Here is a 57,671-nt window from a genome sequence, read left to right on the forward strand (position 1 = left end):
GAACAAACTCAGTAATCGGTTTAATCGGCAAGTGATTATCATCAAGAACTATCCATGTGACATGATAAGAACTCAGTTTGATTTTTTGTACTTTCATAAATACCTCAATGAAGAACGCCAATATACGCTTAATTTCTATCATTGAATACTATGAATACTATAATTATATTAGGTCTGATTATCAAAATAATCAGACTTAATATCACATATACTACCAACTTACTCGATCACCTTTGATTTTTTGATTAACCTAATCTTCCACAAGCCAATAGTTATTTTTATACAAAGAATGACCTCAGGAATACTCTTCCTTATATTTTTGTGTAAATTTTAAACAAATGTGATATAATGTATTCCTTGCAAATTGAAATTGATAACCAGCATTGATACCATCGCTCAGTTTATAAGCCGTAGTAACAGTGTTGAATTATGAATTACAAAGTTGAATTAGAGAAAGAACACAATAAATACAAGCTCCTTTCGCAAAAAAGAAATGAATTAATCAATAATTTTTGCAGTTTGGACCATACAATTGAAGAACTTAGTCAGTTAAGACAAGCACATAAAGAATTAGTTATCGCTATTTCAGAAGTACTGCATAAAAGTTCAGAACTGATTCAAAAAGCGTTTTATGCAACAACTCACATAACGGAGAATCATTACAGTGATCAAAAGACATAATCCTTTAGATGCACAAAAAACGTTTGGTATTCTTTTTATTGAAAATGGCGCCCTCGCCTGCATAAAAAGCTTTTTTATTGTCTTATTAAGTTGGTCGTTACGTACTAACGCAGCCCCTGTTCCTGTTTCTGTATGGATACTTAGCTATTTTGCTCTTTGCGCCTACTTTACCTGGAAGCCTAAATTAACCCGATTCCTAGCTAACCGAAAGCAAAGAAAAACAGCCAAAGATGATTAATATTTTTATTTTTTATGATGGTTTCACTGGCTAGTTGTTGAGCATCCTTTTAACCGCTTTAGTTCATTAGGATTTGACAGTCTATACACATTTTTATCCACAGATTTTGTGGATAAATTCAATCCCCCAACTAAAGAAAATAATACCTCTGTTCCTTATAGGCTAAGGGTGACCTCTTAAAACAGGCATTTCTTTTACAAAAAATAGTCGGGAAGAGCAAAGAATTATCCACAGGATATTAGAGGAAATAAAAAGACCTACTGCGCTGGTGATAATAAACAAATAAATAATAAAAAAACAGTCTTGACTAAGAGTATTTTTTTATAATGACGAGTCAATCATGTAAATAACAGGACATGACTCTCACTTCCTCTTGGGATGAATCATAATTTGCAATGACTTCAGCACCCAAATAGCAATAAAAGGGAACAGCATAAGGATTTGCCATAGGCGCAGTCGGGGAATTAAATAAGCGCCAAAGGCGCACTTTCTGAGCCGTTAGGCGAGGTCTTTAGATAATAATTATTCAAAATCCACCAAGGTGATGCAAACGTTCCATTTGCATCACTCTGTTTGTAATCAATAAAATATTTATACCTCGTAAGTAGAAACAAACTCTTCTTGATTATCTACTGAAGCTGGTGGCGGCTGAAATTGGAAAAATCGGGAAAGAATCCAAGATTTTTTTGTAGGATAATTGTCGGAAGCCTTTTCTCGAAAAGGCGCTGTTGACTGAATAACGAAAGAAGCTCTTTCTTGCGTATTGCTTGTATTGTCTGTGGCATCAATCCTATCCAACCCAACATCAGTATTTGTTGATGGTTCAGAGGCGGAGTCCTGTAACTCATCGATTCTTCTTTTTTTAACAATAGATTTAGGTACTTCTTTAGACCGGACTTGAGGTGAAGGTTGAGGAGGAGATTTTCTTTTTGGGACATTTGCTTCATCGCCCATCCTATTTTCTAATAAACTCATTGCGTCACTTATTAATTCATCAACAGAGCTTATAAACTTATTATCAAATCCTAATTGCTGTTGAATCGCCTCATCCTTATAAGATTTTTTTAAAAGAGCAGAAAAACTCTTCCCTACAGTTATAATCTTTTTTAATGCCTCAGGGACTACCTGAGGAGAATTTTTAGCATAGTGAAAGAAAATTTCTGCTCTACGGAATTTAATCTCTTCCTTTCTATAAACTGCTTCCATTAACTGATTTGAAAGTAAAGGTGTCATACTGGTATAAGGGAAAGAGCGGGTATATTTGCCAATTATTTTATAGCACTCATCGGCTTCTTTAAGCTGTTGAAAACACGCTTTACGTGTAGCACTCGCTTTCATCGCAAGCGCATACGCTATATAACTTTTCCCGATTATTAACAATGCTTGATTGCATTCCTCAACCTGGTGAGCCATGGCTGTTGCCAAGAAGGATTTAAGGGCGCGTTGATCTACTCGTTCATATAACCGTATATTGGCTGCCAACAGACCGGGATTTTTAGTAACCAAAAATGTTTCATAATTGGAATGAATTTCTTCATAAATTTCTAATATATTAGTCATGTTATCTCTCTAAATTATAAATATATCCCTATGGTTTCATAGATGCTTCGCTAATGAAAATATGACAGCGAAACCCTCTAAATTTCAAAAATAGTTGGCAATTATGAAGTAAACACAACAATTGTAAAAGGGAAAATTTCCACCTCAAAAGCCTAGTTGAAATGCAAACTAGAAATGATGTAAGTTTATTGCTGTGTATGAAACAAAAAATAGCTTTTTTTTATTATTTTAAGTTTTGCTGTTAACTTGAATTTTTATTATTTTCGCGAAGGTGGAGTCTGTTTTTTAACCAATCCCTTGATTTACAAAGTAAATATTAAACCAGCTCCCCGCTTACTCAGGAAATAGGAATACCCATTAAGGGATCAGGATAGTTTGACCAATCTTTACGCGATCAATTCGGAAATTTAGAGTACCTCTCATTTTTGTCATTGCTTACAGGAAATTGAGTATGAGTCTTCTCTTTATAAAGCCTGTTGAGCTAAGTGAGTTTGCAGTTACTTAATAGTGAAAGATAAGTTTGTTAGCAACAGCTACTACAGAAACTTATCAAAGAATTCTTCTTTATAAAGAACCTCTTTTGATCTATGCTGGAAAACCTTAGGCCTTTGTTTTTGTAACAAGTGAACACTATTAGAGTGAGATAAATCACGATGGATTTTATACTCATTGGCATGACTCTGCTCTTTTTCGGTCTTTGTCTTGCCTTAATTAACTTTTTTGATTCATTATCCCAGAGCGAACGATGATCACATACCTGATTTGTGGGTTAATTACCCTCGCCCTACTGATTTACCTACTGTTTGTTTTATTCAAACCAGAGGTATTTTAGAGGATTATTTTATAGTTTGCTCGCTTGAGTGATTATGGCTTGATTTTGAGCATGCCAGCAGGAAAGGACTCTATGACTGAGATAGGTTTATTACAAATTTTTTTCTACCTGTTAATCCTCCTTGCCCTGGTAAAACCTTTGGGCTGGTACATAGCCAGCGTTTATGAAGGTAAAGCTTGGGGATTACACCATATTGGCGCCCCGCTTGAGAAATTCATTTATCGACTTAGCGGTATCAAACCCAGGCAAGAGATGGATTGGAAACGCTATCTTTCTGCTATGCTCGTTTTTAACTTATTTGGCTTATTAGCCGTTTATCTAATCCAACGCTTGCAAGCCTATCTTCCCCTCAATCCACAGCAATTCATAGCGCCCTCCCCACACCTGGCATTTAATACTGCTGCCAGTTTTGCTACCAATTCCAATTGGCAATCCTATGGCGGGGAAACAACAATGAGCTATTTAACGCAAATGCTCGCTCTTACGAGCCAAAATTTTCTTTCTGCGGCTACAGGCATGTCTCTCTTGATTGCGCTAATCCGTGGCATCACCGGTCGTGAAACGAAACATTTGGGGAATTTTTGGGTAGATACCGTTCGAGCGATTCTTTATATCTTACTGCCATTATCATTGCTGTTTGCAGTCATTCTGGTATCACAAGGCGTGATTCAGAATTTTAAACCTAATCAGACTGTTAGCTTACTACAACCAATTAATTATCACGCTGAGCAAACACCAACAGAAATTAAAACACAAGTCATCCCTATGGGCCCTGTTGCTTCGCAAATTGCCATTAAACAATTGGGTACCAATGGTGGTGGATTTTTTAATGTCAATTCGGCGCATCCTTTTGAAAACCCTACACCATTAACTAATTTTTTAGAGATGCTTGCTATTTTGCTGATTCCTGCTGCCCTTTGTTATACCTTCGGGCTCATGGTTAATGATAGACGTCAAGGATGGGCTATATTAACCGCGATGTATCTTGTATTTATTCCCTTCGTTATTTTTACAGTCATTGCAGAACAAGCAGGAAATCCAGCCATCTCATCTTTAGGGGTTGAGCAAAGAGCACAATTTGATAATTATCCTGGCGGTAATATGGAAGGTAAAGAAACCCGCTTTGGAATAGTTAGTTCTGCTCTCTGGTCCATAGCGACCACTGCTGCTTCCAACGGCTCGGTTAACTCCATGCTTGATTCTTATACACCCTTAGGGGGATTTGCACCTCTCTGGATGATGCATTTGGGCGAGGTTATCTTTGGCGGTGTTGGCTCAGGTTTGTATGGCATGTTAATGCTTGTCATTATTACAGTCTTTATTGCAGGCCTTATGGTTGGAAGAACACCTGAATATTTAGGTAAAAAAATTGAACCTTATGAAATGAAAATGGCCTCCATTGCAGTTTTAATTATGCCTCTTATAGTCTTGCTTTCTACAGCAGTAGGCTCTGTTACTGAAATGGGAGTAAGTTCGATCGGTAATCCTGGAGCACACGGATTTAGTGAAATTCTCTATGCATTCACTTCGATGGGAAATAACAATGGTAGCGCCTTTGCCGGGCTCAATACGAATACCCCTTTTTATAATCTGCTGGGGGGTTTAATGATGCTGATTTCACGCTTCTGGATTGCAATACCAGCCTTAGCTGTTGCTGGTTCTCTGGTAGGTAAAAAAATAAGGCCCCCCAGCTCAGGAACCTTGGCTACGCACACACCTCTTTTTATTCTTCTTCTTATCAGTGTCACTATTCTCATCGGTGCACTGTCTTTCCTTCCAGCATTGGCTCTAGGACCAATAGTTGAGCAACTAATACTTTGGGGACAGCATGGGCGCTAATACACATCAATCTTCCCTATGGGATTTCGGCATCATAAAAACAGCCGTACGCCATTCGTTTTTAAAATTGGCACCTCTTCATCAAATTCGTAACCCGGTCATGTTTTGTGTTTATATCGGTTCATTGATAACAACCATGCTGTTTATCCAGGCGTTATTTGGAGAAGGCGAAGCCTCGCCAAAATTTATTTTAGCAATTACCTTATGGCTTTGGTTTACCATCCTTTTTTCTAATTTTGCCGAAAGCATGGCAGAAGGCCGCGGCAAAGCACAAGCCCAAGCCTTACGTAAAGCCCGCCGTGAAATACAGGCAAAGAAATTGGCAAAGCCAGTTAAAGGCGCAAAAATTACTTTAGTTCAATCCGCACTCCTGCGTAGTGGCGATATCGTATTCGTTGAGGCAGGCGATTTCATTCCTAGCGATGGTGAAGTCATTGAAGGGATTGCTTCTGTTAATGAGAGTGCTATCACGGGAGAAAGTGCGCCAGTCATTCGCGAAAGCGGCGGTGACCGCAGTGCGGTAACAGGGGGAACGCAAGTTATTTCAGATTGGCTCATCGTGCGTATTACTTCTAATCCAGGTGAAACTTTTTTAGATAAAATGATTGGCCTCGTGGAAGGTGCCAAACGCCAGAAAACACCTAACGAATTAGCACTGACTATTTTACTCGCAGCATTAACTCTTGTCTTTCTATTAGTCTGCGCTACGCTTTTACCTTTCTCTATTTACGGTGTGATATCAGCAAAAGCAGGCAAAGTGGTAACTATCACTGTATTAATAGCGCTCTTTGTCTGTCTGGCACCCACAACCATTGGTGGTTTGCTTTCAGCGATTGGCATCGCTGGCATGGATAGAATGATTCAAGCCAATGTCATTGCTATCTCAGGGCGTGCAGTTGAAGCCGCAGGTGATGTCGATGTTCTATTATTAGATAAAACGGGTACGGTTACCTTAGGAAATCGCGAAGCAATTGAATTTATTCCTGCAGACGGAGTAAGCATTGCAGCGATGGCTGATGCCGCACAGCTAGCCTCATTAGCTGACGAGACACCAGAGGGACGTAGTATCGTCATTTTGGCTAAAGAGAAATATGGATTACGTGGCCGCGATATTTCTAAACTAGGTGCGACCTTTATTCCATTTACTGCTGAAACAAGAATGAGTGGAGCGAATTTACCGGGTCGGCAAATTCGTAAAGGAGCAGCGCAAGCCATTGAACAGTATGCTCAAGAAATAGGTGGCACTTTTCCAAATTCAGTGCAAGAAAGTGTTGAGATTATTTCTCGCCAAGGTGGAACAGCGCTTGTTGTAATCGAAGAGAAAAAGATATTGGGAGTCATTCACCTCAAGGATATTATCAAAGGTGGTATCCGTGAACGTTTTGCTCAACTCAGGCGCATGGGAATCAAAACAATCATGGTAACTGGTGATAATCCATTAACAGCAGCAGCAATCGCCGCAGAGACAGGTATCGATGATTTTTTAGCCGATGCCAAACCAGAGGAAAAACTTAAACTCATCCGCAGTTTACAGGCACAAGGCCATTTGGTTGCTATGACAGGTGATGGAACCAATGATGCCCCTGCCCTAGCTCAGGCTGATGTAGCTGTTGCGATGAATACAGGTACACAGGCGGCAAAAGAAGCTGGTAATTTAATTGATTTGGATTCCAATCCTACTAAGTTAATTGAAGTCGTTGAAATAGGTAAACAATTGCTAATGACGAGAGGCTCTTTAACTACCTTTAGTATAGCCAATGATATTGCAAAATATTTTGCAATTTTACCGGCCGCATTTGCGAGCACCTATCCAGCATTAAATACCTTAAATATTATGCACTTAACCACACCTGAAAGTGCTATCCTATCAGCAGTCATTTTCAATGCGCTTATCATTATTTTTCTTATTCCACTTGCACTTCGCGGCGTGAAATATCATCATGTTGAAGCAGCCAGGTTGTTGCGAAGCAATGTTCTTATTTATGGATTAGGCGGTTTAATTGTGCCTTTTATTGGGATTAAACTGATTGATTTGCTCTTATCAGGATTGGGTCTAGCATAAGGAGGAGCCGATGTTTAAAGCAGCAGTCAACCAAATGAAAACAGCTTTAATACTACTTATTTCACTAATGCTTCTCACCGGGTTAATTTATCCGCTTATTGTCACTGGCCTTGCCCAGTTTTTTTTTCCCTACGCAGGCAAATGGAAGTTTAATTCAACAAAATGGATTGATTATTGGTTCTCGACTAATTGGACAATCCTTTTCTTCACCTGCTTATTTTTGGGGCAGACCTTCTGCAACTACCCCTTTTCCCTATAATGGCGGTGCTTCATTAGGCTCAAACAGCGGTCCATCCAATCCCAGATTTTTAGCTACTGTTAAAGATCGGGTAACACAGCTTAAAACATTTAACCCAAAGACCAATCAATTAGTTCCTGTTGATTTAGTGACCACTTCAGGTAGTGGACTTGATCCTGAAATTAGTCCTTATACTGCCTTCTATCAAGTAACACGTGTTGCTGAGGCACGCCATATTCCTGAAAAGGAATTGCAAGCATTGATCATCAGTCACATTAAAAGCCGTACGTGGGGAATACTTGGTGAACCACGAGTTAATGTTTTGCAATTAAATCTTGCTCTGGATAATTTAAGGACAGGTGATGGTCGATTCACGTCCAAATCCTGAGCAATTATTGCGGCGTGCCCAGAAAGAAGAAAAACAAGGGAATCGCGGTAAGCTTAAAATCTATTTGGGAGCTGCACCTGGAGTTGGCAAGACTCATCAAATGCTTCAGGATGCTCATGAAAAACGTCGTCAGGATCTCGATGTTATCGTAGGCATTGCAGAATCGCATGGACGAAAAGATATAGAACGCCTGTTACATGGCTTTGAAATCTTGCCTAGAAAAGCAGTTCTTTATCGCGGCAAGCGCTGTTTGGAATTTGACCTTGATAGCGCATTGCAACGACATCCGGGAATTATTTTAGTCGATGAAATGGCCCATACGAATGCTCCTGGGCTACGTCATGAAAAACGCTGGCAGGATATCAAAGAATTGCTTGAGCGTGGCATTGATGTTTATACCACTCTTAATGTGCAGCATATTGAGAGTTTAAAAGACGATGTCACCCAAATCATTCAGGCTCCGATCAGAGAAACTGTTCCTGACTCCATGATTGAAAGTGCTGATACGATTGAGTTAGTTGATTTGCCTCCTGAAGATTTACTCAAACGCCTGGAAGAAGGAAAAATTTATATCCCACAGCAAGCCGAGTTTGCCCGCGAACATTTTTTTCGCAAGGGAAATTTAATTGCTTTAAGGGAATTGGCATTACGTACCACGGCAGAACAGGTAGGTTCGGACGTCTTGTGGTATAGACAAGGCGAAGGTATACAAAAAATATGGCCTGTCAAAGATAAAATACTTGTCTGTGTGGGGCCCAAACCGGAAACACAAAAATTAATCCGTGCAGCAAAACAACTGGCCAATAGTTTGCAAGCAGAATGGCTAGCTGTTTATATTGATATACCTCATTTGCGATCAACGGCATATGAACGTCGCCGTGCCATTAAAAATTTACGGTTGGCAGAGTTATTGGGTGCAGAAACACATATCTTAGTGGGCTTTGATATTGTTAAAGAAATCGTGAGTTTTGCCCGCGAACAAAATGTCACTCTGATTATGATATGGAAGCATATTCTCATTCGCTGGCAGAGTTGGTTCCGCCGCAATTTAGCCGATGAAATTGTTCGTCATAGCGGCGAAATCGATGTCTATATTATTACAGGTAAACCCTCTGAGAGTACAGTTAAAAAAAAGCAGATAAGCTCCCCAATACCATGGAAAATCTATGGTATTACCTTGGGCATTGTGACTTTAGCAACTTTAGTCAATGCCCTGCTTTATCCCTTTCTTGCAGCAAGCAACCTCGTCATGGTTTATTTATTGGGTGTCACAATAGTTGCCCTTTTTGGAAAAATAGGCCCCTCCACTCTGGCATCAGTATTAAGTGTTCTAGCTTACGACTTTTTCTTTATATCTCCTTTTTTTAGTTTTGCGGTCGCTGATATAGAATATTTTTTTACCCTTGTTGTGATGCTAATAGTTACTCAAATTATTAGTCATCTGACTATCTTCATGCGTCGCCAAGCTGAGTCGGCACGTCTTACACAGCGACGAACAAGCGCCCTCTATACTTTTAGTCGACAACTTACGAGAACACGTGGAGTTGATAAACTACTTCAATTAGGAACGCAACATATTGCGAATGCTTTTAATGGCAAAGTCATGGTATTACTTCCGAGGAAGAAAAATCTTGCAGTGCGCTCTGGCTATCCTTCACAACAAAAACTGGATAGTAAAGAGCAAGGCATTGCAGAATGGGTTTATGAGATGGGGCAACCTGCTGGTTTGGGTACCGAGACCTTATCATTTTCCAACGCACTTTATCTGCCTCTATTGGGTTCATCTGGCTCTATCGGTGTTTTAAGAATCCAGGCACTGAATCAAGAATTGCTCGCACCGGAACAAAGAGGCCTTTTAGAATCTTATATTAATCAAATGGCTTTGGCTCTAGAAGTTGATTATTTGCATGAAAAAGCAAGAAAGAGGGAATTGGAAGTTGAACGAGATGACGCTAGAACCTCCCTGCTAAAGTCTATTTTTCATGATTTATGCTTTCCTTTAAAAATAGTGATTAGTACAGTTAATCGTCTAAAAAAAATAGAAGGGAAAAAAGTGAGGGAGATAGAAGAAAATATCGATCATGAAATCGATAAGCTCAATAGATTGAATAATAATCTTTTTCAAATTATCCAATTAGAAACTCAGGAGATTGAACTGAAAAAAAATCTCTCTTCTCTAAAAAAAATTATCGACTCCGTCATAAAGCACTCTAAAAAATCTATTCACAAACGGCGTATTCATATCGATATTCCAGAAACGCTTCCTCTCGTTATGATAGATAGTAAACTGATTCAAGAAGTCCTGCTCCATTTATTAGATAATGCTATCAAATATTCTCCACCAGAATCTCCGATCCATATTTTACTCGAAGCAACACAAGAAAAGATTGTTGTCAGTATCGAGGATTTTGGTTCAGGAATTATCCCTCAGGAAAAGAATAAGGTATTTAAAAAATTTTATCGTGGAAAACAAGTCATATCTGAGCATGGATTGGGACTAGGTCTGACAATTTGCCAAAAAATAATTACAGCACATGGAGGTCATATTTGGGTAGAGAACATTGAAAATAAGGGGGCTTCTTTTCGCTTTTCACTTCCGCTAAGACCTGAGGCAATATGATAAAATATGAACATCATTTTGCTTTTAATAATAAATTTATCTTTGATATCAATTGCCACTGCAAACCAACTGCATGATTCTCAATCGCCACCCCAAAGCACAGCTGATACTTTAACAAATAATTGGAAAGTTTTTGGATACATTGACGGCTCTTACAATTATTTATTGCGAAGTAATCAATTTATCAGTGGAACTTATGATCGGGTATTTGATATTAAGAAAAATGGACTCACACTCCAGCAAACTGGTATGACTCTGGCTTATCAACCACAAGAAGGCTTTGGCGGCTTACTAACACCAGTAGTTGGCCGTGATGCTCAGATTTTTGCACCTTATGGCTGGCTTAGGAGTGATCCTTCCCAGGAAATGGGTTTCGCAATTCCTCAAGGTTATCTGCAATATAATGCTACTTCCTTAACATTGATGGCTGGAGCTTTTATTGAATTGGCAGGTGCTGAGAATCTCTTTTCTTACAATGATAGCAATTTTTCGCGCTCTATTCTTTGGGGATATGCTGAACCTTTTACAGTGACAGGATTACGGGTTTCATATATTCCCAATAACAAGCTCACTTTGATAGGAGGACTAAATAATGGCTGGGATAATATACGAGATACCAGTCGCGGTAAAACCATCGAACTTGGTGCTTCCTATGTTTTTAACCCCATGTTTTCTTTAGCCACTTATCTTTATTCAGGCCAACAGCGTGTCACTGAGCATACGTCATACGGCCCCACAGGACAACGAACTCTAATTGATCTTGTTGCCACACTAAATATTACTGACAAAATAAGCTTCGTAGTGAATTATGATGGTGCTCAACAAACTAGAGCCACTCTTCCAAACAGTACTATAGCAAAAGCAATTTGGCAGGGTGTTGCTGGCTATTTTAATTATAAATTTAACGAAAAGTGGCGCACTTCTTTACGCGGAGAAATTTTCTCTGATAAAAATGGTTATCGCACAGGTGTTGCCCAGACTTGGAAAGAAGTTACGCTAACTGTTGGCTACGAATTGTTGAAGAATTTTGAATTACGTGCCGAAACAAGACATGATATTTCTAATGTAAATGCTTTCCTCAGGGCTAACAATAGAGGCACTAGTAATAACCAACAATCGTATGCGATAGAAATTGTGGGCAAATTTTTATAAGGTATGTTTCGAATTGCCGGTTTAATCCATAAGCAAAATAAAAAAATGAAAATCAAAATCAGGAAAGCCAAACTCAGTGATGTAAAAACTATTCTTCTACTCGTTTTAAAACTGGCTGAGTACGAAAAAAAGACAGTAGGTGATGTTAAATTAACTACGGACAAAATTATTAAACACGCTTTCTGTAGTAAACTCTATTTTAATCTTCTCGTCGCCGAAACTGAAAATGAATTGGTCGGTTATGCCCTTTATTTTTTCACCTATGCAGCATCACTCGGAGCGCCCATTCTGTATTTGGAAGATTTATTTGTGTTAGAAAATTATCAACGTCAGGGGATAGGAACAAAATTTTTAACCCAACTTGCCAAAATTGCTGCCAATCACCATTGCTGCCGTATGGAATGGCACACATTTTCATGGAACCGTTCTGCCATTGATTTCTATCAATCGATGAGCGCTGTTTTAAGGCCTGACCTTATTCAGGTTCGATTGCAATATGACGCATTGCAACAATTGGCTATTACGTAGCCTCGGTTGAAATAGTGCGGGATCCCAAGCCTGGATGAAAAGCGAAGGCTCTAATCAGGGATTTCAATTAGCATATACCTTATTCCGGGTTTCGGCTATGCCTGCACCCCGGTAATCACATAGTTTGTTTTTCCTTATTTATATTGTATGCTATTGGAGCTCAAGGACACTAAACATAAGGGACTCATATGAAAATCAAATTGATTGTATCAGCAATGTCTTTAGGTGCCGTTCTGTTGGCGTCTGGATGTCAACAATGGAATGCCACTTCTCCTTTTAATGGTTATACTCAAACTGCGCCTGCTACTCCTGCACAAATGAAAGTTGATGCCAAGATTCTTGGTAGTTTGGTTGTCCTTAATCAAAATGAAATGGCCGCTGCCACATTGGCACAAAGAAAAGCGTCTAGTCCATCTGTGAAAAATTACGCAGCCTGGATGTACAAAGCCCATAATCAAAACTTGCAAGAAACTCAAAGCCTGAGCCAGAGAACAGGTATTGCGCCAGAAAAAGGTGCTACTGCTCTCACACTCCAAAGACAAGGCCGCCAAGAGATGGCTACCTTAAACCGCTTCAATGGCAAAGCGTTTGATAGAGTCTATATCAACGCGATGGTAAAAGATCATGCTGCAGCCTTACACATGATCGATCACAAGTTGAAAACCGAAGCTACAAACCCACAATTAAGAAGACAATTAGAAGCTACTCGCGCACATGTTGCTGAACATCTGCAACAAGCCAGAGCGGTTCAAAGAGAAATCGCACACGGTTAATAGTTCTCTTTAAAATGATAAAAAAGGGAAAAGTACTTTTCCCTTTTTTGTTTCAGCACCAAATACTATACTGCCTAATTTATTCGTTCGGCTTTTCCTCTTTTTCAACAACTCGTGGTTGAAGGACTTGCTCTTGAATTTTATGAGATTCATCACTCAAATGTTGCTTTTAAAACCGTTGCATTGGGAATTTATATTTGACGACCATTCGGGTTCATCAAAGTGGCGGCACGAATTGTGAATTTCTTGCACATACAGTTACACTAGCAACCTCAATCAAGTCATCATTATGGAAAGGGTTTTGTATACATAAAAAATACTGGCTAGCAGGTTTTCAGTAACATCCAGGAGCAATACCCCACACAATACCAAATATACCGATACCACCAATAATAGTTAAAACAATCGTTGTTAATCCTAAATTTGTAAAATAAAGTCATCAGAATGCCGAGGAATTAAGTCAATTTCTTAAGCTGTATCTTAGTGATTATAAGATATTCCAATCACTTCTATTTTGTTGAGCATCTTCCTCTTAACAATCACGGCAAAATCATCGCATAGAATTACCAGGCTCATCCCTATTTATCGTCATCAGGTAACCAATTAAGCAATTTGCTGTTTCGTCGCTTGCGCCAAAACATAAAACTGGGACAAAGAACAAACTGTTCCTCCACAAGCAGGAATCGTTACCAGCTTATCATTATAACTTACTCTAATATAATAATTTTTATTGTTCTTAAACAAAGCAAAATCAACATGAGAGGCATAGGGCGGTATACTTTCCAAGGGAGCCCCTAACGTAGCCATGACACTCATAATAGAGCTGTCGTGCGCAGAGAGTAATACATATTTTAAAGATGATCTTTTCTCCACAGCATTAACAAAATAATTGTTTGTCTCATTAAGAAACGAATGCCCCATAGGATAGCTAACCTGCCTCAACTTAAAATAGTTAACTACTGCCCATTTACCTAATTGAATAATTTCATTGGCATCATCATTACTAATGCCCTTTGGCATGGGTACATGATGAATTCGACGAATGTATAAATTATCAGCCAAGGGAACAATTTGCTGATAATTTTTCAAGGATAAACCAGTGATACTCCTCCACCTTCTTAACTTTTCTTGCCTATAGCTGGTTTGCTCTTGCCAGGCTTTGCGGCTAATGAAATAAAGTTTGATTAATGAAAAGATATTTTTACCCGGTGTAACGATTAACAAATTATCCTGACTTTTACTGATTGCATGCACAGGAATACTACCCCGTCTCATTTTTGAGGGGTAAAGACCCAATAAAAAAGCATTGGCGCTCGCAATGGTGCGTTTGGTATCCGTTGAACGTACGTAAACTAGCCTTGGGTTATAATTAGCCGGTAACAAGTGATATTGCTTCACATATTTTTTGCGTGCAGCCCTGCCTGACTCTAATTCCTGATACCATCCCCTTTGCGTCAATTCACCAACCCCCCTCTTCCAGTCATGTGGCGCGTTAGGAATTTCCTCTAAAGGAGTTCTATCACCATGTCGAATAAGCTCAAGGGCAAATATAAGCTTTTCCTGAGCAAAAGCATTTGAAACAGCGACAGCCAAGAAGATAAAAAAACAGTTTTTTATAAGCACTTTCATTTTGATATTATGCCGGATTTTTGTTAGCGTATTATTCAACTTATTTATTATATATTAGTGAATGCGTTATCAAGCTGTTCTACCACTTTAGTAAGAATCAGTATGAAAATTAAAAACTAATGAATTGTTTTTGCAGCTGCAGTAAAACCATGACCAATATCTAGAGAGCAAAAAATACTAATAAATTAACCGATACTTTTTACCTCGTATCGTTAGAATTTTTTAATTCCCCACAGTGATCACTGTATTTGCAAATTGATCAGCAAACTCTTTAACCTTATCATGTATTCAGAAAAAATGAAATTATAAAACTACAGGGGGGTAATGACGATAAGATGCGTCCGATATTTACTAAATTTGAAGCAAAACTCATCCGTATTGAGGCGTCCTTGCAGGAGTGCCAAGATGCATTAGACTTGGAGTTTTTTAAAAATCAACTGCTTAATCCAACAATCCATAATTACAATGAGCAATTGCGTCTTTCAAACAAAACGGTTGAAGAACAGGAAGCATACAATCGAATCACTACAAGACTTAATTTGCTTAAAGCAAATTACCTGGAAAAGAAAAAATTACTAACTGAAAAAGAGAATAGTACCTATCTAATAGGCAAAAATTTTATTCTTGGTCCCCATGGTTTGGTAGATGAATTGCCTAAAGCAAAGATTGACCGAAATCCCCCCTTGCCTCAAAAAGCAATTAAAGCTATAGAAGAAAAGGATAGAGTTAGTTTATTACAGTTTTTGTATGAGTTTTGCGAAGAAAAATTTGCAATGAAAGAAGCTCCGGGATTTGTTTCTTTAAAAATGATTGATGCATTGTGGGATATGGGTACGAGGGGGCAGGAACTTGCTGATTTATTAAAAAAGGCCTTGCCAGATTATAATAAACCGGGCAATCAATTATCTGAGGCACGGTATATTGCCCTTAAAAACACGACAGCTTTAATTTACCAAAAATTTTGGCACAGCGGTGATTCATCAATAGAGCGTTATGCCTTAGATGGATTTGATCGACAATATCTTAGTGGATTTAATGAGAAAAATTTTTCATTCACCAGGCCGAACCCTCTGTTATCAAGAAAAAGTATTCCTTCAAAAATCACTGAAAATGAGTCACTACTTTTTAATAGACGAGGTCACCTGCGTAAAATAATCAGTGATGCTATTTTAGATCCAAAAGCAGAAGCCTCCAGAATGACCCCGACAGTTTATGTGACCAACAAGGAGGTTTGGGCCGATGAATCAAGCCAATCTCAAGAAATGCGGTGCTTTGGTACTCAGGGACAATTCTGGAAACGGTGGCAAAAATGCAAAGAGGAGGATGAAGTAGTTGCTGAAACAGAAAATGGTGATATCCCAACAGCCAGGATGCTCACCGAGCGCCACGGCCCTGGATGGTAAAAATTGTCTCAGCTATAGAGAAGAGCATGCCCAGATCTCATAATTCATGACATCAGCGCATTGAAATGAAGATGACATCACTAGGTTTCTCCCCCGTTTGCTTGCAAACGGGGCTATAAACCTGTGCATATTATGAGTACTCACTCTCATTTCTGTTTACTTTATTTCCATGTTGCAGCCAAGCAGTAATGCCACCATCAAGATTATAAATATCAAGTTCAGGGTTTTCATCCAAGAGTTTTTCACAAGCCTGGGCTCCACGTTTGCCCAGAGCACAATGAACTACGAGGCGCTTACTCTCCAGCTCAGGCAATGTTCGGTATGAAATTTTTGCCAAAGGTAGGGAAATAGCACCTGGAATATTTTCCTTTTGATGCTCCTCTGGTTCACGCACATCAATCAATATTGCTTCCCCTCTATCTAGCCAGTCTTTTAGAGTTGCTGGATCTACAGTTTGTATGGGCATAGTGACCTCCTATCAGTTATTCCTAAAATAAAGTAGTTCTTCTCTCCGTAGTTGGGTTATCAGTTGTAGTAGGAACAACCGTTACCACTGCTTCGGGAACAACTTTAATATCACTTAATCTATCTTCAATAATACATTGAATATTCTCAGGTGTCGTTAGCGTTTTATCGTTATATGACATAAGTTTTTCTATATCAGCAGAACTGGTAATATCGCCAATTGCTTCTTCAAGTTGTCCCTGGGTCTCTAGATGAGTAATTAATTTTTTCATTCGTGTAATTAACGTCGCTTTATTTTCATCAAGTAATAATGTGGTGCTTGTGCTTGGCTCTTCAATCGCAGCCTTTTCTTTAAGTGTCTTCCATCTCGTCGACATTTCCTCATTAACAACATCTGTTTTAGGGCGAGAACTTCCCATAAACGCAAGCTCAACTGCCTCTGTTTCCTTATGGGCAACTACAATTTTTTTCTGAAGTGCCATAAAGCCCTCTGGAGGAACCTCAATTAACTGTGCTTCATTAGCGTTGACTTCTACTCCAAAGATTTCTTCTATTTTTCTGATCTGATCGGGTGTTTTTGCCGTAACACGAAGAGACAAACTACCGTCTTCATGCCATGTAGGTACAATAGAAACTCTTCTTTGAGGCCCCACACCATGATTCATTAAAGAAACAAGCATAGGGATTGTTTGCTGTTCATAAGTAGGCCTAATCAACTGCTGTTCTCTTTTTTGATGATATTGTTCATCAGCTGCAAACATTAATTTCAGCATTCCTTCTTGTGGTACAGTGCAAATCGAAAGATCACCACTCTTTTTAATTAAATCAATTCCAAATAACTCTTTAAATTTAGCTGCAACCTCTGGTTTAGAAGTACTTAGGATATAATCACCATTTTCTTTTCTCGTTAATTCAAAGGGTATTCTCTTATCTGACGGATCAAAACGCATCGTATTAAGGAAAACGGTGCCATCATGTGACATAACCGAAGTGGGAGAGAAAATTTTCTCTAACTTGTCGATTAAATCAATTTCATGGCTAGTCAACAACACTCGCTGTTGAAACACCTCTATAATTCTTTCATTACTTTTAGCAGCCGTCGCTTCCATTTCGCCAATAAAAGTCAGATATTGCTCGAGCTCGTCATAAGGCATCTTGTTTTTCAGCGCTTCATTAATTAAATCAATTTTAATTTCAGCAAAATAGGCAGCAAAAGGAGTCAGTTTTCCTGTACTGATTTTCACGATATAGGTATCAACCAGACCTTGTAATTTGCTTCCTTCTTCGCTCCCAGCCCTGATATCAGCCAAACGATTTAATAAATTTTTTGCAGAGGGTGTGCGCTCTTGAATACGGTTTAATTCCTGTCTTAAACCAGGATAGCTTTTTATCACTTCTTCACTGGGATTATCGCCAGTAATCATTTTTCTTAATAAATGGACACCTAACATACGGTCAGATAAAGGCGTATCGTAGAACACACTATAATTTCGGTACATAAAATGACGAGCTATACCAATTTTTGAAGAGCCCCTGAAGATTGCAGGCATTTTGGCCGCTGTATCTTCAAATGAAAAATCATCTTTCAAACTTGAGCATACGCCATTACCTTCATAAGGCTTACCATAGTCAAAACCATAAAAAGCACCTTCTGCAAACCCTTTGTTCTGGGCTTCTTTACCCATCCCATCTCTATCACCGATGGCAATTCCAAAAATTAAATTTTTACCTAAACCAGGAATATTTTTCGAACGTTTAATCGGTGCATCTCTATCCTCGACTAAAATACCGTTATAATCCGGCTCATCGCCACCGTGAAGAAACTGCCTTAATTCCTGTAAACCATTTTTCCAACCACATGCTAATAAAGCATGAGCACCTTTTTTACCATTATTAACCCACGCTATTTCCTGCTTTTGGTTTTGATCACTAAAGATGCCCGCTAACCGCGTACCCACAAACTCTCTTATTGCTTCTTTATTTGCATCAATTCTTTTTTTCTGTCCTTCAGCATAATCAAGTTTATACATCCAGGCACTTAGCTTATTATTTTTGGCAACTGCCTCTTTGACTTCATTACAAAGCCATCGAACCCCTGGATCCATTACACTTTTGCTATGAGGGCCTGACACATGAACATTGATAAAAGTAGCAAAATCAATACGATTTTTTTCCAGATCGCCGGTACTAAGCCTTACTCTTAATTCAGCAAGCCTACCTCTAGCTTCGAGGCTGAGTTTGTCCAATGAAGGCAGATTTTCTTCCGCTAAAATTTTTTGTAACTCTTTAAAAAACGCTGCATTCAAATCAATCGCTCTAAAACCCGGTTCTACACCACCTGGTTTTTCTGCATAACAAAACTGTGTACTGCCAAACATGCTGCCTAAACGCGTTAATTCTTTGTCTGTACGTAGTTGTGGTTGACTTAAATCTCTTCGAACAACCTGGTCGACTGATTTACTAACCGTCGTTGAGACACTTAATCTCTCTGAACCAACCACAGGGGTACTTTTTGAGGTTTCAGTTACTCCGATCTCAGTTTTTTTCACTGGCGGCAATAAGCTCTCTTCATCAACGTGTTCAGGCTTCACATCCAACTGAGACTTAAAGACACGCATCATTAAACCATCTTTTTTTATGCGGTAGTTTTGCTCTTTACCTAGCTCAACACCAAAATTTTTCTCACAAAATGTTTTAAGATATTTACCTAAGTTACTACCTGATCCACCTGATGATTTTAGAATCTGGGCATATTCATCAGCGTAGACGTTTAAAAGAGCAATAATTTTTGCATCAGGAGATAAATCTTTAGCCTCAACGACTGCTTTTATATTTTTATTAAGACGCTCTATGCTATCAGTACGTTCTGTTTCTATTTTCCCTCTCATTTGTTTGAGAATTGCCTGGTATTCTTTTTCAAAATGGTTCGTAGTTATTACTGGTTTGGTTTTACTGCCGCCAACTAATAGCAAATCCATATAGTGCTTGGTAAACTCTTTATCAACCTCATATTTTTTACCGCTCTTCGAGGATCCTACGACCTCATCATCGAGTTTCATTGCCTCAAAATAGTCTGGATCAATTTCCAAATCGCTTAATAACAATTGGTAAGCTGCGTTTCTTAGAGCATAAGATTCTATTTCAGCTCCTGTAAATTGAATCCACGAGGGCCCCGCAGTCACACCACCATGCGTTGGAAAACCAGGTGCAGTTAATAAACCCCTCAATGCACGATAACCACAACTCCAACCATCTCTTTGCAAATTATCTGACGCTGGAGTAACTGTTTTGGTTGCACCAGGAAAGGCACTATAAAGCCCATCTGTATAATCGATTGCAGCAGTTAAAATGCCTTGTTCAGTCCCACTTAAAGCCATCGAATCCTGATAAGCGATAGTTACTGAATTGGCCGTTGGATCAACGGTCACCATCGCATAAGTCCAATGAGAGCCCTGGCTACGTAATGAATCTGTACTGCCTCGATTTATAAGTAACGGAATCGTATATGGCACTGTTGCATTGGCATGTTTCACTCTCTCAAAATGCAAAACCATCCCGATATCTTCCGCAGTTAATCGGGTAATATGCACTCTGTCTTTGACACCCATCTTAATTAGGAGACGCTCTAAATCAACTTCCCCTAGCCATTCAGTTGGACCTAAATCCCCATTAAGCAATTTTTCAGCAACCCCTAAATTGCTACTTTGGGCATGTAAGTCTCGTAAAGAACGAGACGCAAGCCGTTGGTTAAGGTCCAGCCCGACTAAAATAGCATCTCTCTCATTGAATGAAGTCGCCACTGGTGGAGCAACACCAGTGAAGACTACGAGTTTGTCCAATAATCGTGCTAATTCGTTAAATTGTGCTTCATGCGTTTTGCGTGTTTCTAAATTGTCACTACCAATTGCAATAATATTTAAATTGTCATTGTTTAGATTATAGAAAAAGTCAATGGCGTTAGCTAAATGGCCATAATTATCCATATTATCCAGCCAGTGAGGATTAAAGGCTTCCTTGTATTTTCCCCTCAAATATTGTTCAATAATGCTACGTTTTTTTGTTTCATCAAGTGCTTTAGTCACTTCGCTTGCAGGTATCATTTCATCTTCCTCATAAAGATTTCAGATCTGGATGCGAAGCAAATGTAGATAGCCTAGCATCCAACTAGATCTACAGATTTATTCTTCAACCTTAATCCTTTAAGGTTAAGCAAATATTAAACAAAATGTTAAAATATTGAAAAGATATAGTGCATTAAAATAAAACAACAAGATTATTTATCTTCTTCAATAGGTTAATTAGAGTATAGTATTTCGATACAAATAATGCTCAACAAGATTGTTTTTTGTGACTTTTTGTGATTTTTAATGCATGATTTACGGGCAAATGATATAATAGTTGCCCTGTATTCACCGTCACAGAATAAATAAGGCGAAGGCTTCTATGGGCGATAGGGAAACGGATAGTGAGCAATCCTTTGTTCTCTTTCCAGTTAAGCTGAAAAACGGAAAAATTGTTTATTATGCCAGCGATTACTCTGAACCATTGGGTGGATCGGTTTATAAAGGTTATCAATGCACATTACGCTCCCCGCAAACCGACTTAAAACCTTGCCGGGTAAAAAAAGAAGACATTACTCTTGATAAAACTCAGGTAGTTGCCCTGAAATTTTATGAAGCAGGAAAACATCCATCCCCCTACCAATTTTATGATTCAGAAATAGCTACTCTGAAATTAGCAGGTAAAGACGTCCTCATCATGGAATATATTGATGGATTTCATATCCATCCAGAGGGAGAAAAGAATCCACAGTTAAGGGAATTAAATTTTTTCCAGGTTGTCGATGTGGCCTGGCAACTCATTCAGGGATTAAATAGCAGGCATTATAACAATACCCTAGGCCCCTCAGTTGTACATGGTGATATCAAGGGCAGTAATGTCAAGATAAGAATAAAGAAAACTCTTAACGGTATGATATGCCAAGTTGATGTATGCTATCTTGATGATGATTATTCGAAACCTATCGTTAGTAATCCACAATGCCCCCAAGGAACTCTTGAACATTTTGCTATCGAACTTCTAGATGGCTACTATTCAGAAAGCAGTGATTTTTTTGCCCTGGCCCCTCTCTTATTGACTCTTTTTGGTGCTAACAACCCACTACAAAGGATTCTTGATTTCAGGAATACCCACCCCAGCACGGATCGGGTTGACCTGGTAAAGCAATACATTGAGCTTGGTTTCAGCAGCGATGGTTTATTTGAGCACTTTGAAAAAAAACCCGAAGCATTTATTTGCGAATTAGTAAAAAATTTCATCATGAAAATGGCAGCAAAATATAAGAAAGACCGGCCTAATCCAGAGGCAATATTGGAGTTTTTTACAGCACTTAGACAATTTTGCCTAATTGATGAGGCTAATGTAGATAGAGATTTTAATGTTTTGCGCTTAAGAATAGCCGCGCAGGATAAAACTTGGCTTACAGAAATAAAATATCCAATTTTATTTCTGAGTTTGGAAAACCATTTTCAAGATCGGCTCATTGCTTTAATGGATCCAGAACAACGGGTCAATTTACATAATCTTTTGTTAAACATCGATGGAACACTCCTACTAAGAGAGAAACTCCGAAAAATTGTTGCTGTTGATCTGGCACAACTCAGTAAATCGATTAAAGCACCCTCCAGGCTGAGCTCTTTGTTCTCTTCACCCGTAACTCAGAAAGATTTAGCATGGTTAATACGCTGTTACGAACAGAATGATCGTGTTGAATTTCACTCACCAACCAACAAAGCAATAAGAAAAAAACTTAAAGACTGTAGCGAAACACATCTGGCATCTTTAATTTCGGTTATCACAGCAGGATTTGCCAGTTCAACGGAACTAATTAAATCCCCACCAATGCCGTCTATGGCTTAAAATTAAAAATAGATTTAACGGATTTTCTTGCGAGGTATTTATGCCATTTGAACTTTTAAATCAATGGCTCAATGAGGAAAAGGAAGCCGGCGCCCCTAATCCCAAACAAGCTGTATTGTCAACTGCAACTTTGCAAGCTATACCTCATAGCCGTGTTGTTGCAATACGTGAAATTTCAACGGAGGCTTTATTATTTTTCACCCAGAAAGGAACAAGGAAAGTAATTGAGTTGGAAAATAATCCGCGAGCCTCACTACTATTTTGGTTTGAATTGAAACAGCGGCAAGTTATTCTTGAGGGATTCGTTGAGCGATTATCAAAAGTTGAAAATGAGCGTTATTGGCACACCTACCCACAAACAGCTCAAATCAGATTTACTGCTTATGCACCAACCTCTACACAGCCTATAGCCTCTAAAGAAGTGATCGAAAATAAAAAACGGCAACTTAAAATGGAATACGGCAGAAAATTATTGCCATTTAACCCCTTCTACTGTGGTTTTCGCCTTAAACCAACAAAATTTGTTTTTTACGCATTGCGCTCGGATGAATTATCCGATGTCACTGAATATACTTGGCGTGATAATCAATGGTATAGCCAAATTTTATCTCCTTAAGCAAAGTGGGTAGACATAAATGTGTATATCACCTACCTTATGTTTTTCTTATTAGACAATTTTTTATTGAGATGAAATGGGGAGAATAAGCACCATGCAGAATTTACACGGCAAAATTATCCTAATTACTGGAGCCTCCAGCGGGATTGGTGAAGCCTGTGCTCGCCTTTTTGCCGCTAACGGTGCAAAACTAATCTTGGCTGCTCGTAGAAAAGAACGAATTGATAATCTTGCAGCTGAGCTCTATTCCATGCATGGCACAGACTGTTTACCATTAGCCCTTGATGTCAGGAATAAATCAGAAGTAGAACTAAGCCTGGGGACTCTACCAGCAAGTTGGCAATCGATTGATATATTAATTAACAATGCAGGGCTTGCACTATCAAGCGACCCCATCCAAGTTGGCTCAGTTGATAATTGGGATGTCATGATCGATACAAATCTCAAAGGTTTACTTTATGTAAGCCGTAGTATTTTACCTGGCATGTTAGTGCGGAATCACGGACATATTGTTAATATTGGTTCCATTGCAGGCCAAGAATGTTACCCTGCTGGTAACGTGTATTGTGCTACCAAGCAAGCCGTTAGAGCCATTACAAAATCGATGCGTCTTGATTTATTGGGAACACCGATCAGAGTCACTGAATTAGCCCCCGGTGCCGTTGAGACAGAATTCAGTGAAGTTCGTTGGGGTGATAAAAATAAAGCTCAATCATTTTACAAGGAATTTTCACCATTATTGGCACAAGACATTGCTGATGCGGCTTACTACTGTTTAACCAGACCAGCCCATGTTGATATTGCAGAAATGACGATTATGCCGACAGTACAGGCCTCAGCAAATCACATTTATAAAGAGAAATTAAAATAATAAAGTAACCTAATTTGGCCAAGGAAGGCTATCAATGTTAAAAATACCATTAAAACGTTTACTGCCTTTGCTTATATTACTTCTATTATTGTTTTTATTCTTCTATTTTCGGTTAGGGCAATACTTAAGCTTTGATTCATTAAAAGAACATCGAACGCAACTCATTACCTGGACTAAAACACATTATTTGGCTACCGTTTTAGCCTTTATGGGAACCTATATTCTGACTGTGGCAATCGCTGTACCCGGCGCACTTTTTTTAACTCTGACAAGCGGTTTTTTATTCGGTATTTTTTGGGGAACCCTCTATGTCATTATCAGTGCCACTATTGGAGCGACACTGTTATTTCTTGCAGTGCATAGTGCACTTGGAGAATGGCTTAGCCAAAAAACCACACAATGGATAACAAAAATGAAAAAAGGATTTCATGAAAATGCTTTTTCTTATTTAATAATCCTAAGACTCATACCCGTCTTCCCTTTCTGGGCAATTAATATTGTTTCGGGACTTTTAAAAGTAAAACCAAAAACGTTTATTCTTGCTACCTTTATTGGCATTATTCCTGGTGCTTTCATTTATGCCATGATTGGCAATAGCTTGGGCTTGATATTTGATAGAAATGAAAAACCCGATTTGCATATTGTTTTTTCTCCGGAAATTTTGTTACCTTTAATCGCCCTGGCTTTACTATTATTTTTACCCATTATTTACCACCAGCTAAAGGAAAAGCATAGAAGGAAAAAAAGAAACACTTCATTGTGATTTGACTATTATCAGTGCTGTTGGTTTAAGTTTAGCTGCAGTACTGCATAACTCGATGTAATAGTCGTGTTAGTTGGATACGGCCTAATGGGTCTGGTAGTGTTCCATTTGATTGTAAATATTTCGCAAAATTCAGAATTGCAAAGAAAATAGAACACAAAGCCACTTTATAATTCACGCACAAAATTAAAAGAGCGTCATTATGAAAGTTAGTAACTCCAAAGATACACAGAAAGATTCACGTACTCGTGCCATCGAAAACAATCCCTGTAATATGTGCCGTGCATTAGGTTTACCAATATGCCGCGGTCACGGTGGCGGTGGTGGCGGCGGCGATGGCGGTGCCGCAGGAGAAACTCAGGATAATACGCAATCGATGTCAGGATCTCCGTGGCCTGTTTTGAAACCAGTGGCCGAAAATGAAAAACTCGTCCAGTTTCTTCTTGAAAGTGGCATGTGGGCATTAGCCGAAGATGCAGACTTAGAGCTTGAATTCTCCAATCTCGATGCCTTATTAACCATTAAACTGGACATGGAGAATGGTGAGCTCTTGTTTGAGGGTAAGCGTGATTTGCCTCCAGGAACTTTAGATGAATTGTTTGATGCAGTAGAACAGGAATTAGCCCTTTTTAGTCAAGAGTTAATGGATAGAAAATTAATTAATGAACCAATAAATGCTGTACGTAACAGGGAAAAAAATACATTGTCTATAAAAATTCCCAGCCCGCAATATTATGATATTTTTATTCAGCGTTTATTGAGTAAAAATATATTGCCTAACCAGCCAGCTCCTGTGCTAGAGGAAAAAGAAGACTTGCAGCAAACCGCAGCTATACAAGTTCCGGAACTAGAGATGGCAAGCATAACCAGAGCTACACCTACACCTTTGGATTTGTTTGATATTAGCCGTGGTCCCAGGCCTAAAATTGAAGCATAGCCTCGATAACAAATTAACTGAAAATCAGGGCAAAGGATTGCCCATTCTTCTCTATCCGCCCTTGCTATTTAAAAGACGTGCTACTGCCGCAGCACATTGTAATCCTCTCTCCAGAAACATATTACTGGCGAATGATCAAACAACCAATACGTCAAGGCCGCTAAATAAATTATCGCTAACCTAGCTTCCTCAAGAGATTTAAACTTTAGCTTATATTACTAATAGAAATATTCTGAACACTTTAAATTATCCTCATGAGCTATACTTTTTAACCATGTTTGGACGCTTTGTTGCAGGAAAGTCATTTTGGGAGCTACAAGCGTGGAAAAAATTAGGATTTTTTTATGTGGGGATGTCATGACTGGCAGAGGAATTGATCAAATCCTCTCTCATCCAGCCAACCCGAGAATTTATGAGTCTTATCTGACTGATGCCAGAGATTATGTACGACTCGCTGAATCAGTGAACGGCTCTATACCTTATCCTGTCAATGATAATTATTTATGGGGCGATGCTCTGAAAGAATGGCAGCTTCGCCAGCCGCAGTTAAAGCTCATTAATCTCGAAACCAGTGTTACCAGTCATGATATTCCTTGGCCCCACAAAGGAATAAATTATCGTATGAGCCCAGACAATATAACTGCATTAACCACGGCAAATATTAATGTCTGCACACTCGCCAACAATCACATCCTGGATTGGAATATGGAAGGCCTGAGAGAAACCCTTTCAGTTCTGCAAAAAAATCATATTGCTTATGCTGGGGCTGGCCGAAACATAGTAGAAGCTCAAACACCTGCTATTCTTCCCATCTCTAAAAAACGTATCTTGGTATTCTCTATGGGGATTCGCTCAAGTGGCATTCCCTCGGAATGGCAAGCCACTCAAAATCAGCCAGGAGTCTGGTTACTTGATGATTTAAATTCTAATTCACTCAAGCGGGTTCGGGAAAAAATTACCAGCCATAAAAAACCTGGTGATTTATGCATCGTCAGTATCCATTGGGGTGGCAATTGGGGCTATCATATCCCCTACGCTCACCAACTGTTTGCCCATGAGCTCGTGGATAAAGCAGGAGTTGGTTTAATTCACGGTCACTCATCTCATCATCCAATTGGTTTCGAAATTTATAAGAGTTGCCCCATATTTTATGGCTGTGGTGATTTTATTAATGATTATGAAGGGATTGAAGGCTACGAAGAATTTAAGACTTATTTGTCTTTAATGTATTTTCTGGATTTTGATGCACAAAGTTTAGAGTTTTTACGTCTCGAAATAGTACCCTTGTCGCTAAAAAATTTTCAGCTCCACTCTGCTCACTTTGAAGATTGCCAATGGTTAGCCCATACTTTAGAGCAAAAATGCCTTTCTTCCGCACATAAACTCCTATTGAATGACCATGGGTATGTCGTTGTGGAGTTAAACACCACTTCTTAATCGATATGGATATAGGGTTGCTGCTTTTTATCAAGCCAATGAAGAAGTATTGATAAATGCTGATTATCCATCGCTACACAACCATGAGTGCCTGTGTCAGAAGAGGTTAACAAATGTATAAAAATAGCACTTCCAGCGCCAGGAATAACAGGATCCGTATTGTAATTAATTACCAAACCCATTTTATATTCATCAATCAACATTGACTCGTAGCTTTTGGCATCCGTTTTACCATTAACCCAGGTGTTATAACTTTTAGAGTTTACATCATCCACAAATTTATCTTCTGCAGTGATATATTTATAATCCATTTCAAGCGCTAACGGTTGCGAACCAAATGCTGGACCTAGAGAATATAAGCCTGCCGGGGTTTTCATATCCCCTTCCTTCTTTTCACCTAAAGAGGCTACGCCCGCTTTACCAATCACTACAGGAAACGGGGGCATTGTATCCTGCCACATTGTTCCTTCTCGCTGACAGATACTCATTTCTGCTTTAAAACCATCCTTTGATTTGACAATAATTAATTGTGACGTGGATAAGGGTAAATCTTGCAGCTTCATGGTACTAACAAGTTTCTGGCAATTTTCACTTGAACTTTGCTTTGATTTCTCAATCATCAAAATAGCGAATGCTATAGCCAAAAGAGCAATTATTAGTTTATATCTCATAGTATGGGATCTTCCACATTCATAGCTGGAGTGGTATCAATAAAGCGCTTTTTAAACATCTGTGGTGTAAGTGCCTTAGTATCCAAGGCATCAAGATAAACCAATTTAAAAAATCCTTTGTTTGCTGGTGAATTAATCTCTGGATTTTCAGGATAATATTTAAGCAACGGTAAAAAAACTGCCTGACCAATCATATAGCGCTTATCCCCATTAGCAGGAGAAAGGCCCCAGACATTTTGATAAGTGATTGCTTCCACATTTTGATTTATTTTCTTTTTGCCCACATACAACATGACATGACCATTAATATAAATAATAGTCATAAGCGGATGTCCCTTTTGCTGCAGCAAATTAAGACGTGTCTCCAGTTTATTTTTTGATAAATCCACCGTTGAACTCAACTTTGCCTGTTGTGCTGTGTTTCTAGGTAACCAAATACCAAGTGGAGTAAACAAACTCTTCATTTCCTGAGAGCAGTCATTAAAAAAGAAAGCGCCACCCCATCCGTATGGGCGATTCTGTAATTGTTTGATGAGTCTGACCATATTTTTTTTCGATGCGATCAACGGCATTACACTTGCAGCGTTTTTACTGACGCTCCCCATTGTCACCACTGCTTGCTGATGTGCATTTTTTACTGGAATTAAGATAGAAATTGTCTCTTCATCACGCTGGGCAAGAGGAAATACAGCACCAATGTAACCTGTAAATTGAAAATGTTGCCGCTTATCAACAACCGTGGCGCCTGTTTCAGTTATAGCCACAAGGCCTTTCTGGGCAGCAGCTTGCCATTGACCAATGAATCCACTAGAGGCATAGGCTATATCGCTACTTTTAACCCAGGCAAAATAGGCATCTGGAGTTAATACCAGCGACCAGGCCTTATCCTGCGAAACAGCGAAAACATAAAGCGGTGTTCCAGCCCAAATGACAGATTCTTGTAAGTTGTCAAAAGGAAAACCCTGTCCGGGCAGACTGAAATGAAAAAAATCTGGGGCCATGTCTGGTAAGGCACGTGCATAAGTATTATTAACGGTAATCGCTTTGTTCTTTTCTTGATATTCAACATTATCCAGTGCATAAACATCCATATTCTGCTTAATTTGATTTAACCAACTCTCATCATGTTCTTTAAAATTCTCGGCATAGTGGCGATCAGCACCAGTCTTATTTTGATTATCAAAATCGTCTAAAATTTGGAGTTCAATTTTTTTCACCACAGGTAAAATGGATTTCACCATTTGCTCGCTCCATGGTGAGAGTGCTTGCGCGTCAGTTGCGTAGTAATGTTTATAGAATTGTTGTAATTGAGCAGCTTGATAGTCAGGCTTTAATAACGGGACTTCATAATCCGCGCTATCTGAAGGTAGGTAATCATTAATATTTTGTGTATATGCCTTGATTGAAAAATCGTAAATAGGCACTTCTACTGCATAAGATAGCGAAAAAAACAGCATGAGAAAAAAAGTGATAAGTCGTTTACTTAACTGCTTGCCACTCAATCGACCACCAAACATCGGACCAACCCACAGAAATAAAATTCTGTGAATTATATCACAAAAAAAACCTCTTTATTCGCAATTAGACTAAATTATAACCAAAATAAGATTGGGACTCACGCGGTATGTCATTTTTTGAGAACCAGATAAAAACCAGTCGTCATTGCGAACAAAGTGAATTAATCCAGTTCAAATCCTTCATGCAATATCATCTAGATTGCTCGTCAAGACTGGCAACGACGAAAGATCAGAGACTACCCTGTAAACGATTACATAATAAGTCGCTCTTAACCAAACGCAGCTATTGATGTTGTTGCTTGTAACAATGGTTTAGAGGGAGGTTGTGGATAGTGTGAAGAGACCGTTAATTTTGGCATATAAAAAAATGCTACTTCACCATATTTTGTTGGAGAAACCAGTTTTGGCTCTTTATTAGTTTGCTTCTCGCTCCCCAGTTTTTTTGCATAATCAGGAATTAGTTGTGATTCCGTAATTTTGTTTAAAACATGCGCTGGAACAGCAATAAGCCATTGTAATAAAAGATTAAACGAGAGACTTGAACTTCTTTGTTGTTGCTTCTCACTGCCAATCTCTCTTTCCAGTTTCTGGCTTTTAGCTTGTTGTCTATGATCGACTATTAAAGCATGCACCGAAGCAAATGTTAACGCAGCCATTCCTAAAATAGCTCGCTCAATAGGCTGAAAAGTCTGCAACTTTATAGGGGATAAAAAGAGCACCGTACTTATCGTTAGCATCACATATTTATAAGCAGCCAAACCATTTTTTAAGCCTTTTAGGAGAGGGGGTAATACTACTGCATTTTCTTCTTTTAGCTTATCAGTCAATTGTTGATGTAAAGCGCTCAGATGTTCGATTTTTTGTATTACTCTATCATTAAGTTCCAGCTCGCCATCAGCAAGTTGTTTACCTAAATAAGTCATTTCCTTTTGGCATAAAGCTAGTTCAATATTAATTTGGGCTCTGTTCAACTGACGCTGTGAATTGATTTCATCAGAAACTCGCATTACCAAATTACCCAACAAATAAAGTCCACAAAAAACCGTAATGACTGCTAGCATATTGGGCGTTAAAACACAAAGTCCAAGCGCTCCAATATAGGGATTGAGACCATCAACCATACCCATGGCTGCTGCTGACAATAGAGCATGGTTTTTTAACTGTTGTGATTGTCCTTTTATGTATTGACGGAACGCTTTGATTTCCTCTAGGTTAGCGTCATCTATCGCTTCAACGATAGAAAGCAGCATTTCATTATCTGCTAAAAGCGCTTTGCGTTGTTCAACAATACGACGATACCAAACACGATTCAGTATTGATAAACCACCTAACAACACGCCAGCAGGAACAATAAGATGTCGTAAATCCTCAATCTCAAGCAGACTCATTAAAGTAAATGTGCTGCTTACAGCACGATAAGCATTTCTTAGCGCCTTGAGGGAATCTCGGGTATAAGGCCAGGTAACTGCAATGTAACGCTTAAAAAGATTTTTATCTTTGTCACTGAAATGAGTGGCCAAGAGTGAAAAAGCAACAAGACCAATCCCGCTTGACGTTGCTGCAGCCATACCCCCCGGTGTTTTCAGCCATGCCTGCATTGCTTTGCTGGCTAAATCACCATTTGCAAGAAAAACATCGAAGTAATATTTGATCATGCTACCGGACAGCTTGCCGCTATCAATAGCCAAATACAGCGAAAATAAATGAAATTTTTTGGCTATAAATCGTCCTTTCTCATCCATTTTGCGGGTAAGTTGAAAAATATAACCTGATTCATGAGATTTATTGGGGACAGTTAATGTCATATAGGCCAAAAGCAACACTTAGTTAAAAATTGCCATAATTGTACTAATTTGCCCAATAAATGACAATTAAATTCTCACAATGTAATTAATGAAAACAAAGAAATGCTTTCTTTTTCATTGCTTCCTTAAGTCACCAGAATTAATTTAATTCGGGGAAGTGCATTATTAGTCAAAATATTAGCCCCATATTAGTGCTATCCAATACGGGACTTAAGGGTAAAATCAAGGAGAAATCATAAGAATTATATTTACTGCACTCTACCCGAGTACCAACTACTCGAACCAATCCCACGATCTTGCACTTGATCTCCAAGAGACAATAAATGCTTCTCAAAAATAGAAAACGCCTCTTGAAAATAACTCAGTGTTTTATAACCGTTTTCAAAAAAAACTGCGACGTTTTTTTGCAAAATCTCTTGTGGCTGACGCAAATTATTTAATTCTTCCGGTCTTAAATAGGAAAAATTTTGCAGCGTTCTAAAATTTAGCGTGATTAACTCTTGTATAGGCCTCTGGATATGGTCAGGTACATTTTTAAGATAGGTTTGTTCTAACATGATACCCTCCTTTTATGCTGCAATGCACAATAAAAGCATAGCCTATTCACATTTATTGTCAATAAATGCACAAGGAGGTAGCACTATAAACCGTGGATAACAGGTTATGTTCCTTTTATAGTTTGCTGTTGTACCTGCCTAATTTGCTCTTGCAATTGAGCTTGCATTTTTTGCATTTGAGCCTGGGTTTGAGCATTCACCTTTTGGATTTGCTGTTGCAATTGGGCTTGCATTTGCTTCATCTGTACTTGTAGCTGCCCATTCAGTTTATCAATTTGCTGTTGTTGCTGGGCTTGAATCTGCTTCAATTGACCTTGTATCTGAGTATTTAATTGCTGGATTTGTTGTGCTGAAGAATCAACGCTGGCTGCGTAAGTCGATAGCGGTAACACTGTTGAAAACATTAAGGAAAAAATCAATTTGCTCTTTTTTTTCATCGTCAACTCCTGTGGTAAAATAGGTATCCTCATCAATTACTTTAACGAATCTGATTTTGAATGCAACACTAATTTTGTGGCATTCTCGGTTAAAAACAGCACCAGTAAAAAGTTTTTTTATTTCATGCATTGATCTATTGACATTAACGTTACGTCAGCCCTTATCGTGGGTTTTGTCAAATAGAGGAGACAAAAATGCCTTATACGGTAAAGAAATTAGCTAAGCTATCCAATGTTAGCCCGCGTACTCTTCGTTTTTATGATGAGATTGGTTTATTAAAACCAGCTTATTACGGTGATAATAATTATCGTTACTATGAAGAAGAGCAGCTTTTGATACTGCAGCAAATTTTATTTTTCCGCGAGCTCGGTTTTCCTCTAAATGATATACAGAGGATAGTTTGTAATCATGACTTCGACAAAATTGAAGCCTTGAATACTCACAAAACAATCCTCTTAAGAAGTCTTGCCAAGACAGAAACACTGATCAAGACAATTGACAAAACTATCTCCCATCTAAGAGGAAAATTAATCATGAAAGAGGTTGAAATGTACCAAGGCTTTGATGCAGATAAACAGCAGGAATATGAAAATTACCTGCTTAATAGCGGTACGCTAAGCCAACAAGAAATTGACGAGAGTTGGCAAAATATACGTCATTGGAAAAAAGGGCATTGGCAACAACATCAAGAGGAAGGGAAAAAAATCAATCAAGAGCTTGTTAAAGCAATGAATAACCATCTCAAACCTGAGGCTAAAGAAGTACTGGCTTTGATTCAACGACATTATAACTGGGTAAAAAATTTTTGGACACCTACCCGATTAAGTTACGAAGGTCTGGGGCAAATGTATCTCAATCATCCTGATTTCAGAAATTTTTATAACACCTACCATCCTGATCTGGTGGAGTATTTAGTAGCCGCTATGAAAATTTATGCCAAGGCCAACCTAACTTAAATCACTCCAGGCCAATTGTATTAATTGGCCTATTCTATACAAGCTGATTTGTCCTAATAATGTGTTCGGTAAACAGACTACGTAAATAAAATCCTCTGGGTAAGGTTAAAATCTTATTTCCCTCACTATCAAATCCATAGCATAAGGATTTAGCATTAGCAGCCTTGGGTCGAACCTGCAAATACTGGCCAATTCGGCCATTAATTTCATCCAATTGGCCAGTGCTAATCATTAGGCTAAGTTCACGCCAATCATTCGCAAGAATTGCTTCTTCCGCCTGATTGGGAGACCATAAAAACCCCCGCCCTATTCGCCGCTGTTCAAAAGGAATATTTTTATCGCCTTCAATCGGCAACCACAGGACTCGTTTTAATTTTGCATAGCATTGCGAAGAAAGCCAATCTTGCTGGTGGAGGGTTAACAAGGGAATACTCGTGACAAACGTCGACTCAGCCGGTCTACCTTGTGCATTGAGTGGCACAGTCTTTAATTCAATACCAAGTTGCGTAAAATCCGGTACAGGCTTCGTACCTGCAGTTGTACCAAGCGCTAGTTCGATTGCAAGCCCCGCCCAACCTTTGCGCTTGTTTTGCTCACGTGGGATAGTAATCTGCAACAGGTTTCCCAGTTGCGCAAAACTCAAGCCTTCAACTAATTGACATCGTGCAAGTAGTTCTGCTTCATCCTTCACTGGATACTTTGACAACAGAGGGCTCATTTTGACCTTCCTTCAGTTCGATGCTAATTGGCGGAATGGGAGGTTTGACCCCGGCTGCTTTAAATTGGGCTGTAATAGCAAACAGGACCTTGGAACGGATCTCAAACCGTGTATGTAGTTGCACATTAATAAAATAACGCACTTCAAATTCAATAAGTGCATCATCAATTTGTTTCAAAAAGACCTGTGGCGCAGGCTCATCAACTATTTCAGGAATAATTGCCAAAACATCTAAAATGAGTTGCTGGATCATTGCTGGATCATCTGCTCGACTTACCTTGATAGGAATTACAGTACGAACAATACTGTCTTGATGTGTCCAATTGGTAAATGGTTTATTGAAGGTCTCCGCATTAGGAATCAGCACTTCCATATTATCCCAAGAAGATACTCGCATCGAACGAATACCAATATGAGCGACCCGCCCCTCATAGGTTCCTAAAGTAATCAGATCCCCTTCACGCACAGGTCGCTCGATGAGCAACATTAATCCACCAACCACATTCGAAGCAAAATCGCGTAAACCGAACCCCATACCCACAGCCAAGCCACCAATGACCATCGACATGCCACTAAAATCCAGCCCCAAAACACGTAAAGTAATAAAACCACCAATCAGAATCACTGCATATTGTGTGAAGACCGATAAGCTATTACGAATGCCCGCATCTCTTGCATCGCGGTAAAGCCAACGGTAACAAAATTCCCTTGTCCATTTAGCAGCCCAAACAAATACAGATGATAAAATGAGAAACTCAACAATACTGGTGATTGTAATATATATTCCCGACAAGTTGACTAGTGGATATTTGCTAAATTTCTCTACGCCAGCCATGACAGCTGGATCTGAATACCAACCAAATAATTGAAATAAAACAAGCACGCTAAAAATGAATAATAAAACACGTAATATTTTATCCAAAGGTTTTAGTAAAACTTCAATCCAAAGCCATCCATTACTTAAAGAAGAAATCATCCACTCGGATATCAAATCCAATACATCAACAATTAGTCCTCTACTCACGACATAGGCAGTAATTACTAATAAAATTTGCACCTGATAACGACTCATTATCCAAGCCAAATTGATATATCCCACTAACCCTATAATCGCCGTAGTGAATAAAGTTAAGGGGATTAAAACCACCAACAACATAACAGCGTTACGGAAATATCTTTTTTTCGTTTTCAAGAGAGGGTGCAATAAATGAGTAATCACTTCCCTGCTCTTCCAACTCACTATTGAAACAGCGAGTAAGAACAGCATAAATAAACGATTAAAGATATCTTGTAACATAGATGAAAGAGGAAGCAGATGACTGATTACCATCAAGGCACTAGTCCATCCTCCAGCTAATAAAAGCCATTTAATACGGTAGTACAAGCGGACATCTGTGCCCGAAGAATCACTTACCCTCTCTAATAAGGTCAAACGAGCAATAAGAATTAGCAGGCGAAAAATAAGCCAGACAAAAAATAGATTCAGCAACAATTGATAATTGGAAAAAGGTACTTGATTTAAATAAAGTACCAACATAACTGCTGTTGCAAAAGCCAAATGGGGAATATTACGACTCAGCAAAATTATGGCGCCATCATAAAGATGGGCAGATAAGCGCGAACGTTCCCTATTGCGCGTCAACCGCTTTAATACCTTATACAAACTAAAAGCACCAAGAACAACTAACAGTAACGCTACCCACATGAGCGTCGCTGGCAAGACATCCTGCCAAACGTAATTGTCTCTTACCTTCAAGCTGAGTGACTTAAGGTAATTATATAATTGAGTAGGTAGATGAACTAATTGCTGAATAATGGATAACCAGCTATCCATTCGATATTCACTTAGCGTTTGCCGTACAGATAATTGTTTTTTTAATTCCTGTTCGTGATTTTCAAGATCTTCTTGCAGGGTTTGTTGTTGGATTACAAGACCTTTAATGCGCGAATTAATAATAGTCAATAAGGTTACAAATTGCTGATTCAAATTTGAATCAGTTATATGAATCTGCTCATTACCAATCAGTATTTGCATCTTCTTTAGCGATTGCTCCATTTCAGACAAGCGCATAATACTGTCTTTATAAATATCAGTTATTCTTTGCAAAGTACCTACATTCGGATTTTTTTGCAGTAAATAATCTGCCTTGACCAGTTTTTTTTGTAAATCAACCTCGGCAATTTTATGCTGTGTGAGGCTAATAATCTGATTATTCAAGAGTAATTTTGCTTCAACAAGGTAGCTTACCTTAGTGTCATTGTCGTTTTTAATGTCTTGTTGCAGTTTAATACTGTTTTCATAAAGCCTGGTTAGCGCATCATTAAGGTGGCTATCCTGGTTACGCAATTTTTCCAATTGCTCATTCATTTGCTGTTTAGCTTTCCACAACTTAAGACGCTGCTTTTGTAAAACCAACGTATCATTATAGCGATTGGCCAGAACTAAATTTTCAGTAAGCAACTCTATTGTTTTTTTATTCACCTCATTTAAGGTGTTAATTTTATCAATTCGTTCTTGGGAACTTATCTGCGCCGATTGAGCTAAAGGAGTTTGTTGTAGTCGTTTTAAATGCTGAGTAAAATCCTGTTGCAATTTTTTTTGGTTGACCAGGAAACTCTCAAGGCTAACTAACTTGGCCTGATTTAAAGCCATCAATTTTTCATTGTCCTGACGCAACTTTTCATAATCAGCTAGACTGGCTGGTGATTCGGTAAGCTTTATATTATTAATTGCCAAGGTCAAATTAATCTTTTCCTGTACAAGGTACTCGATTAACTTATTCGCGCTGCTAACCGATTTGGCAAAGACTGGCAACGATGCGAATTGAATTGAAAGAAAACAAAATAAAAAATAATAAACCCAGCCCCTGCAACCAGAGGCTGTACTACTTAATAGCGAAAATTCATTTAATTTGTGACGTAGGTGCAAGACGGATTCCTAACTCATTAAGTTGTGCATTTCCAACTGCTGTCGGAGCATTAGTCAAGGGACAAGCGGCAGACTGTGTTTTAGGAAAGGCGATAACATCACGTATTGAATTAGAATCTGTCAATAACATGGCTAAGCGATCAATACCAAGCGCTATACCACCATGCGGAGGACAGCCATATTGCAGGGCATCTAACAAGAATCCAAATTTCTCTTTCGCCTCTTCCTCTCCTATTCCTAACAAATCAAAAACAGCTTGTTGCAGTTGTGGTTGGTGAATACGAATTGAACCACCACCAATTTCATAACCATTGATAACAATATCATAAGCCTTAGCCAAGGTTTTTGTTGGGCCTTGTTTTAATGCAGTAATCGACAACTCCTGTGGAGAGGTAAAAGGATGATGCATTGATTGTAATTGGTTTGTTTTCATGTCAATTTCAAACATAGGCCAATCAACCACCCATAACAAACGCCAACCGGGTTCTACCAATTTATTATCGTGCCCTAATTTTATTCGTAGTGCCCCCATCGACTCATTCACTAACTGAGCATGTCCTGCACCAAAGAAAATAACATCGCCAGTTTTAGCTTCAACACGCTCGAGAATAGCATTCACATTTTTTTCAGAAAGAAACTTAATGATAGGTGATTGTAGACCATCCATGCCTTGAGCAAGGTCGTTGACCTTGATATAAGCCAATCCTTTCGCTCCGTATATACCAACAAAATGACCATAACCATCGAGTTCTTTACGGCTGAGCTCACAACCGCCGGGCAACTTTAAGGCAACAACGCGTCCCTCCGGATTATCCGCTGCGGCTGCAAAAACATTGAAATCACAGCCTTTAACCAAATCTGCAATATCAACCAGTTCTAAAGGAATACGCAGGTCGGGTTTATCACTACCAAAACGGCGCATTGCTTCAGCATAGGTCATTTTTGGTAGTGTTTCCGGTAATTCAACCTGTAGAATGTCTTGAAAAACTTTTTTTAACATGCCTTCAATCAGTTGTTGAATAACTCCTTGATCAATAAAGGCCATCTCGATATCAAGCTGGGTAAACTCAGGTTGTCTATCAGCACGCAGGTCTTCATCACGGAAACAACGTACAATTTGATAATATTTATCAAAACCAGACATCATCAACAACTGCTTAAATAGCTGTGGTGATTGAGGAAGCGCATAAAACTCACCAGGATGAACACGGGAGGGAACCAAATAATCTCGAGCCCCTTCTGGTGTGGCCTTAGTAAGCATAGGAGTTTCAATATCAACAAAGTCCTGTGCATTCAGGTACTCTCTGATGCAACGTATCATTCTATGACGCAGTGTCAGATTATTTTGCATCTCACTACGGCGTAAATCGAGATATCGATAACGATAACGCAGATCTTCGTTAACAAACTGATGATCATCTGGCAAAAAGGGTGGTGTTTGTGCCTGATTCAAGATTTCAAGCCCAGTACCAAGTATTTCAATACGGCCCGTGGCCATTTTATCATTCACCATGCCTTGCGGACGATGGCGAACTGTACCTTGAATCCGCACAACAAATTCATGTCTCAGCGTTTCAGCGATAGCAAATATTTCTGCAAATTCTGGCTCATAAACAACCTGTACGAGGCCAGAGCGATCCCGAACATCTAAAAAAATAACTCCACCATGATCGCGACGATTATGGATCCAGCCACAAATGCTCACTGATTGTTCTATCATTGTTTCGTTAATTCTTGTGCAATAATGTGATCTCATAAAAGCCGCCTATCTAATTTAAATTTTCACTTCCGAACCGATCGATGGTGGAGGTCCTTGCATTACTCCCAAAGAAATGATGAATTTCAACGCCTCATCAACAGTCATCGATAACTCAATCGCATCTCGTTTGGGTATCATCAACAAAAACCCTGATGTGGGATTCGGGGTTGTTGGTACAAATAGAGAAAGCATTTCCTCTCCAGTATGAGCACAAAGCTCTGGACTGGTTTTACCCGTTAGAAAAGCAAGACTCCAGAGGTCTTTGCGAGGATATTCAATTAACAACACTTTACGAAAAGCCTGACTATTGGTAGCAAAAACTGCCTGAATTACTTGTTTTGCTGCGTTGTATATAGAGCGTACCAATGGGATTCTCGCCAGTAATGCTTCGCCAAAAATCACTAACCGTTGCCCTAAAATGTTGGTTGCGATAATACCCGTCACTAACAACAATGCCAGCGATAAAACAACACCTAAACCTGGCAGATGCACCCCTAAAAGCTGCTCTGGCTGGTAGGCTTTTGGCAAAAGAGCCATAGTGTTATCAAGGATATCAACAATAAAACGCAATACCACAAAGGTGACTAAAATGGGCAACCATACCACCAAACCCGTTAACAGATAACTGCGTAGATATTTAGATTTCAATCTTTATCACCTTTTGTACTCGTTGTTGATGATTTGGAGTCAGTCGTCTTTTTTTCTTCGGACGCCGGTTTTGCTGTATTATCAGAAGCCACGGTGTCCTTTTTGTTCTCTTGCTTACCTTTATTTTTAAAATCCGTTGCATACCAGCCAGTTCCTTTTAACTGAAAACCGGCAGCTGAAACCAGACGCACAGCTGTATTTTCCAAACAACGCGGACACTGCTTCGCAGGAGCATCGCTTATTTTTTGCATCAGATCGAACTGGTGATGACAACTTGTACACTCATATTCATAAATTGGCATCAACAAATCTCCACAGATGATTGTTCAGTTATATTATTTTTTTCAAAAACGGTAATTATAGCTAACAAGCTGATTATGAACAATGCATGGAATGACTAAAATCAAGGCATTTTCGGAATCGATACATTAGGCCCTTCAACGCCCTTACTTTTTCTCTCAGAGTAATTAATAAGAAAGAGTTCATCAACAAACTAACAAAACAGTTGTGACAATTTAATAGTTTCAATTAATTTTCCCTGATACGGGATGGTGGCCAAAAGCGGCATTTCCATTTTTAAGGATAACGTGGCGATGTTTTCGGTTAAAGCCAGCATCTCTTTATCCAGACAATTCGCTACCCATCCTACACAAGTTGTCCGATTACTTTTTAACACACTCGCTGTCAACAAAGCATGATTTAAACAACCCAGACGCATGCCAACTACCAAGATTACGGGTATTTGTATCAGGTTTAGGAAATCCAGCCAGGTTTCTTTATGGTTTAATGGTACTAGTAATCCCCCCGCTCCTTCAACCAATAAATAATCATGATTAGCAAATTGCCGGCCCAAGCAGAAATCAGCGATTTCATGTGCTGTTAAAGAGCTACCGGCTGCTTTCGCAGCAAGATGTGGAGATATTGGTGCGGGAAACTGCCAGCCATTAATTGAGTAATCCTGATTCCTATTATGTTTTTGCAAACTTAAGACATCATCATTCAGCAACTGCCCATTGCTTAGAAAGCATCCGCTAGCTACTGGTTTTAAGGCCAAACTTTTTTTCTGTTGTTCATGTAAATAATCTAATAACTGGCAGGTTACATAGGTTTTACCACAATTCGTGTCAGTGCCAGTAATAAAGAAGGTCTTCATTGTAAAATACGCTCCAAAATAGCAATAAATTCATCTTGGTGTGACAAAAATGGCATATGCGCGGCTTTATCAAACATCATATAATCAAAAGACGGATACAGTTTCTGCATAGTCGCCATCGTCATTCGGGGTGTAATTGCATCAAGCCGTCCAAACATAAAACCAGTTGGCTTGGTAAAGCTATAAAGTGATTGCCGTAAATCCCAATCAGCCAACACCTGTAATCCAGCTTCTAAACCTGATAGTGAAGGACTTGGTGGAAAACTGTAGTTATAGGACTGATCTTTTAGCTGCAGAGCAATAAACTCAGAAATAGTCCTTGTCGGCTCAGAAGCTAATTTTTGAAAAAAATTATCAAAAATTGCCTGCTCAACACCGGGCCAATTCTTTTCCTTGATAAAGCGTGGTGAAGAAGCAATATTTAACAAATAAGATATACGCTCAGGTTGTTCAAGGGCCAAACGAGTAGCAAATAGACCGCCCATTGACCAGCCAGCTAAAGCAAAATGCTTGGGTAGTTGCTGTAATAACCGGCTTTTGAATACTTCCCAACTCATCACTGGACTTTGGCCAAATCCAGGTAAATCAACAAGATATAGGCAATAGCGAGTACTTAGAAGGCGGGCAAGCGGCAACCATACCCTATGATCAAAGCCCCATCCATGAAAAAAAACCAAGGGACGTCCTTTACCTTGAATATTAATATGTAGATTCATAAAGCCGTTGTAATTGAGAAAATAAATAATCGATATGGGCAGGCTCATGATGATAATTCAAAATAACTCGCAGGCCCGTGTCTTTTTTACTCACCGTAGGCGCACGCATCGCTTGGCAAAAAATTCCTTTTTCATGTAAGTAATGCGCATAAACCAATGCCTGATGAGGGCAACCCAACTGTAATTGCTGAATAGCAGTTTGCGAATGTCGCCATCTCAATGGCGAACTCTTAATAGCTTGCTGAAAATAATTAATTAAATGCAAAAGTTTTTGTCGTCGTTCATCCGCCTCTCTAACAATGCTTAGTGTTTCCAACAAACCATAGGCGATTGCTGGACTCACGGCCGTTGAATAGAGATGAGAACGAGCTGACTGTAACAAGGCATCTATCCATTCTCCCTGACCTACAACCATTGCGCCTTGGGAAGCAAACGCTTTACCAAAAGGTATAATTCTCAAAGGCACCTCTTTTTGGGTTAATCCATATTGGGCTACTGCTCCCAGCCCTTGTGGACCAAGCACACCAAAAGCATGCGCTTCATCCACAATAAGCTCTGCTTTATGCCTGGCGCACAAGCACGCGAGTTCAGCAAGACGAGCGGTTTGCCCACTCATACTAAATACACTTTCAGTGATTACAACTGGATTGGAAGTCATCGGCTGTAATTTAATTGCCAAATTATCCAGATCATTATGTAAAAATCGATTGTATTTGGCTTTGGCAAGTTTCAAACCATCGTAGAATGAAGCATGTGCTGCCTTATCAATAAGGAGCTCCCCTTCAAAGCGGGCAAGCAAAGAGATAACACCCAAATTCGCTGTATAGCCTGAACTAAATAAGAGCGCATCATCAACATCTAATGCCGAAGCAAAAGCCTTTTCTAGTTCGCGGTGCACCGGATGATAGCCACAAACAACCATGGAGCCACCACTACCAGATGGATAGTTAGCGAAACCTCTTTGAAACGCTTTTTTCACTCGTTCATCTGCAGTTAATGAAAGATAGTCATTCGAACTGAAATTAATAACTGTCCTCTCATCAAAGCAGGCAGGCAGTGTTCGTTTACGATGTAAACCCTGCTGTTGCAACTGCTTTGAATAAAGAATAAGAGATTGACTAATCATGCTTCGGCAAAGGCGTTGAGCCCTAATTTCTCAAATAAAAATTTATCTTTATCGCGTTGCGGATTGTCTTCAGTTAATAATTTATTACCTATAAACACTGAATTGGCACCTGCAAAATAACATAATGCTTGCAACTCATCACTCATTTCAGTGCGCCCGGCAGTAAGGCGAATAGCACTCTTAGGCATGAGTAATCGCGCTGTAGCAATAGTCCGTACCAATTCAATTCCTTCTACTTGTTTCGATTTCGCTAAAGGTGTTCCCTCGACTGGAATCAAGCGGTTAATTGGAACGCTTTCAGGTGGAGTTTCCATATTGGCCAAAGTCAGCAAAAACTCGATGCGGTCTTCACGGCTCTCCCCTAATCCTAAAATACCGCCACAGCAAACATTAATACCAGCCTTGCGTACATTTTCTATGGTATCCAGTCGATCACTAAATTGACGCGTTGTAGTTACCTTGCCGTAGTAAGAAGGAGAGGTATCGATATTATGATTATAATAATCCAATCCCGCCTCTTTAAGCGCACAAGCTTGTTCACGATCAAGCATGCCTAAGGTCATACAGGTTTCTAAACCCATTGCCTTAACTCCCTCAATCATGGCTTTTAATTCGGGCATCGCCTTGTCAGGAGGGCAACGCCATGCAGCACCCATACAAAAGCGCTTAGCCCCACTCTCCTTGGCTTCCTCTGCTTTAGCGAGTACCTGCTCGACTGACATTAATTTTTCTTTTTCCACATGCGTTTTATAATGGCCACTTTGTGAACAATAACCACAATCCTCTGGACATGCACCTGTCTTGATACTTAGTAATTTCGCCAATTGCAGGGAATTAGCCGGATGATTGCTCTTATGAACGCCATGTGCGGCATAAATAAGATCGTTAAATGGTTGTTCATAAATACTTGCCACCTCATCAAATGTCCAACGTGAATTATTATTACTCACACTTCACCCCCTTTTTTTTATCGTGGTGAACATGATAAAGTCACGCAATTTCTTGTCAACCAAAAAATAGAAAGATGGTTAACCACACTCTCATTGAAAAAGATTTAAAACATATTTGGCATCCTTGTACCCAAATGAAAGATCTACAACAAACTCCACCGCTGGTCGTTAACCATGCAAAAGGAAGTTATCTTTACACTGATCAAGGTCCAATAATTGATGCCTTATCCAGTTGGTGGTGTAAATCCTTGGGCCACGGCCATCCAACCGTCATTGCTGCGATTAAAGAGCAATTGGACCGCTTCGAACATGTGATCAGCGCTAACACGACTCATCCATTGCTAGTCGAACTGGGGGAAAAACTGGCTGCTATTAGCCAAAAGCAGCATGTCTTTTTCGCGAGCGATGGTTCAAGCGCAGTTGAAATTGCTATGAAGCTGGCTTTACATGCCAAACAGTTAAAAGGATCACCTCGTAATGAATTTATCGCCCTGCAAAATAGTTATCATGGTGAAACTTTAGGAACATTGAGTGTTAGTGATTTAGGGATCTACAAAAAACCTTACATAGGCTATGGTGTCAAATGTCATTTCCTGCAAGCGATTCCTTATGTTTCTAATAATAATGAATTTTTATGGCATAATGCTGATTTTCATTGGCCACAAATAAAACTCGCTCTTGAAAAAATAAAGAACAAAGCGTGTGCTCTTATTGTTGAACCAATTATTCAGGGTGCAGGCGGAATGCGTTGCTATAGTGCTGATTTCTTAAAAAAACTGGCAGCTTGGGCTAAAGAAAATGATATTTATTTGATTGCTGATGAAATCATGACTGGGTTTGGTAGAACGGGACAATGGCTCGCTTGCCATCATGCTGATATTCAGCCCGATTTAATCTGTCTTTCCAAAGGGTTAACCGCCGGAACCATGCCTTTAAGCTGCGTTCTTATCGATAAGCCCATTTACGATTTGTTTTATGATGATTATGAGAAAGGTAAATCGTTTCTTCATTCCCATACCTATAGCGGTCACGCTCTAGCAGTTAGTGCGGCACTGGCAACTATTAAAGTCATTGAAACAGAAAACATGAATGAGCAGGCACAAAAACTGGGGCGCTTCATGCAGCAACAATTTCAAGAGCTGGCGGCAATTACTGGTAAGTTAAACCACATCCGATCAATAGGGGCTATGGTCGCAGCTGATTTGCCTGTCAGAAAAAATAAACGGGTTGGTTATCAGCTCTATCAAGAAGCACTCAAGCGCGGAGCACTACTTAGACCCTTGGGAAACACCTTATATTGGCTACCGCCATTAAATACTGATCAGCAAACCATTGAGAATTTAGCCGAAATCACCTTAAACTCAATTAGGGCTGTCTATGATTAAAGGCAAATGAACGCCAAACACTACGCTAACCATATCAACGCTCAGCGCTTGCTAAATTTTGCCTGGGTGTTTTTGGCTATCCTCCTAATTATTGTCGCCATTTACTATCAACGGCAACAATATCATCTACAAAAACAACAGCAATTACAGCTTATTGCCAATCAGGTAGCACTTCGATTTGATAACTTTCTTGATAAAGCCCTCGACTCAGCTTATACCCTACCCTTTGGCCATCCTTTTGAAAACTGTGAGCAGGATATCTTACCTGAACTGCGTAATATTATTTTTAATAATCCTGCTATTTCCGGTGCAGTCATCAGTGATCAAGAAAATAAAATTATTTGCTCAACCTTAGAGGATAACTATTTACTCCCAGCTCCTTCATCCCAAAATCCAGCCATTTTCGGTCCTATCCCTCTGGGGCCCGGACAGCAACCTGCTTTTTTAGTACAACAACAAATGGGGAAATATTATTTTGGCATTTACATTATAAAAACTGTTATTGAAGATTTGCTTCGCTCCGTTTCCCCCCAACTTGGATACGTTGGCTTATACAATGAAAGAGAGAAAAAAATCGTTTTTCATATTGGTAACGATCCGGCCACCAATCCACGACATAATTTTGTTAAAGCGCCTTTACAGGATTTAGATAGCTACTCCATTATTATTACCGTCAATCAACTGCAATTTAATAAGGATTTTTTCCTTCACCAATCAGTTCTTGGTGTAATTCTACTGCTTGTTTTAATTCTTTTGTACTTAAAATTCCGCATGCTTTTGAATAAACGTTTTTCTTTAAACTATGCTTTAAGCAATGCTATTAAACACAAACACTTCAACCCTGTCTATCAACCGATCATGGATAATAAAGAAAACAGATTTTGTGGAGCGGAAGTTTTGTTGCGTTGGTATACAAACACCAGTGAAATTTTGCCAGATGTATTCATTGAAGAAGCAGAAAAATCGGGTTTAATTGTTCCTATTACACTACAGTTGATTGAAAAAAGCTTTCAGGAATGCCATCAATTTCTTAAAACGCATTCTTATTTTCATTTAGCTTTCAATCTGTCAGCGAACCACTTCCAGAAAGAGGAATTTTTCACTCAATTTTATCATCTCAGCGATAAATATCAGATCCCTGCCCAACAGATATTGATTGAACTAACCGAACGAGAATTGCTAGATCAAAATGATTCTCGCCTTATAACAAGAATGAATGAATTGAGGGCTAGAGGCCATTCACTGGCAATTGATGATTTTGGCACGGGGCATGCCAGTATTAAATATCTACAACATTTTCCTTTTAATTATCTTAAGATTGACAAACTGTTTGTACATTCCATTGGCACAGGAGCCGTTACTGAAACATTGAGTCAAGCTATTATACAAATGGCTAATGTTTTGAAACTTACAATTATCGCTGAAGGAGTAGAAACCATTGAGCAATTTAACTTTCTGCGCCATTATCAAATTAATCTCATGCAAGGTTGGTATTTTGCAAAAGCAATGCCCCATGAACAGTTATTTCAACTTATTGAAGAAGGTGCCATAGCATGAACAAGCACACAATTCTTGGTTTAGCTTTAGGTTCTCTTTTTTCCCCCCTACTTATGGCTGATGATCTTAATTATTGGCAGTGTACAGCCCATGACGCCCAAAACAAACAATGGACTGTTAACAATTCGTATCAATTAGCAGCCATCAATAAAGCCTTCGATGCCTGCAAAAAAGCAAGTCAAATACCTGGCAGTTGCAAAAGCTCAAGGGAAGACTGTGACTTTTTCTTACACGGCGTATCGACCCGCCCTATGTGGCAATGCCCTGCATTAGACGCGGAAGCTAAAGTTTGGCGATCCAATATTTATATGCATGCAGACGATGCCGCTCTGGCCGCAAAGGCCTATTGCCATTCTAAAAGTGATCTACCTGAAACTTGCTACACTTATCTGTTCATGTGTAGGAATTTAAACTCCAGAGAACGCTAACTATGTATTGTGTTGGATTAACAGGCAATGTCGCCAGTGGTAAATCAACCGTTGCCGCTTTTTTTAAAAAACGCGGCCTCAAAGTGATTAGCGCCGATGAAATTGCAAGAAAACTAACCACCCCTGGCCAAACCGCATTAAATGAAATTGAAAATCATTTTGGCAATAGCGTGATTAATAATACAGGGGAACTCAACCGTAGTGCATTAAGGGAAATCATCTTCACTAATCCTAAACAGCGCTTATGGCTGGAAAAGCTATTACATCCCCTGATTCGGCAGGAGATCGCAAATGAAATTAGGACAACTAATAGCCCCTACTGTGTGATTGAAATCCCATTATTGAATGATCGCAAGGATTATCCTTATCTAAATCGCGTATTACTTGTCCTCGCTGAACGTGAACTACAGATCGAACGAGTCATGCGTAGAGATAAGAGTCCTCGCAAACAGGCATTGCAAATCCTGGAAACTCAGGCCAACGACTTAAATCGACGAGAAATTGCCGACGATATTATTGTAAATGATGATAGCTTGACGGAACTAGAAAAAAAAATTGAAAATTTGCATTATCAGTATTTACAATTTGCTCGCCAAAAGCCATGATGAGCTAAAACTTACTTATTATTCATGAGCTTTGCGCTGAGGTATGTTTTTTCCCCTTTTTATAGTATTATAATTTTATGCTAAACTGCGCAAAAATCGGCTAAGGACAGCAATTTCATATGCCTCAAAGTACAATTACTTTTCAATTAGCCACTCATTATCTGCCTAAAATTGCCTTACGGCTAGAATGTTTGTACCAAACCATTGATCAGGCTTGTGAAGAAACGCACCCCGTTATACATCACTATGCACTTAAAAATGTGATAGAAATCATTAAACTGATTGAAAAACCCGAGCTCAAAAGTAGGTTTTTAAAGGAATTGATGCGAATAGAACACATCTTAAACAAATCGAATACCAGCCTCTCTAAAGAAGTATGCGACAGTCTTCATACCCAAATACAAGTGTTGACCCATGTGGTTGGTCGTTTCGGGGAAAATATTCATAATAATCCTTTTTTACAATCTATAAGGCTTACCTTACCTACGCAGACCAATGATTACGAAGGTTATTCACCCCAACTTTTATTATGGTTAGAATCCAATCCAGCCCTACGGCAGAGAGATCTCGTTGTCTGGCTGGACAGCCTTCGCACCCTGCACTCTACGGTTGATCTCTATTTATCTTTATTACGCAACTCTGCTCAATTTGACAAAATTGATATATTCAATGGTTTTTATCAGCGACAGTTGCCATCGCGGACTTCCTGCCATCTGATCCTGCTCAGAATTGATAAATCCTTTGGTATTGCACCTCGCATGCAACTTGGCCATCATGGCTTCACCCTGCGCCTATGTGAAATCAGTACGATGCGTGAAGTACGCGAAACAGAAGCCAGGCTTGATTTGGCGATTTGCCAGTTATAGAAATTTTTACCCAACTATTCAATCAAATCTCAAACTTCCCTATTCCTGACCTCTTCAAATATTTCAATTTTTTGTGATTCTTAATAGTAGCTTAATGTTAATCAGCTATATTAACAATTATTAAATATGGGTATTTTACGATCACATTGATTTGGTATCGGCAGCAGGAAGCATAGAAATTTACCAAAAATCCGGGGTTTTTATGAATAGAACTGAATTACAAGCTAAAGTTACCGCAGCAATCAGAGCAATAGAACGTCTAGAAGCTGCTTGCCAGAATCCAGATATGAAATCATGGGACAAAACAGCTATTCATATTGAAGAATTAAGCCGAATCAAAGCCGAACTACAAAATAAATACTCCCCGCTTATATTGGAATTACCAGCTACCAAGCCAGATGCCGAAGCTCAATTATCTAAAGACGATCGTGCTGCATTAGCCGCTTACAATCGTTATGAAAAACAAATTGCAGCCTACGAAGTGTTTATTGCCCGAAAGACCTCGTATCATAGCAACATAGGTAAGACAGGATTTCTTATTCCCGAGCTAGACAGAGAGGTTTCCTCAGAACTTCCATATCCCAAAAAGTATGAAGAAGATGCTGAGTTTGCTAAAGCTCTAAAATCTTTTGAGCAACATAAAGCAACTTATGGGAATCTAAAAAATATGTTGCAACGAGCTACTCCAGACGTGATTCGCGGTCTGTTAGAGGACTTTATTAACAGCTACCGAACACTGAGGCTTGCCGTTGAAAGAGAGAGAAATCGTATTCAGGCAGAAAACGCAACCAAAGAAGCTTTATGGAAAGAGCTCAATGAAATTTCTAGTCCCTTAGTCAAAATTCATGGCATTAATTTACAAAAAGATGAACCCTATAAAACACTTGGTGTCAAAGCTGGTCTAATATACGCTCAAGTAGGTAATGCAGAGCGTAACCTCGCTTTAAAAGAGATCGTTAATCAACTGAAAGAGAACCTTGAGCGAGTTAATCAAGAAAGGGAAACTAATCTGATTGATTTAAATAAGAGAATAAAGGAGCAAGCAGAAACTTTTACTCATCTTTATGAGGAGATGGCTAATCTTTTAGAGAGCGCTGATATCGATGATACTATCATTGCAGATGTAAAGGATAGATTTGTTAGTGAATATAATAAGAAAATAGATAGTGACACCGATGAAGTTGAATTCAAAATAAGAAAACTAGAAACATTAAAAGAGCTTAGAACGGAATTTGACCGTGTAATTATTGACGAACGACAATACATTAGTTCTGGTGTAATTCAAGCAATTAATGTAATTGCAGATAAATTTGCCAAACATCTCAACGCATTGGATAGCCAAGTTGAGAATAGAGGCATAAAATTTGGGGATAAAGAGCAAGCTTTAATTGAACAGGTGAAAAAGACATTCAATGTTAACCCTGCCTATAAAGAAGTAGTAAGTCCTGATGCCTTAAAGAGAATACTCGATGATGTTCAAAATAAAGAGAAAGAATTTGATCGCCTATGGCCAAAAGTTGTAGAGGTAGTAAAACAAGGTCAGCAGGCAAGAATAGTAGAACTTAAAGAGACCCTTATTCCACAGCAACAAGAAACATTCCAGCATTTTTATAGTGACATTTGTAGCAAACTAGTTGCTTATGGATTATGGCCAGAAAATGAAGAAGAAAACTCGTTTATTGCAATAGAACAACAATTTACCAGACAATGCCAAACAGCGTGTCCTACGGATATTACCTTAGCTCGTCAAATTGATTTTTATCAGGATAAGCAAAAAACTTTAATTGAAATTACAAATCAGTTAACAGCAGAAATTCTTGACATACAAGAAGCTATTTGCACTGCTATGGTTGACAAAATAGATGAAGTAGCTAATGGTGTTGAGCAAAAACAAAGGGAAATTCTCGCCTACATTAAAACTCATAATCTTAAATTTGACCCGGAAGGGGCAGAAGCTATAAAAGCCATGCAAAGTGCTGCTATCGAACGAATAGCTCAACAGGCTAGAGGCAGCAAAACACCAAGCATGCTTGAACAAGCACTTCAAGAAGCTACAAAAAAAGAAAAAGAATTCAATGCATTATTGCCTGCTGTTAAACAAGCTATCGCACTTAGCGAAGAAGCAAGAATAACAGAGCTTAAAGACAATATTATTCCTAAGCAGCAAGAAGCATTTCAACATTTTTACTCTGATATCCAGGAAAAGCTAACTGGCTATGGTTTGTGGGAACAAAACAAATATAAATTTGTTGAAATACAGGAATATTTTAATGAGGAATATGAAGCCGTCCCGCAAAGAGGCTCTCATTCTATGACGATAGGTTTCTATCAAACTAAGCAAAGCACCTTAAATGAATATATAAACGAATTAAAGCAAGAAATAGTTAGCATGCAGGAAGCTATCTGTACTGCGATGGTAAAAGTAGTCGATACAATTGCAGATAGGGTTGAACAAGAACAGCGTAATATCAAAGCACAAATTCAAGAAGATTTTGCATTTACTTTCGAAGAACGAGCGCTTCTTGAGAAAATGGCTGCCTGTACCGTTGAACGCGTCGCTAAAGCTGCCAGAGATGGCAAGTCACCTGAAATTCTTGAACCTGTACTGACAAAAGCCTCAGATAAGGAAAAAGAGTTACAAGAAATACTGCCTGCTATAAAGAAAGCAATAGAACGTTGTAGAGAAGTTAATATTGCAGAACTTAAAGCAGCCATTACCAATCAGGGGCGAGTATTTAAAGACATCTTTAACAAAGTCCACGCCAATTTAGGTAGTTATGGGTTAGATCAAAGAGCCGTTTTGGAAATCAGTGAAGCATTTGATAATGAATTCAATGCAATCAATGAAGATGAAATCGATCCCATTGAATTTTATAAGAATAAATTACAGGCCTTGAAAACCATTGCAACAGGATTAGATAGAGCGGTAGTTCAAGCCGAACATGATATCGTTGCTAATTTAAAACATAACATCAATTCTCTAGTGGAGGAAATTGAAACAAGCCATCGAGAAGCTCTTGCTGCAAAACTGGAGCATGAATACAAGTTCAATGAAAATGAACAAGCACTTGTCGATGAGTTTGAAACTCCTGTGCCAAGAACCTATCAAGAATGGACTACTCAAGCACAATTAGAAGAACACTTGCAAGCACTCATGATTCAAAGAGAAGGACTTGCTGACAAATCTGAAAAAATAAACAAGATACTATCTCTTCATAACGGCATTCTCTCGGATGTTTATGACGATTTCTTTATCGACATGAATGATGCTGATAAAGATCAGGCAACAGCGATGCTTGCTACGCTGGGCAGGTATCTAGCCGTAAAAAATGAAACACTGAAAGACTGTATTACGTCGATCGGTTTTAAATATATTTTTAAACAACCTGCAATCGAAGCAATTGAAGACCTGGTACAAGGCAACCCAGATTACTCAGATATGCTAAAGCAATTACAGTTTATTAAAATATTGTCCGATAAAGAGATTGATGCTGTAGACTATCTAAAATCAAGCTCGACAGTCGAGGTAATTAATTTACTGCATGAAAAAGGCTTAGATCAATTTATAACTGAAGATCTGCTAGACAACGCTGAATTAATTAAGGCCTTAGGGCTGATTAATAAATATAGTTCCGTTGAAATTAACGAGGCTCTTTGGACCAATAACGGAATCAATATTAATAAAATGGCTATAGTTATCAACAAAATTGATGACTTTGTTACTAGTTATGTTTGTGAAAAACCAGCTAAGGAGGAATTAGCTCGATTCCGCCAGGCATCAATTCCTGCTTTATTAACAGATAAGACCTGCGAGGAGAAAAAACAAACTCTTTGTACTTTAGCAAAAAAGAATTTCGAACATCAGCATTCGACTCCCCGTGCTCTTGCGGATCTGTTACAATGCATTACAGGTGCGTTCTTAATCATTATGCCAATCCGCTACTTTGCCTATCATACACATCCATTTTTTAGCATGGCAGAGACAAATCGGGAGTCTCTAGTAAAACGGGAGATATTGCCCGAGTTGGCAAGCGACAACAATAAAGATGCACCCGAAAACGATCAGGGGCTACCACAAGTAGAGCCGCCTAAATAGTCAGTAACTGCAGACGGGAATATTCTTTGCAACATAACAAGAAAGGCGCAGCCTATGCTGCGCTGTCAGGCCTTTTTTTTGGCCTTATCGGGTACTTTGGCGTTAGTGTCATTAATGCTGATATTTCAGTCTCTAATATGTTATTTTGGCGCTTTCTTGTTTCCGGCCTTTTTATTGCTATTCTCTTAATTCCCAGTATAAAAACAGCACTGTCTAACGCCAGCACCTGGGAGCTTTTCAAGGTAACCGCCGCCGGTGCCTTATTTTACGGTGCCTGTTCTATCTTTTATTTTATCGCAGCTAAATATATTGGTAGCGGTTTATCGATGGTTATATTTTTTACCTATCCGGCTATCGTTATGTTGATCAATTTTTTGTTCTACAAACAAAAAATCAGCAAAATTTATTATCTGGCAATAACCATCATTTTCATTGGATTAGTCTTTCTCACCCATGGAGAGGGAATAAAATTTGATGTAACAGGAATTGGTTTAAGCTTATTATCCGCGCTTCTCTACGCCCTTTATTTAATAGCGAGTAAAAGCAGTCCAGTACCTGCCCTCTTAGCTACATTGATGGTTTCGATTGGTTGTATGGCAGCCTGCTTAATAGCTGCTTTAATGGATGGCACCTTCAAAGTCCCTGTCGGTATAAACGTTTGGTTTAATATTTGCGGCATCGGCATTATTTGTACCGCTTTACCCATTGTTTTGCTATTACAAGGTTTAAAATATATTAGTTCCGTACAAGCGTCGATTCTATCTGTCCTGGAACCAGTCTTTGTCGTTATTTTTGGTATTCTACTTTTGAATGAAAAAATTAATCTTATTCAGGCGATGGGTGTATTAGTTCTACTGTCAGGAGCTTTGCTTGCTTTACTGAGTGAGCGGCAAAATTGAGCTCAGAAACCTGCTAAAGCTTACAGCACGCTTTCGGACTGCTTACAATCCATTCTTATCAACTCAATAATCTCGATATTAGCCTCAGGAAACTGATAGTTATCCAAGTCCTCAATGCCAACCCAGTGCAGAGCAAGTTGAGATTCACGACAGCTGGGTTTTCCTTCATAACAAGTGATGATAAATACCAGCAAATGAACTACTTGGGCATCATAGGAATGGGTTACCTCAGTCAAAAAACGATAATCAAGAATATCAATACCGACTTCTTCTTTGATTTCCCTAATCAGAGCCTGCTCAGGTAACTCATTCGCTTCTAACTTCCCACCAGGAAATTCCCACATGCCGCCATGAGCAGCATGCACGGGTCTACGAGTAATTAATACTCTCTGTTCCTGATCAAAAATGATGGCAACTGCTACCTTCACACCAAGCTTCCATGACAACTTTTAAATTTTTTGCCGGAACCACAAGGACAAGGATCATTGCGCCCTATTTTTCTCTCAACTCGTCTAAAGGTAGTATCACTATTTTGCTCTCCGGCTTCAGCTTGCTCCTCTTCATGCAGAAACTGCATTTTACGGATCTGCTCTGCTCGGCGTTGCTCTTCAACAGCATTCACATCTTCTTCTGTTTGTACTTCAACCGAAGAGAGTAAACGAACAATATCGTATTTCAAATTATCAAGCATCATGGTAAACAAAGAGAATGCCTCTCGTTTATACTCTTGTTTAGGATCTTTCTGAGCATAACCCCGCAAATGAATACCCTGACGTAAATGATCCATTGCTGCTAAATGCTCACGCCAATGAGTATCCATGGTTTGTAAAATGACCGACTTTTCAAATTGGGCCAGTACTTCCCTGCTCGCTATTTTCTCTTTTTCCTGATATTGCTCAAGGCAAAGCTGGAATATTTTTTCTCTAATCTGTTCAGGCTGAATACTATGATCGTCTTCTATCCATTGCTCAACATCTGCCTTCAGTTTGAAATCTTCCGATAAAGCTTGTGTAAGTCCTTTCAGATCCCATTGATCTTCCAAACTTTGCGGGGGTATAAAATTGTCAACCAATCCATAGATAACATCCTCCCGCATCGATTCAGCTACCTCACGTGGATCAGTCATTGCCATAATCGCAGCACGTTGAGTATAGATGACTTTTCTTTGTTCATTGGCGACGTTATCATAATCAAGCAACTGTTTTCTGACATCAAAATGATGTCCTTCCAATTTACGTTGGGCATTCTCAATCGCTTTAGTCACCAAACTATGTTCAATAGGCTCACCAGGTTTCATACCCAAACGACGCATCATGGCGGCAACACGCTCAGAGGCGAAAATACGCATTAAATTATCATCAAGTGATAGGTAGAAGCGACTGCTTCCTTCATCACCCTGTCGTCCAGCCCGGCCTCGCAGCTGATTGTCGATCCGACGGGATTCATGACGCTCCGAACCAATGATACGTAACCCTCCTGCTTTGAGGACTGCTTCATGACGATTTTTCCAATCAGCGCGCACAGCCTGTCGAGCGGACTCTGTTGCATCCTCTGGCAAAGCCGCCAATTCCGCAGAAAGACTGCCACCCAAGACAATATCCGTACCTCGACCCGCCATGTTAGTAGCAATCGTTACGATACCAGGGCGCCCCGCTTCAGCAATAATCTGCGCCTCTTTTTCGTGGAACTTGGCATTTAATACCTGATGTTTTAAACCCGCTTTTTTTAATAACTGGCTTAACAATTCCGATGCCTCAATGGATGCCGTACCGACTAACACAGGTTGCTTACGTAGCACACAATCTTTTACATCCTCAATAATCGCTTGGTACTTATCCTGTTGACTTAGATAAATCAGATCAGCTTGATCATGGCGACGCATCGGTTTATTCGTAGGTATAACCACCACTTCCAGATTATAAATTTGTTGGAATTCATAAGCTTCCGTATCGGCGGTTCCTGTCATTCCCGACAGTTTGTTATATAATCTGAAATAATTCTGAAAAGTGATTGAAGCGAGTGTTTGGTTTTCCTGTTGGATGGCAACACCTTCTTTTGCTTCGATAGCTTGATGCAATCCTTCTGACCAACGCCGACCCGCCATAGTACGGCCAGTATGTTCATCGACAATAACAACTTGATTGTCTTTAACAATATAATCAACATCACGATGGAACATTGCATGAGCTCTGAGCGCAGCATTCACGTGATGCATAAGAATAATGTTACTGGCGTGATACAAGCTCTCGCCTGGATCCAGTAAATTTTCTTTCATTAACAGTTCTTCAATATGCTGATGACCAATCTCAGTTAAATGAGCTTGTTTTTGTTTCTCATCAATTGTGTAATCACCATCGTCTCCCTCTTCCTGTTGCCTTTTTAGCAAGGGAATCAATGTATTTACCTTCATATACAATTCTGAACTACCTTCAGCTGAACCTGAAATAATCAGAGGTGTACGTGCCTCGTCAATCAAAATAGAATCAACTTCGTCAACAATCGCAAAATTTAATTCACGCTGAACTTTATCTGCCAGGCTAAAGGCCATGTTGTCACGCAGATAATCAAAACCGAATTCATTGTTAGTACCATAAACGATATCAGCACGATACGCAGCTTGTTTGGCATCATGTGGCATATCGGGATAAATAACACCCACCGTTAAGCCTAAAAACTCAAAAATAGGTTGCATCCATTGGCTATCACGCTTAGCGAGGTAATCGTTGACTGTAACGACATGCACACCACGTCCACTAATAGCGTTCAAATAAGCAGGAAGTGTCGCAACCAGTGTTTTACCTTCTCCTGTGCGCATTTCTGCAATATTGCCCTCATGCAGCACCATACCGCCGATTAATTGCACGTCAAAATGTCTTAACCCTAAAGTCCGTACTGATACCTCACGCACCACGGCAAAAGCTTCTGCCAATAATTCGTCCAGTGTTTCGCCTTCAGCCAAGCGGGCTTGAAATTGTGCTGTTTTAGCGGCTAATTCCTCATCCTTAAGTACCTGCATCTGGGCTTCAAAAGCATTAATAACCTGTACTGTTTTTTCCATGCGTCGCAAAGTACGTTCATTGCGACTACCAAACATTTTTTTCATCAACGTATTCAGCATAGCCCTGATAATCCTCTCGATAATTCCGGCTTTAAAGGCGCTTAATTTACTAGAATTTTGCCCAAAATGCCACGTAAACCATACAATGCCAACCAAATAGCTCAGCACTGCAAACAAAATGAACGCTTGAATATCCTATTCTTCTTCATTTGGGGGCAATAACAATATATACAACGGGGATTCGCTGAATTTTTATATCGCAGCCAGAGCTGCTGCTGCCTCTTCCATTTCACTTAGCATAGCGACTGACTCATCTAATTTATCAACTTGTTTTAGCTGTTGTGCTTGTACTAATCTGTCTTTCCAGGATTTTGCATGCGGCAAACCATAAGCCAAATTAAAAGCTGGTTTAAGTAACAGAGTTAAAGGTATACCACGTTCAAATTGTCCACGAATATAGGCAATATATTCATGCCAGATAGCCGAACGTGTTGGTTGGGGTAAATCTGGATAAAGTTGATGATGAATAGCAGCCAATGCATAAGGATTTTGGCAAGCCAAACGCCCTAACATCACCCCATCAACTTGTTGTAAATGGTTTTTAATTTCATTTGCTGTATTAATATTACCGTTGATAACCACAGGTATCGTTGGTATTTCTTTTTTAATTTTATAAACAAACTCATAATGCAAAGGAGGAATGGTGCGATTTTGCTTGGGATTTAAACCATGCAGCCAGGCTTTCCGAGCATGCACAATCAATTTATCACAGCCAGCATCTATCAATCGGTGGGCAAAAGCCGCAAAAAAATCATAGCTATCCTGGTGATCTATTCCGATTCGCGTCTTAGCCGTCACCGGAATTGAAACTACTTTTTTCATTGCTGAAATACAATCAGCTACTTGTTCAGGTTCAGCCATCAAACAGGCACCAAAATGACCTGCCTGCACTTTGTCACTGGGACAACCCAAATTTAAATTAACTTCTGCAAAGCCTTTTTCCTCTGCGATTTTTGCGCAACGAACTAAACCATCCTTATTTGCACCACCCAGTTGTAATGCCAAAGGATGCTCCACAGGATCAAAGAAAAGTGCGCGCGCAGGATTATTGGTGACAGCCCCTATGGTTTGCATTTCTGTATACAACAAGGCATGGGGAGCTGTAAGACGCATAAAGACACGAAAATGCGTGTAAGTCCAATCAATCATTGGCGCTATAGCAAGCGGCGAAATTAAGGATTTGCGTAAAACGCCGATCTCGTCGTTAAAATTTGATTTTAATTCGGTCATTTAGTTAGCTAGACTCCCTCAGTAAAATCAAATTTTCCCGCAACCTCGAAATTTTTCGTAGTCCTGTTGAAAACAGTGGATTAGGTAATGATTGCACTACAAATTATCGGACCATTAAACTAAGGGACTATTATACTCTATTTTGCGGAGTCTGTTCACATTTCTACTATCTTGGCCGAAAAACATTGATTAGCTGCGCTTTGCCGCTCCCAATATTCAAATTGCCTGTAAGGCATCAATGACTAACTGGAGTCTCGTTCTTCCCTGATAATTATTGATATCCAATTTATAAGCAGCCTGTATTTTCTTAACTCGGTGATTGGGCCATTGATTTAGATCGACATTAAAAGCAATTGCATCAATAGCGTCTCCACCATCAGGATGAACCAAGGCCAACTTTAAATGATTTTTCCCGACTAAACGTTGATCAAGAACTTCAAAAATATTATCAAAACAAGGCTCAGGAAATTGCTGCCCCCAGGGTCCAGCCTGCTGCAAAAGCAAGGCTATTTGCAAACATAATTCGTCACGACTCAAAGAACCATCTGTCAAGAGTTCGCCTTCACACTGAGAGATATCGATATGTTTGGCAA

Annotated in this window: 47 protein-coding genes (1 of these 47 running past the window's edge); 25 read left to right on the forward strand and 22 right to left on the reverse strand. The window is 39.2% G+C overall.

The window, feature by feature from the left end; translation table 11 throughout:
* The first annotated feature begins 429 nt into the window (after positions 1–429).
* Together Lfee_RS14595 and Lfee_RS14600 are read left to right on the forward strand one after the other, a co-directional pair.
* Entirely contained in the window at positions 430–681 is a 252-nt protein-coding gene (locus tag Lfee_RS14595) for a hypothetical protein (RefSeq protein ID WP_058447717.1), read from the forward strand.
* Positions 665–919 (forward strand): hypothetical protein, encoded by a 255-nt coding sequence (locus Lfee_RS14600; protein ID WP_058447718.1) that lies wholly within the window; start codon positions 665–667, stop codon positions 917–919. The genes Lfee_RS14595 and Lfee_RS14600 overlap by 17 nt, the downstream gene beginning before the upstream one ends.
* 591 nt (positions 920–1,510) lie before the next feature.
* Here the strand turns inward: Lfee_RS14600 and Lfee_RS14605 are convergent.
* Positions 1,511–2,479, reverse strand: coding sequence for a hypothetical protein (locus tag Lfee_RS14605; protein ID WP_058447719.1), 969 nt, complete (start codon positions 2,477–2,479; stop codon positions 1,511–1,513).
* Between the two features lie 745 nt (positions 2,480–3,224).
* Here Lfee_RS14605 and kdpF point away from each other — a divergent pair.
* The 8 genes from kdpF (at position 3,225) to Lfee_RS14640 (ending at position 12,911) form a co-directional block, all read left to right on the forward strand.
* Entirely contained in the window at positions 3,225–3,311 is an 87-nt protein-coding gene (kdpF, locus tag Lfee_RS17930; RefSeq protein WP_082646665.1) for a K(+)-transporting ATPase subunit F, read from the forward strand.
* 72 nt (positions 3,312–3,383) lie between these two features.
* A complete protein-coding gene (gene kdpA, locus Lfee_RS14610) occupies positions 3,384–5,150 on the forward strand; it encodes a potassium-transporting ATPase subunit KdpA (RefSeq protein WP_058447720.1) in 1,767 nt (588 codons plus the stop codon).
* Entirely contained in the window at positions 5,140–7,212 is a 2,073-nt protein-coding gene (kdpB, locus tag Lfee_RS14615) for a potassium-transporting ATPase subunit KdpB (RefSeq protein ID WP_058447721.1), read from the forward strand. The genes kdpA and kdpB overlap by 11 nt, the downstream gene beginning before the upstream one ends.
* Positions 7,213–7,322: 110 nt before the next feature.
* Positions 7,323–7,838 (forward strand): potassium-transporting ATPase subunit KdpC, encoded by a 516-nt coding sequence (gene kdpC / locus Lfee_RS14620; RefSeq protein WP_242604144.1) that lies wholly within the window; start codon positions 7,323–7,325, stop codon positions 7,836–7,838.
* A complete protein-coding gene (locus Lfee_RS14625) occupies positions 7,813–10,458 on the forward strand; it encodes a sensor histidine kinase (RefSeq protein ID WP_064088278.1) in 2,646 nt (881 codons plus the stop codon). The genes kdpC and Lfee_RS14625 overlap by 26 nt, the downstream gene beginning before the upstream one ends.
* 6 nt (positions 10,459–10,464) lie before the next feature.
* Entirely contained in the window at positions 10,465–11,610 is a 1,146-nt protein-coding gene (locus Lfee_RS14630) for an outer membrane beta-barrel protein (RefSeq protein WP_058447722.1), read from the forward strand.
* 45 nt (positions 11,611–11,655) lie between these two features.
* On the forward strand, positions 11,656–12,138 hold the full coding sequence (locus Lfee_RS14635; protein ID WP_058448042.1) for a GNAT family N-acetyltransferase: 483 nt from the start codon (positions 11,656–11,658) through the stop codon (positions 12,136–12,138).
* Positions 12,139–12,326: 188 nt separating this feature from the next.
* Positions 12,327–12,911, forward strand: coding sequence for a DUF4142 domain-containing protein (locus tag Lfee_RS14640; RefSeq protein ID WP_058447723.1), 585 nt, complete (start codon positions 12,327–12,329; stop codon positions 12,909–12,911).
* Between the two features lie 603 nt (positions 12,912–13,514).
* Here Lfee_RS14640 and Lfee_RS14645 read toward each other — a convergent pair.
* Positions 13,515–14,540, reverse strand: coding sequence for a histidine phosphatase family protein (locus Lfee_RS14645; protein WP_058447724.1), 1,026 nt, complete (start codon positions 14,538–14,540; stop codon positions 13,515–13,517).
* Positions 14,541–14,875: 335 nt separating this feature from the next.
* On the opposite strand from Lfee_RS14645, the gene Lfee_RS14650 reads away from it, so the two are divergent.
* On the forward strand, positions 14,876–15,943 hold the full coding sequence (locus tag Lfee_RS14650) for a hypothetical protein (protein WP_058447725.1): 1,068 nt from the start codon (positions 14,876–14,878) through the stop codon (positions 15,941–15,943).
* Positions 15,944–16,073: 130 nt separating this feature from the next.
* On the opposite strand, the gene Lfee_RS14655 is transcribed toward Lfee_RS14650, so the two are convergent.
* A complete protein-coding gene (locus Lfee_RS14655) occupies positions 16,074–16,409 on the reverse strand; it encodes a rhodanese-like domain-containing protein (RefSeq protein WP_058447726.1) in 336 nt (111 codons plus the stop codon).
* Positions 16,410–16,431: 22 nt separating this feature from the next.
* Entirely contained in the window at positions 16,432–20,508 is a 4,077-nt protein-coding gene (locus tag Lfee_RS14660) for a hypothetical protein (RefSeq protein WP_058447727.1), read from the reverse strand.
* A 343-nt stretch (positions 20,509–20,851) separates the two neighbouring features.
* Between Lfee_RS14660 and Lfee_RS14665 the strand changes: the two genes are divergently transcribed.
* The 6 genes from Lfee_RS14665 (at position 20,852) to Lfee_RS14690 (ending at position 26,951) form a co-directional block, all read left to right on the forward strand.
* Entirely contained in the window at positions 20,852–22,327 is a 1,476-nt protein-coding gene (locus Lfee_RS14665) for a protein kinase domain-containing protein (protein WP_058447728.1), read from the forward strand.
* Positions 22,328–22,367: 40 nt separating this feature from the next.
* Positions 22,368–22,943, forward strand: a complete 576-nt coding sequence (locus Lfee_RS14670; RefSeq protein ID WP_058447729.1) for a pyridoxine/pyridoxamine 5'-phosphate oxidase — start codon at positions 22,368–22,370, stop codon at positions 22,941–22,943.
* Positions 22,944–23,037: 94 nt separating this feature from the next.
* The gene (locus Lfee_RS14675; protein ID WP_058447730.1) at positions 23,038–23,814 is read left to right on the forward strand and encodes an SDR family NAD(P)-dependent oxidoreductase; all 777 of its coding nucleotides are present in this window, start codon (positions 23,038–23,040) and stop codon (positions 23,812–23,814) included.
* 34 nt (positions 23,815–23,848) lie between these two features.
* Positions 23,849–24,577: a TVP38/TMEM64 family protein gene (locus Lfee_RS14680; RefSeq protein WP_064088277.1), complete on the forward strand. Its 729-nt coding sequence runs from the start codon at positions 23,849–23,851 to the stop codon at positions 24,575–24,577.
* A gap of 202 nt (positions 24,578–24,779) precedes the next feature.
* Positions 24,780–25,514, forward strand: a complete 735-nt coding sequence (locus tag Lfee_RS14685) for a hypothetical protein (RefSeq protein ID WP_058447731.1) — start codon at positions 24,780–24,782, stop codon at positions 25,512–25,514.
* Between the two features lie 321 nt (positions 25,515–25,835).
* Positions 25,836–26,951 carry a CapA family protein gene (locus tag Lfee_RS14690; RefSeq protein WP_238584942.1) on the forward strand — a complete coding sequence of 372 codons (1,116 nt, stop codon included), beginning with the start codon at positions 25,836–25,838 and terminating at the stop codon, positions 26,949–26,951.
* Here the strand turns inward: Lfee_RS14690 and Lfee_RS14695 are convergent.
* The 5 genes from Lfee_RS14695 to Lfee_RS14715 form a co-directional block, all read right to left on the reverse strand.
* Entirely contained in the window at positions 26,948–27,622 is a 675-nt protein-coding gene (locus tag Lfee_RS14695) for a L,D-transpeptidase family protein (protein WP_058447732.1), read from the reverse strand. The genes Lfee_RS14690 and Lfee_RS14695 overlap by 4 nt on opposite strands.
* Positions 27,619–29,139 carry an SH3 domain-containing C40 family peptidase gene (locus tag Lfee_RS14700; RefSeq protein WP_058447733.1) on the reverse strand — a complete coding sequence of 507 codons (1,521 nt, stop codon included), beginning with the start codon at positions 29,137–29,139 and terminating at the stop codon, positions 27,619–27,621. Before Lfee_RS14700 ends, Lfee_RS14695 begins: the two co-directional genes overlap by 4 nt.
* Before the next feature lie 269 nt (positions 29,140–29,408).
* Entirely contained in the window at positions 29,409–30,953 is a 1,545-nt protein-coding gene (locus Lfee_RS14705; protein ID WP_146751381.1) for a hypothetical protein, read from the reverse strand.
* A gap of 239 nt (positions 30,954–31,192) precedes the next feature.
* Positions 31,193–31,501, reverse strand: coding sequence for a hypothetical protein (locus Lfee_RS14710; protein WP_058447735.1), 309 nt, complete (start codon positions 31,499–31,501; stop codon positions 31,193–31,195).
* A gap of 104 nt (positions 31,502–31,605) precedes the next feature.
* Complete coding sequence (locus Lfee_RS14715) at positions 31,606–31,938, reverse strand: hypothetical protein (protein ID WP_058447736.1); 333 nt, start codon at positions 31,936–31,938, stop codon at positions 31,606–31,608.
* Between the two features lie 195 nt (positions 31,939–32,133).
* On the opposite strand from Lfee_RS14715, the gene Lfee_RS14720 reads away from it, so the two are divergent.
* Positions 32,134–32,895 carry a MerR family transcriptional regulator gene (locus Lfee_RS14720; RefSeq protein WP_058447737.1) on the forward strand — a complete coding sequence of 254 codons (762 nt, stop codon included), beginning with the start codon at positions 32,134–32,136 and terminating at the stop codon, positions 32,893–32,895.
* Between the two features lie 34 nt (positions 32,896–32,929).
* On the opposite strand, the gene mutH is transcribed toward Lfee_RS14720, so the two are convergent.
* From mutH to bioB, 9 genes are all read right to left on the reverse strand, one after another.
* A complete protein-coding gene (gene mutH / locus Lfee_RS14725; RefSeq protein ID WP_058447738.1) occupies positions 32,930–33,613 on the reverse strand; it encodes a DNA mismatch repair endonuclease MutH in 684 nt (227 codons plus the stop codon).
* Entirely contained in the window at positions 33,576–36,542 is a 2,967-nt protein-coding gene (locus Lfee_RS14730; protein ID WP_058447739.1) for a mechanosensitive ion channel domain-containing protein, read from the reverse strand. The genes mutH and Lfee_RS14730 overlap by 38 nt, the downstream gene beginning before the upstream one ends.
* Positions 36,517–38,298, reverse strand: a complete 1,782-nt coding sequence (gene aspS / locus Lfee_RS14735; protein WP_058447740.1) for an aspartate--tRNA ligase — start codon at positions 38,296–38,298, stop codon at positions 36,517–36,519. Before aspS ends, Lfee_RS14730 begins: the two co-directional genes overlap by 26 nt.
* Positions 38,299–38,316: 18 nt before the next feature.
* Positions 38,317–38,949 (reverse strand): DUF502 domain-containing protein, encoded by a 633-nt coding sequence (locus Lfee_RS14740; protein WP_058447741.1) that lies wholly within the window; start codon positions 38,947–38,949, stop codon positions 38,317–38,319.
* Positions 38,946–39,251: an FmdB family zinc ribbon protein gene (locus Lfee_RS14745; RefSeq protein WP_058447742.1), complete on the reverse strand. Its 306-nt coding sequence runs from the start codon at positions 39,249–39,251 to the stop codon at positions 38,946–38,948. Before Lfee_RS14745 ends, Lfee_RS14740 begins: the two co-directional genes overlap by 4 nt.
* 191 nt (positions 39,252–39,442) lie before the next feature.
* Complete coding sequence (bioD, locus tag Lfee_RS14750; RefSeq protein ID WP_058447743.1) at positions 39,443–40,102, reverse strand: dethiobiotin synthase; 660 nt, start codon at positions 40,100–40,102, stop codon at positions 39,443–39,445.
* Complete coding sequence (locus tag Lfee_RS14755) at positions 40,099–40,818, reverse strand: alpha/beta fold hydrolase (protein ID WP_058447744.1); 720 nt, start codon at positions 40,816–40,818, stop codon at positions 40,099–40,101. Before Lfee_RS14755 ends, bioD begins: the two co-directional genes overlap by 4 nt.
* A complete protein-coding gene (locus Lfee_RS14760; protein WP_058447745.1) occupies positions 40,802–41,944 on the reverse strand; it encodes an aminotransferase class I/II-fold pyridoxal phosphate-dependent enzyme in 1,143 nt (380 codons plus the stop codon). Before Lfee_RS14760 ends, Lfee_RS14755 begins: the two co-directional genes overlap by 17 nt.
* Positions 41,941–42,894 (reverse strand): biotin synthase BioB, encoded by a 954-nt coding sequence (gene bioB, locus Lfee_RS14765; protein ID WP_058447746.1) that lies wholly within the window; start codon positions 42,892–42,894, stop codon positions 41,941–41,943. The genes Lfee_RS14760 and bioB overlap by 4 nt, the downstream gene beginning before the upstream one ends.
* Positions 42,895–42,968: 74 nt before the next feature.
* Here bioB and bioA point away from each other — a divergent pair, with 74 nt between their 5' ends.
* The 7 genes from bioA (at position 42,969) to Lfee_RS14800 (ending at position 52,730) form a co-directional block, all read left to right on the forward strand.
* Positions 42,969–44,279 carry an adenosylmethionine--8-amino-7-oxononanoate transaminase gene (gene bioA, locus Lfee_RS14770; protein ID WP_058447747.1) on the forward strand — a complete coding sequence of 437 codons (1,311 nt, stop codon included), beginning with the start codon at positions 42,969–42,971 and terminating at the stop codon, positions 44,277–44,279.
* A 6-nt stretch (positions 44,280–44,285) separates the two neighbouring features.
* Positions 44,286–45,836, forward strand: coding sequence for an EAL domain-containing protein (locus tag Lfee_RS14775; protein ID WP_058447748.1), 1,551 nt, complete (start codon positions 44,286–44,288; stop codon positions 45,834–45,836).
* Positions 45,833–46,264 (forward strand): hypothetical protein, encoded by a 432-nt coding sequence (locus Lfee_RS14780; protein ID WP_058447749.1) that lies wholly within the window; start codon positions 45,833–45,835, stop codon positions 46,262–46,264. Before Lfee_RS14775 ends, Lfee_RS14780 begins: the two co-directional genes overlap by 4 nt.
* 2 nt (positions 46,265–46,266) lie before the next feature.
* Positions 46,267–46,869: a dephospho-CoA kinase gene (coaE, locus tag Lfee_RS14785; RefSeq protein ID WP_058447750.1), complete on the forward strand. Its 603-nt coding sequence runs from the start codon at positions 46,267–46,269 to the stop codon at positions 46,867–46,869.
* A 119-nt stretch (positions 46,870–46,988) separates the two neighbouring features.
* Positions 46,989–47,735, forward strand: a complete 747-nt coding sequence (gene zapD / locus Lfee_RS14790; protein WP_058447751.1) for a cell division protein ZapD — start codon at positions 46,989–46,991, stop codon at positions 47,733–47,735.
* A gap of 202 nt (positions 47,736–47,937) precedes the next feature.
* The gene (locus Lfee_RS14795; protein WP_058447752.1) at positions 47,938–51,831 is read left to right on the forward strand and encodes a hypothetical protein; all 3,894 of its coding nucleotides are present in this window, start codon (positions 47,938–47,940) and stop codon (positions 51,829–51,831) included.
* Positions 51,832–51,857: 26 nt separating this feature from the next.
* The gene (locus Lfee_RS14800) at positions 51,858–52,730 is read left to right on the forward strand and encodes a DMT family transporter (RefSeq protein WP_058447753.1); all 873 of its coding nucleotides are present in this window, start codon (positions 51,858–51,860) and stop codon (positions 52,728–52,730) included.
* Positions 52,731–52,750: 20 nt separating this feature from the next.
* On the opposite strand, the gene mutT is transcribed toward Lfee_RS14800, so the two are convergent.
* From mutT to recJ, 4 genes are all read right to left on the reverse strand, one after another.
* Positions 52,751–53,158 carry an 8-oxo-dGTP diphosphatase MutT gene (gene mutT / locus Lfee_RS14805; RefSeq protein ID WP_058447754.1) on the reverse strand — a complete coding sequence of 136 codons (408 nt, stop codon included), beginning with the start codon at positions 53,156–53,158 and terminating at the stop codon, positions 52,751–52,753.
* Positions 53,155–55,848 carry a preprotein translocase subunit SecA gene (gene secA / locus Lfee_RS14810; RefSeq protein ID WP_058448045.1) on the reverse strand — a complete coding sequence of 898 codons (2,694 nt, stop codon included), beginning with the start codon at positions 55,846–55,848 and terminating at the stop codon, positions 53,155–53,157. Before secA ends, mutT begins: the two co-directional genes overlap by 4 nt.
* 192 nt (positions 55,849–56,040) lie before the next feature.
* Positions 56,041–57,078 (reverse strand): tRNA dihydrouridine(20/20a) synthase DusA, encoded by a 1,038-nt coding sequence (dusA, locus tag Lfee_RS14815; RefSeq protein WP_082646667.1) that lies wholly within the window; start codon positions 57,076–57,078, stop codon positions 56,041–56,043.
* Positions 57,079–57,294: 216 nt separating this feature from the next.
* Positions 57,295–57,671, reverse strand: the final stretch of a protein-coding gene (gene recJ, locus Lfee_RS14820) for a single-stranded-DNA-specific exonuclease RecJ (RefSeq protein WP_058447755.1). The gene runs 1,354 nt beyond the window's last position; only the last 377 of its 1,731 coding nucleotides appear in the window; its start codon lies beyond the right edge, outside the window — the gene reads right to left on this strand; the stop codon is at positions 57,295–57,297.

This window comes from Legionella feeleii, assembly GCF_001467625.1.
Classification (GTDB): domain Bacteria; phylum Pseudomonadota; class Gammaproteobacteria; order Legionellales; family Legionellaceae; genus Tatlockia; species Tatlockia feeleii.

Excerpts from the sequence above, each read along its gene's own strand:
- Lfee_RS14595 (WP_058447717.1), top strand. The coding sequence starts at position 430 with ATGAATTACAAAGTTGAATTAGAGAAAGAACACAATAAATACAAGCTC.
- Lfee_RS14605 (WP_058447719.1), bottom strand. The coding sequence starts at position 2,479 with ATGACTAATATATTAGAAATTTATGAAGAAATTCATTCCAATTATGAA.
- kdpF (WP_082646665.1), top strand. The coding sequence starts at position 3,225 with ATGATCACATACCTGATTTGTGGGTTAATTACCCTCGCCCTACTGATT.
- kdpA (WP_058447720.1), top strand. The coding sequence starts at position 3,384 with ATGACTGAGATAGGTTTATTACAAATTTTTTTCTACCTGTTAATCCTC.
- kdpB (WP_058447721.1), top strand. The coding sequence starts at position 5,140 with ATGGGCGCTAATACACATCAATCTTCCCTATGGGATTTCGGCATCATA.
- Lfee_RS14625 (WP_064088278.1), top strand. The coding sequence starts at position 7,813 with ATGGTCGATTCACGTCCAAATCCTGAGCAATTATTGCGGCGTGCCCAG.
- Lfee_RS14630 (WP_058447722.1), top strand. The coding sequence starts at position 10,465 with ATGAACATCATTTTGCTTTTAATAATAAATTTATCTTTGATATCAATT.
- Lfee_RS14635 (WP_058448042.1), top strand. The coding sequence starts at position 11,656 with ATGAAAATCAAAATCAGGAAAGCCAAACTCAGTGATGTAAAAACTATT.
- Lfee_RS14640 (WP_058447723.1), top strand. The coding sequence starts at position 12,327 with ATGAAAATCAAATTGATTGTATCAGCAATGTCTTTAGGTGCCGTTCTG.
- Lfee_RS14645 (WP_058447724.1), bottom strand. The coding sequence starts at position 14,540 with ATGAAAGTGCTTATAAAAAACTGTTTTTTTATCTTCTTGGCTGTCGCT.
- Lfee_RS14650 (WP_058447725.1), top strand. The coding sequence starts at position 14,876 with ATGCGTCCGATATTTACTAAATTTGAAGCAAAACTCATCCGTATTGAG.
- Lfee_RS14655 (WP_058447726.1), bottom strand. The coding sequence starts at position 16,409 with ATGCCCATACAAACTGTAGATCCAGCAACTCTAAAAGACTGGCTAGAT.
- Lfee_RS14660 (WP_058447727.1), bottom strand. The coding sequence starts at position 20,508 with ATGATACCTGCAAGCGAAGTGACTAAAGCACTTGATGAAACAAAAAAA.
- Lfee_RS14665 (WP_058447728.1), top strand. The coding sequence starts at position 20,852 with ATGGGCGATAGGGAAACGGATAGTGAGCAATCCTTTGTTCTCTTTCCA.
- Lfee_RS14670 (WP_058447729.1), top strand. The coding sequence starts at position 22,368 with ATGCCATTTGAACTTTTAAATCAATGGCTCAATGAGGAAAAGGAAGCC.
- Lfee_RS14675 (WP_058447730.1), top strand. The coding sequence starts at position 23,038 with ATGCAGAATTTACACGGCAAAATTATCCTAATTACTGGAGCCTCCAGC.
- Lfee_RS14680 (WP_064088277.1), top strand. The coding sequence starts at position 23,849 with ATGTTAAAAATACCATTAAAACGTTTACTGCCTTTGCTTATATTACTT.
- Lfee_RS14685 (WP_058447731.1), top strand. The coding sequence starts at position 24,780 with ATGAAAGTTAGTAACTCCAAAGATACACAGAAAGATTCACGTACTCGT.
- Lfee_RS14695 (WP_058447732.1), bottom strand. The coding sequence starts at position 27,622 with ATGAGATATAAACTAATAATTGCTCTTTTGGCTATAGCATTCGCTATT.
- Lfee_RS14700 (WP_058447733.1), bottom strand. The coding sequence starts at position 29,139 with ATGTTTGGTGGTCGATTGAGTGGCAAGCAGTTAAGTAAACGACTTATC.
- Lfee_RS14710 (WP_058447735.1), bottom strand. The coding sequence starts at position 31,501 with ATGTTAGAACAAACCTATCTTAAAAATGTACCTGACCATATCCAGAGG.
- Lfee_RS14715 (WP_058447736.1), bottom strand. The coding sequence starts at position 31,938 with ATGAAAAAAAAGAGCAAATTGATTTTTTCCTTAATGTTTTCAACAGTG.
- Lfee_RS14720 (WP_058447737.1), top strand. The coding sequence starts at position 32,134 with ATGCCTTATACGGTAAAGAAATTAGCTAAGCTATCCAATGTTAGCCCG.
- mutH (WP_058447738.1), bottom strand. The coding sequence starts at position 33,613 with ATGAGCCCTCTGTTGTCAAAGTATCCAGTGAAGGATGAAGCAGAACTA.
- aspS (WP_058447740.1), bottom strand. The coding sequence starts at position 38,298 with ATGAGATCACATTATTGCACAAGAATTAACGAAACAATGATAGAACAA.
- Lfee_RS14745 (WP_058447742.1), bottom strand. The coding sequence starts at position 39,251 with ATGCCAATTTATGAATATGAGTGTACAAGTTGTCATCACCAGTTCGAT.
- bioD (WP_058447743.1), bottom strand. The coding sequence starts at position 40,102 with ATGAAGACCTTCTTTATTACTGGCACTGACACGAATTGTGGTAAAACC.
- Lfee_RS14755 (WP_058447744.1), bottom strand. The coding sequence starts at position 40,818 with ATGAATCTACATATTAATATTCAAGGTAAAGGACGTCCCTTGGTTTTT.
- Lfee_RS14760 (WP_058447745.1), bottom strand. The coding sequence starts at position 41,944 with ATGATTAGTCAATCTCTTATTCTTTATTCAAAGCAGTTGCAACAGCAG.
- bioA (WP_058447747.1), top strand. The coding sequence starts at position 42,969 with ATGGTTAACCACACTCTCATTGAAAAAGATTTAAAACATATTTGGCAT.
- Lfee_RS14775 (WP_058447748.1), top strand. The coding sequence starts at position 44,286 with ATGAACGCCAAACACTACGCTAACCATATCAACGCTCAGCGCTTGCTA.
- Lfee_RS14780 (WP_058447749.1), top strand. The coding sequence starts at position 45,833 with ATGAACAAGCACACAATTCTTGGTTTAGCTTTAGGTTCTCTTTTTTCC.
- coaE (WP_058447750.1), top strand. The coding sequence starts at position 46,267 with ATGTATTGTGTTGGATTAACAGGCAATGTCGCCAGTGGTAAATCAACC.
- zapD (WP_058447751.1), top strand. The coding sequence starts at position 46,989 with ATGCCTCAAAGTACAATTACTTTTCAATTAGCCACTCATTATCTGCCT.
- Lfee_RS14795 (WP_058447752.1), top strand. The coding sequence starts at position 47,938 with ATGAATAGAACTGAATTACAAGCTAAAGTTACCGCAGCAATCAGAGCA.
- secA (WP_058448045.1), bottom strand. The coding sequence starts at position 55,848 with ATGCTGAATACGTTGATGAAAAAAATGTTTGGTAGTCGCAATGAACGT.
- dusA (WP_082646667.1), bottom strand. The coding sequence starts at position 57,078 with ATGACCGAATTAAAATCAAATTTTAACGACGAGATCGGCGTTTTACGC.